The organism is Streptomyces sp. NBC_01304, from assembly GCF_035975855.1.
Taxonomy (GTDB): domain Bacteria; phylum Actinomycetota; class Actinomycetes; order Streptomycetales; family Streptomycetaceae; genus Streptomyces.
This window is the reverse complement of the sequence record NZ_CP109055.1, coordinates 10,014,883-10,068,045: the sequence shown is the minus strand read 5'-3', so window position 1 is coordinate 10,068,045 and position 53,163 is coordinate 10,014,883. Positions and strand designations below refer to the sequence as shown.

The following is a 53,163-nucleotide window of genomic DNA, read 5'->3' as shown; positions in this document are numbered from 1 at the left end:
CATCACTCAGGGTTTACCGGCGGTCACGCTGTGACCCAGCCCCACCGCCCAGCAGCAGGCAGCCTCTGTGGGATCCAGGGTTTCTGAGGAGCACCGAAAGCGCTCGGCACGTTGAACGCCGTCGGTTCTTCGGTACGTTCCCCCGGATCCGAACGTCGTCTTCTTCCGGACCTCAATTCGGGGAGTCGCAGCCGTGATCAGCCAGCCAAGCAGGCACTGCACGGTGGAGCTCCAGGCCCTGCCGTCGCGGATCGGGCAAGTCCGCAGAATCGTCTCGGCGCAATTGCGCTACTGGCATCTCGATCCCTTGATCGACCGTGCCGCGCTCGGCGTCACCGAGCTGCTCACCAACGTCCACCGGCATGCCCAGCCGGACAAGATGTGCACGGTGGAGATAGAGCTCCTGCTCGACCGGCTCACGGTCTCCGTGCACGACCATGATCCCCGCATGCCCGAAGTGCACGCCGCGGATCCCTTCGACACCTGCGGGCGCGGGCTCGCCATGGTCGAGGCGGTCAGCGAGAGCTGGGGCGTACGGGCGGAGGAACCTTCCGGCAAGGTCGTCTGGTTCACGCTACCCGCGGTGTCCCCGGCCATCGCGCTGCCCGCGTACCCGGTCCACGGAAGCGTCGCGGGCGACGGCTCCGGCAAGATCGGCTGCGAGGGGACGTACAAGGACGGCCGCGACCGGGCACACCGCACGGGCGGGCGGGACACGTCACGGTCCGTGCCCGGACGGCCTGCGGCCGTCAGCTGATGGACCCGCCCCGCAGAGGGCTCGGACAGACTCCCGCCCGGTCGGCCGGCGTACGGTCGACCGGGCGGTGACATGCGCCGACGCGGCGCTCCGGGGCGCATCCGGGACTCATTCCGTGGCGATGGCCCGCAGTACATCGAGCCGAGCCGCCCGCCGCGCGGGCCGCCACCCCGCCAGTGCTCCGGCCGCGAGGCCCACCAGGGCGACCACCGCGAGCTGCACGGGCGGGACCGCGAAGGCGAAGCCGCTGTCGCTCGCGCCGTCCGCGGCCTTGACCAGGACCCAGCCCAGGAAGGCGCCGAGTGCGAGGCCGCCGGTGGTGCCGAAGGCGGCCACCAGGACTGATTCCCAGCGGACCATGGCGCGCAGTTGGGCGCGGGTCTGGCCGACGGCGCGCAACAGGCCCAGTTCGCGGGTGCGTTCGTGGACGGCGAGGGTGAGGGTGTTGGCGATGCCGAGCAGGGCGATCAGGACGGCGAGGGCGAGCAGGGCGTAGACGAGGGTGAGCATCATGTCGATGCCGCCGGCCGCGGACTGGGCGTACTCGTCGCGGGTCTGCACCTCGGGGTTGCCGTACTGCTCGGCGGTCTTGGCGACTGCCGCCTTGCCGTCGTCCATGCTCACGCCGTCCTTGAAGGTGACGGCGACCAGGGTGTCGGAGTCCTGGGCGCGGTGCGGGGCCCAGGCCTCGCGGGTCAGGACGTAGTCACCGGCGAGTTCGGACCGCTCGAAGACGGCGCGGACGGTGAAGGTCTCCTTCTTGCCGTCGGTGAAGGTGAGTTCGGCCGTGGATCCGGGCTTCAGACCGCGCTTTTCCGCTTCCGTGTCGGAGAGGGCGAGGCCGTCGGTGCCGAGGGTGTTCAGGTCTCCCTGTACGTTGCCGAGGTCGAAGCCCTTCGCGAGTGCGGTCGGGTCCGTGATGGTCAACTGGCGGCCCGCCCCGTTGACTTCGGCGACTCCCTGGCCGAGCCCGACGGCGTTCTCGACCTCGGGACGCGCGGCGATGGCGCCGGCCAGCTTGGGGCTGAGTCCGCTGCCGCCCGCGCCGAACGAAGGCGTGCTCACCGCGATGTCGCCCGCGAAGGAGCGGGACACCGTCTGGTCCATGGTGGCCTTCAGGGAGGCCCCGAAGACCGTGAAGAGCGAGACCACGGCGACGCCGATCATCAGGGCGCTCGCGGTGGCGGCGGTGCGCTTGGGACTGCGCAGGGCGTTGCGCCTGGCCAGCCCGCCCGTGACGCCGCGCAGCCTGTCGAGGGGGCCGCCGAGGACGCGTACCGCCGAGGAGGAGGCGACGGGGCCGAGGACGACGAAGGCGATCAGGGCCAGGACCGCGCCGGCGCCCGCGAGCCACAGGGAGGGGTTCGCGAGTACGCCGGTGAGGGTGATGCCCACCGCGATCAGGGCCAGTGCGGTGCCGGCGATCGTGCGGCCGCGGGAGGCGCCCGACTGGTCGACGGCGGTCTCGCGCAGGGCTGCCAGCGGGGCGGTGCGTCCGGCGCGTACGGCGGGCAGCAGGGCGGAGCCGAGGCAGACCACGATGCCGACGGCGAGGGGCAGGGCCATGGACAGGCCGCTGATCACCAAGTCGCCCTCGGGGAAGGGGAATCCGATGGCGGGGAAGAGGGCCTGCAGGCCTGCCGCGATGCCGATGCCGCCGAGCAGCCCGGCCGCCGAGGCGACGACCGCGACGACCGCGGCCTCGACCAGCGTGGAGCCGACGACCTGACGGCGGGAGGCGCCGAGCGCGCGCAGGAGGGCGTTCTCGCGGGTGCGCTGGGCGACGACGATCGCGAAGGTGTTGTGGATGGAGAAGGTCGCCACGAGCAGCGCGATGCCGCTGAAGACGAGCAGGAAGGTGGTGAAGAGGTTCAGGAACTGGCCGGAGATCATGTCGGTGTTCTCTTCGGCGGAGGCCTGACCGGTGATCGCCTCGACTCCCTCGGGCAGGACGGGAGTCAGCGCGTCGACGAGTTCCTGCTGGCTGGTGCCGGGTCCGGCGCGCACCTGGATGGACGCGGCCTCGCCGGGCTTCGGAGTGAGGTACTTCTCCGCGTCGGCCGTGGTCATGCCGGTGAAGGTGACCTGCGCCATGCCGTCCTCGCCGCCGAAGGTGGCCAGGCCGACGATCGTGACCTCGACCGGGTCCGGGGTGCGCAGGGTCGTGGTGTCGCCGATCTTCAAGTCGCCCGTCTTCGCGGCCCCCTTGTTGATGACGACCTCGCCGGACTTCTGCGGGGTGCGGCCTTCGGCGAGCCGGTAGGCGTTCAGCTTCGGGTCGTCGATCCAGTTGCCGGCGAGGGTGGGCGGGCCCTGGCCGCCGATGGGTTTGCCGTTCTTGCCGACGAGTTGGCCCGCGCCCTGGATGTTGGGGGCGGCGGCCGCGACGCCGTCGATCTGCTCGATCTCGTCCACCAGGGCGGTGGAGACGGGCCTGCGGACACCCTGCGTGTCGTCGGGCGTGGTGATCGTGTCGGCGCTGCGTACGACGGCGTCGGTGCCGCTGCTCGCGTTGCCGAACATCGTGTCGAAGCCGGCTCGTAGGGTGTCGCCCATGACGAGCGTGCCCGCCAGGAAGGCGACACCGAGCAGGACGGCCGAGAAGGTGCCCGCGAAGCGGCGCTTGTGGGCCCGCAGCGAGGAGAGGCTGAGGCGGGCCGCGGTGGCGGCGGAGCTCATGACATGACTCCCTTCTGATCGCGCGGCCCCGCGTCGAACGCCTTGAGGCGGTCCAGGACGCGCTCGGCCGTGGGGTTCTCCATGCGGTCCACCAGGCGGCCGTCGGCGAGGAAGACGACCTCGTCGGCGTGGGCGGCGGCGACCGGGTCGTGGGTGACCATGACGACGGTGCGGTCCATCCGGCGCACCGTGCCGGCGAGGAGGCCGAGGACCTCCTCGCCGGAGCGGGAGTCGAGGTTGCCGGTCGGCTCGTCGGCGAAGACGACATCGGGCCGGCCCGCGAACGCCCTTGCCACGGCGACGCGTTGCTGCTGCCCGCCGGAGAGCTCGGACGGCCGGTGGTGCAGCCGGTCGCCGAGCCCCACGACGTCGACGAGCGCGTCGATCCACTCGGCGTCGCCCTTCGTGCCCGCCAGGTCCATGGGGAGCGTGATGTTCTCCGCCACGGTGAGGGTGGGCAGCAGGTTGAACGCCTGGAAGACGAACCCGACGCGGTCGCGCCGCAACAGGGTCAGCCTGCGGTCGTCCAGCGAGCTCAGCTCGGTGTCGCCGATGTACGCGGACCCGGAGGTGAGGGTGTCGAGGCCGGCCGCGCAGTGCATCAAGGTGGACTTCCCGGAGCCCGAGGGGCCCATGATCGCGGTGAAGCGTCCGGCCGGGAAGCCGACGCTCACCCCGTCCAGGGCCCGTACCTCGGTGTCGCCGCTGCCGTAGACCTTCACGGCGCCCTCGACCCGGGCCGCGACCTCGGTGCGGGTGGCGGTGGTCAGGCCGCCGGGACCACCGATGCTGCCGTTCATGCCGCACCGCCCTTGGCGGAGCGCCGTACGCCGAACTCCTCGTTCAGGACGGTCAGCCGACGCCAGTACTCGTCCTCGTCGATCTCACCGGCCGCGAAGCGGTTGCCGAGCACGGCGATCGGCGAGTTCGCCTCGGGGGTGGCCCGCCACGGGCCGCCACGGCCCCGGCCGCGCCACACGGTGCGGCGCAGGACGGTCACGGCGCCGATGACGACGGCCGCCCAGATCAGCGGGAAGAACAGGATCCACGGGCCGGGCCCGCCGTTGCCGAAGTGCGCGAGGGTTTCCATTTCCGTCATCTCCCAGGTAGCGATTGGCGATCAGCGATTTCGTGGATTTCTCCGCGATTTCCTCGATGCCTGAAGACTCGCTCCGACAGGGGGTCCGGGTCGTCGTACGGCCAGCGGCAGTTGACGTACCTCGCCGGGAGTACGCGGCCGCATCACGCCTGCTCCCAGCGCGCAGGCGGCCTTCTGTACCTGCAGGTATGGCGTCTGTACTTACTAGTATGTACAGTGGTCGCATGACCACTCCGGAACGGCTGATCGAAGCGACCCAGGAGCTCCTGTGGGAGCGCGGCTACGTGGGTACGAGCCCCAAGGCGATCCTGGAGCGGGCGGGCGCCGGCCAGGGCTCGATGTACCACCACTTCAAGGGCAAGCCCGACCTCGCACTCGCCGCGATCCGGCGCACCGCCGAGCAGCTGCGGGCCGCCGCCGAGCTTCCGCTGAGCACGCCGGGGACGGCGTACGCACGGATCGAGGCGTACCTGCTGCGGGAGCGCGACGTGCTGCGCGGCTGCCCGATCGGGCGGCTCACGATGGACCCGGACGTGATCGTCAGCGACGAACTGCGCGAGCCGGTGGACGAGACGCTCGACTGGCTGCGCGAGCGCGTCGAAGGAATCGTCCAAGAGGGCCTGGAAAACGGCGAGTTCACCGCCTCGCTCGACCCGCGCGCGACCGCCGCCCTGATCGTCGCGACCGTCCAGGGCGGCTATGTGCTGGCCAGGGCCCGCAATTCCGCCGAGGCGTTCGACGCCGCAGCGCAGGGGTTGTTGGCGTTGTTGCGCCACGCGGCCGCCTGAGACCACCCACTGCTGCCCGAGACCACCTACTGAGGGAGTACGTCATGCACGCCATGCAGTACGAGATCACCCTGCCCGCCGACTACGACATGGGCATCATCCGCAAGCGGGTGGAGGCCAAGGGGCACCTCACGGACGCCTTTCCGGGCCTCGGCGTCAAGGCGTACCTCATGCGTGAGCGCGGCACTGACGGATCGACGGTGAACCAGTACGCGCCGTTCTACCTGTGGCGCACCTCCGAGGGGATGAACAGCTTCCTGTGGGGGCCCGGATTCCAGGGCCTGTGCGCCGACTTCGGGCGGCCCGTCGTGCAGCACTGGCCGGGAGTGTCCTACGAGGAGGGACCCTCGGCGGCCCAGTCGCCGGCGGTCGCCGTGCGGCGGCGCGTCCCCATGACCGAGTACCGGGAACTGCCGGAGTACCTGGCGGCCGCGCAGCGGGAGGCCGACCGGATCGCCGCGCTGCCGTCAACGGTGCTGTCCGCCATGGCATTTGATCCCCGGCTCTGGGAGGTCGTCCACTTCACCCTGCTGACCGAGGACCGCGACAACCTGTCGGGCGAGCGCTTCCAGGTCCTGCACACATCCGCCCCCGAGCGGGACCGGCTCCCCCACCGGAGCCACGCTTGAGCACCGTCCGCACCGTCCGCACCGTCCTCGGCGACATCGCCCCCGAGGAGCTCGGCGTCTGCGATGCGCACGACCACCTGTTCATCCGCAGCCCGCAGTTGCCGGGCCAGGAGGTCGACGACCCGGACGCGGCCGCGACGAGGCTGCGGGACTTCCGCGAGCTCGGCGGCCGCACCGTGGTCCAGTGGACGCCGTACGGAATGGGCCGCCGGCACGACGTACTGCCAAGGCTGTCCCGCGAGTTCGGCGTGCACGTGGTCGCCGCCACCGGCCTGCACCAGGCCGCGCACTACGACGCGGACGTGCTGCGCCGGGTCGGCGGGGACCTCGCCGGGCTGTTCACCGCCGAACTCACCGAGGGCATCGCGGGGTCGGCCGTCCGGGCCGGGCTGATCAAGGTGGCAGGCTCCTTCCACGGCCTCGACGCACACGCCCGCCGCACCATGACGGCCGCGGCCGCGGCCCACCACCGCACCGGCGCACCGATCGCCGTCCACCTGGAACTGGGCACCGGCGCCCTGGACGTACTCGACCTGCTCTGCGGGGAGTTGGGGGTGGCGCCGCAGTCCGTGATCCTCGGTCACCTGGGCCGCTCCCCCGACCAGGTGGGGCAGCGGCAGGCGGCCGAGAGCGGGGCGTTCCTCGCCTTCGACGGCCCGTCCCGCGCCAATCACTGGACCGACTGGCGCCTGCCCGAGGAGCTGGCGGCCCTCGCGGAGGCGGGCTTCGGCGGGCAGTTGCTGCTCGGCGGGGACTCCACGACGCCCGAGGCCCCGGGCATGCCCCACCTCCTACGGAGGCTGCGGCCGCGTCTCGAACTCACCCTGGGCAAGGACCTGGTGGACCGCGTCCTCACGGAGAACGCGGCCCGCGCCTTCGCGGTGGAGTGGCCCGAGCCGGACGCGCGGCCCGCGTCGGCGGCGTAGGACTCAGATCTGCGCGCCGAGCGCACCCAGCGGATCGTCAAGGACCGGCTGCCACGCCAACTCCGCTGCCCCCACCAGGCTGTTGTGGTCCAGGGTGCAGGCGAGGATCGGCACGCCGCCGCTGCGCCCCCACAGGCTGCGGTCGGCGACGACCGCGCGCAGCCGCTCGGGGTCGGCGCCCAGGAGTTCGCGGTGCAGGCCGCCGAGGATGATGCGGTCGGGGTTGAGGATGTTCACGAGGCCCGCGAGGCCGAGGCCGAGCCGGTCGATGAGCTGCTCGGCGGCGCCGCGTACCAGCGGGTCCGCGTACTGGGTCCGGATCAGGTCGCGGGCCTGCTGCAGCAGCGACACCTCGGGGCCCGGCTCGCGGCCCGCGGCGGTGAGGAAGGCCAGGGGGTCGGTCTCGACGTCCAGACAGCCACGGCTGCCGCAGTGGCAGGGTCGGCCGCCCTCGGGGTTGACGGTGAGGTGGCCGACCTCCAGGGCGAGGCCCGAACTCCCGGTGTGCAGACGGCCGTCCAGGACGAGCGCGCCGCCGACGCCCCGGTGTCCGGTGGCCACGCAGAGCAGGTCCCTGGCGCCGTGTCCGGCGCCGTGCCGGTACTCGGCGAGGGCCGCGAGGTTCACGTCGTTGCCGGTGAAGGCGGGCCGGTCGATGCCCGCCGCGCGGACCTGCTCGGCGAAGACCTGCCGCACCGGTGCGCCCGCGCTCCAGGCCAGGTGCAGCGGGTTGAGCGCCTGCCCGTCGGGCTCGGCCACCGCGGACGGCACGGCCAGGCCCGCGCCCGCGCAGCGCCGCCCGCTGTCCTTGAGCAGCTCGGCGCCGTCGCGTACGACCGCGCCGATGACCTGCGCCGGGTCGGCCTCCACGGTTTCGCAGCCGGGGGTGGTGGCGACGATGCGGCCGCCGAGGCCGACGAGCGCGGCCCGGTATCCGTCGGCGTGCACCTGGGCCGCGAGTACGACGGGCCCGTCGTCGGCGACGACCAGGCGGTGCGAGGGCCGCCCCTGCGCGCCGGCCGCGGCTCCCGGCTCGACGTGGATGAGGCCGAGCGCCTCCAGCTCGGCGGCGACGGCGCCCGCGGTGGCTCGGGTCACGCCCAGTTCGGCGGTGAGGACGGCGCGGGTCGGGGCGCGGCCGGTGTGGACGAGCTCGAGCGCGGGGCCGAGTGCCCCACGTCCTCGCTCCAGTCGGGTGCGGGTGGACCCCTGCCCCATGTCGTGGGGCGCCGGCTTGCCGTTCATGGAGGCGAGTCTCCCATGATCCGCACCGGGCGGGCCGGTGCCTGTGGTGACTTGGCGCAGGCCGGTCGCACGCCAGGGCCGTTCGGTCCGAGTCGTGCCGGTGTTCGACCTGTTCCGTCAGCCGGGGGCGGCCGGCGCTCGGCCGATGCGGTCAGTCCGAGTCCTTCGAGGCGGGGTCCTCGCCGCCGCGTACGACAGTGACCGGGCACGGCGCGTGGTGCGTGAGGTGATGCGCGACGGAGCCGAGCAGTGCGGCGGCGAATCCCCGGTGGCTGCGCTCGCCGACGACCAGGAGCTCCGCCCCCTCGGCGCGGTCCAGGAGGCCCTGTACCGCGCCGCCCACGTACACCTGGTGGTCGACTCGCGCGGCGGCCTCGTCGTCGAGCACCTTGGCCAGGGCGTTGTCGAGGATGCGCCGGCCGAGCTCGCCGGGGTCGAGGTCCTCGGGCCGCAGCGGGGGCGGCGCCCAGCCAGCCATGGGCTCCCAGCCCTCGGCCGGGAAGTCCACGCAGGTCACCGCCTCCAATGTGGCGCCGGTGAGCTTCGCCTGCCGTGCGGCCCAGGCCAGGGCGCGCAGTGACGGCTCCGATCCGTCCACGCCCACGACGACTTTGTTCATGGTTCGCCCGCCTCTCCTTGCTGCCGCGTCCACAGGTCCCTGTTCGCATTCGCCCGCGTACCCCATCGGGTGCCCGGTACGCAGCCAACTCTGCCCGCAGGCCGGGCCGGGGACCTGCGTTCGTCAGCCGTACGTGGCGATCACGTCGAGGAGAAGCACGATGCCCGCGCCGAGGACGCCGAGGCCTGCGGCGGCCCGGCACTTGATCCGTGGCCGGACCCTACCCGAGCCCACTGACACGCAGCGTGATGTTGAGCCGCCCGCTCAGCCCCAGCTCAGGGGGCGCGGTGCCGGCGTGGATGCGCGGTACGCCGTGGAAGGCGAGCCGGGACGGGCCGCCGAAGACGAACAGGTCGCCGCTCTGCAGCTCGACGTCGTTGTACGGCTTGGTCCGGGTCTCCGTATTGCCGAAGCGGAACGTGCAGGAGTCGCCGAGGCTGAGCGACACCACCGGGGCGTCCGTCTGCTCGTCGCGGTCCTGGTGCATGCCCATGTGGGCCGCGTCGTCGTAGTAGTTGATGAGGGCGACGTCGTACGCGCATCCGTCCGCCGCTCCGAAGCCGGTGGCGGCCACGGCTCGACGCGCCAGATCGGCGAGTCGGTGCGGCATGGGCTTGACCGGGGCGCCGTCGCCGTCGACCGCCGTACGCGTGTATCCCCGTGGGGTCCAGTGCCGGCCGAGGCCGAATTGGCGCGCCGACATGCGTCCGCCGCCCGGTGTCAGGACCTCACGCAGCCCGGCCGGCGCCTTCGCCCACTCGCGGCACGCCTCGACCAGCGCGAGTTGCCCGGGCAGGGGCAACCAGTCGGGGACGTGGACGGCGCCCGGCGCGATGTCCTGTCGGGCGCGAGGGAACAAGCCGTTCACCCGGAGGTCCCTTCAGCAGTTCGCCGGGCCGCTCAGCCGAGGACGAGCGGGAGTTTCGCGGCCAGTTCACCCAGAGCCTCCGACTCCGCGTCGGTCGGGGCGCGCCGTCCGGTGCCGATCAGGAGCGCGTCCTTGTCGGAGAACGACGCCGGGAACGCGGCCCGGGCGATCGTCTCCAGCATCTCGCGGGATCGGGCGAGTCCCTCGGCGGGCGGCGGTGGCGCGTCCGGGAGGTGGGCGGTCAGGTCGAGGTGGTGCAGCGTCCACTCCAGTACGTACGCGCCGAGGTAGTCGCCCGCGGTGAGGACCTCGTCCTGGGTGCTCACCCGCAGTGCGGGGTCGGCGAGTTGGGCGGCGCGGCCGGCGGCGGAGCCGATGTCGTCGAGGTGGAACTTGAGCAGCCAGGTCTCCTGGTACGCGGCCGCGAGGCGGACGGTCAGGGCGTCGAGCGGGTCCTCGCCGGTCGGCGGCGCTGCGGAGACGCTCCAGTAGGTCACCGCGTCGCGGGTCGGTTCGGTGGTGGCGGGGGTCGCGAGGGTGATCAGGACGTCCTGGGCGTCGATGACGAGATGGCACACCAGGTCGCGTACGAGCCAGCCGGTACAGCCGGACGGGCGCCCGAAGTCCTCGTCCGGGAGGTCGGCGACCGCCGTGCGCAAGGCCGACCAGGAGCGCGAGAAGAGTTCCACATGCGGCAAGTTGACGTCCTCCACCCTGTTCAAGGTCGAAAGCCTATCCGCGCACGGAGCGCCGGATGTCAGTCGACCGAACCGAGCAAGGGATCGACGCCCTCGCCGGGCTCGGCCTCGCCCTTCGCGCCGGAACCCTTTACGCCCGCCCCCGCACGGGTGCCTTCGGCCCAGCGGACCACGGGCCCCATCGCGTACGACGCCACCAGGAACACCCCGCCGAGCAGCAGCCACCCGCCGAAGCCCCAGCCGACCAGGAGCGCCGTGAGCACCAGCGGGCCGAGGGTGCGGGCGATGGTGACACCGGTGCCGAAGAAGCCCTGGTACTCGCCGATCCGCCCGGCCGGGGCGAGGTCGAAGCCGATCTGCCAGGAGCCCGCGGACTGCCACATCTCGGCGATCACGAGGAGCACCGACCCGGCGATCAGAATCGTGCCGGCCACGACCGGCCCGCCGTTCCCGGACAGGGCGAAGACCACGCAGGTCGCCAGCATGATCACGCCGGATTTCAGCACGGCTCGGGAGGCCGTGGGCAGGCCGGTGACGCTCTTGGCCATGGGGACCTGGAAGAGCATCACGGCACCGGTGTTGAGGATGAAGAGGGCGGAGACCAGCCACTCGGGTGCGTCCGTACGTTCCGTGATCCACAGCGGCAGGCCCAGGCTGAGCAGCGGCATCCGCAGCAGCAGCACGGTGTTGACCAGCGAGACGACGGCGTACGGCCGGTCCCTGAGGACCTCCAGTTTCGCGCCCTGCGCGGGCCCGGCGGGCGCCACCGCGGGCAGCCGCAGCAGTACGAGCGCGCACAGGACGAAGCTGACGGCGTCCACCGCGAACACCGCGAGATAGGCCCGCTTGCTCCCGGCGCTCAGTGCGTACCCACCGAGCGCGGCACCGACGGCGAGGCCCGCGTTGAGGGTCACCTGCAGATGGGCCAGCGCCCCGGTCCGCTCCTCCTTGCCCACAAGGCCGGCGAGCAGCGCCTGCCGCGCGGCCGCGAGCCCCGACTGCGCACTGGCGTACACGGTCGCGGCGACGAGGAACGGCACGAAGTCCCGTACGACCAGGAAGGAAGCGACCGCCGCACTCGTCGCCAGGGCCAGCAGCACCGCGGTCCCCCGCGGCCCCCGCCGGTCGGCAAGCCGCCCCAGCGGCACCCCCACCACCGACCCCACCGCCCAGGCCAGCGTCAGGCCGAGCCCGATCCGGGCCGGGGAGAGCCCTACGACATGGGTGAAGTAGAGCGCCGAGGTGACGTAATACGCCCCGTCACCGACGGAGTTGCTCAACTGGGCCAGGGCGAGCACCCGCTGCGGACCGGGCTGCGGCAGCAGGCCGTGCGACGCTCGTTTGGTCATGGACCTGACGATAGCCAGCACAGGGTGTTTTCGGCCAAGGAGTTCACCTTGCTGTGACCGTGCAGCTTGCGGCCCCTCGCTCGGGGCCGCAAGCCGAACCGTCCTCAGGGCAGAACTCAGCCGGGCATCGTCTCGATCCGTGAGCCGTCGACCAGATACGTGGGCAGGCAGGGCCAGTTCGGGTTGACGGGGAAATCCCAGGCGTACGCCAGGCTCGTCATCGCCAGCAGCCCGAGCGCCACCCGGCCGCGGGGTGCGGCCGAATCGCCCCAGTAGTCGCCGTAGTGATCGAGCGCCGTGGCAAGCGCCTCGTTGAAGGCGTCGTGGTCGCGGGTGATCAGGCGGTGGAAGAGGGCCACCGGCTGGTAGTCGATCAGGTTCACGAAGTCCTTGGGCGCGTGGGTCAGGCCCGCGGGTTCGGACGCCTCGATGGTGGCGACCAGCTTCTCCACGACGTCGTCGAGCGGGCGCCGGCGCAGCCAGAAGGTCTGCAGGGCGTCGATCCAGTGGAAGACGTACGCGTCGACGGAGTCGTCCTGCCGCAGCACGTCGAGCGGCACCTCGCACAGCCGGTCGGCCCGGCCCTGCTGCCGGCACACGACCGCGAGGTAGAACGCGTCGAGCCAGGCACGGGCGTCCGCGGGCGGCGCGGCCGGGACGAGGGGCAGCTGGGCTTCGATGTCCTCGCCCAGGTAACACGTCTGGGGCTGGGCGCCGCTGAACAGCGCGGAGCCGAGCTGTACGGCGGTGGCCCACGCGTCCCAGGTCTCGACCCGGTCGGCCTTCGGGTCGGTGGCGCAGTGGGCGTGGGCGAGGGTGACGGCGGAGGCGAAGGCCTCGGCGAGCGCGGCCGGGTCCTCGGCGATCCGGGCGATGAAGTCGCCCGTGGTGCGCGCGAGTTGGGCGACGTCGGGGGCCTCGGCGACCGTACGGCTGGCGAGCCGGCCGGCGCGGTCGAGGCCGACCAGGCCCTTCATCAGGGCGAGCAGGTCCGGCGGCGGCTGCACGGAGAAGCTGCGGGTGTCGTCGTCGATGACCGTGAGCGAGGTCAGCGCGCCCTTGTGCCACCAATAGACCCTCGGGGACAGCTCGCCGGGCCCGTCCTGGTAGGCGCCGAAGCCGTACGCGGCCAGGTCGTTGACGGCGTCGACCACGGAGCCGTCGACGATCGGGTGGTACGCGAGCAGGTGCCGGGTCGGCACGACGACGAGGGCGCCCGCGTCGGGCAGCGGTTCGCCGGTGACCTGCCGGGCCGCCTCGGACAGGAAGAGCGCCTTGCTCGCGACGAACGGGGAGTCGCCGTACAGCGAGTGCAGCAACGCCCGCCCCTCCACGGGCACTTCGTCGTGCTTGACGGGCACGCTCATCAGATTCCGGTACGCCGCCGCACCCAGCTCCTCGATCTCGGTGCGCGCCACGTCGGCGTCGGTGAGGATCCGTACGCTGGTCGGCCCGTCCAGGGCGTACGCGAAGACCAGACCGTCGGCGATCTGGCGCGCATAGCGCAGGTGGTCGGCCAGTTGCCCGGATATCGCGTCGGTGGGGAGCAGCCGCGCATGCGTGCCGCGCAGCAGTTCCTCGGCGCTCTCCCCGCCCCGGCTCGCCTGCCGCAGGCGCGTGAAGTGGTCCTCGACGAAGGCGGGCCAGCGGTCCTCCGGTTCCTGGCGGCACAGCAGCGCCAGGTTGTGCAGGGAGGCGCCGCCCTCGCCGAGATGGGGGGCGGCGAGTGCCCGCAGACGTGCGGCCTGGACGGCGGTCAGCATCGGCAGGTCCGGGTCCGGGGCGCCCGGCGTGGCAGGGGTGTCGTCGTGGATCACCTTGGCGACTCTACGAGCCGGGTGTCCGGCGAGGGGACGCGGGGTTGCCGACTCCCCTGCCACTGCCGCCTGGCTCTCCTACTGCCGGGCGGCGACGTGCAGTTGAGCCTCGCCGGCGCCTGGCTCACAACTGCCGACCGGCCGGTCATCTGCGTACGACATGACGAACGCCCTGCCTCATGCCCGCGACGGCGTCGCGGGCATGAGGCAGGGCGTCCACCGCAGTACGGCGAGAGGTGAGCCGCTGACGTACAGGAAGTCAGGCGTTCTTCTTGGCCTGCTGCTCGGCCTGCTTCTCCTTGATGCGCACCGTTTCCTTGCGGACGTCGGCCTGAGTGGCGCGCTCCTTCTGCAGCCACTCGGGGCTCTCGGCCTTCAGGGCCTCGATCTGCTCGGTGGTGAGGGCCTCGGTGACCCCGCCGCGGGCGAGGCCCGCGATGGACACGCCGAGCTTCGCGGCGACGACCGGGCGCGGGTGCGGGCCGTTCGCCCGGAGCTCCTGCAGCCAGGCGGGCGGCTCGGCCTGCAGGGCGTTCAGCTCGGTGCGCGAGACGGCACCCTCCTGGAACTCGGCGGGGGTGGCCTCGAGGTACACACCCAGCTTCTTCGCCGCGGTGGCGGGCTTCATGGTCTGGGCGCTCTGGTGCGACGTCATGGGTCAAGGGTATTCGAGCAAGTGCGCCCTCACCGACCACGGCGGTGCGCGGGGCCCTCGGCGTGCGCCGCCGCTGACCAGGACCGTTAACCTTGGCGGGTGACTGGCTCGGAAGATTCCCCTGCGTTCCGGCTCGGCTATGTCCCGGGAGTGACACCCAGCAAGTGGGTGCGGATCTGGAACGAGCGGCGGCCCGACGTCCCCCTGACCCTGCTGCAGGTGTCGGCCGAGGAGGCGCCCGGCCTGCTGCGGGGCGGCGAGGCCGACGCCGCCTTCGTCCGGCTGCCGATCGACCGTACGGACCTCAGCGCGATCCCGCTGTACGCCGAGACGACCGTGGTCGTGGTCCCCAAGGATCACGTGGTGGCGGCGGTCGAGGAGGTCACCGCCGAGGACCTGGCCGACGAGATCGTGCTGCATCCCCTCGACGACACGCTGGACTGGGAGCGGCCGCCGGGGCTGCCCGCGCTGGAGCGCCCGGCCACGACCGAGGACGCGATCGAGCTGGTGGCGGCGGGGATCGGGCTGCTCGCCGTGCCGCAGTCGCTGGCCCGGCTGCATCACCGCAAGGACCTCACGTACCGGACGCTGACCGACGCACCCGAGTCGCGGGTGGCGCTGTCGTGGCCCGAGGAGAAGACCACCGATCTGGTGGAGGACTTCATCGGCATCGTCCGCGGCCGTACGGTCAACAGCTCGCGCGGCCGTACGCCCACGCCGCCACAGCCGAAGAAGGACAAGGCCAAGGCGCAGGACAAGGGCGGCGCCCGGCAGAAGCCCGGGGCCGGGCGAACCGGGACGGGCAAGCCGGCCGGCAAGGGGTCGCGCGGCGGTTCCGGCGGCGGGGCCAAGGGTGGCGGCCCCAAGGGCGGGGCCAAGCGCGGCAAGCCCCGCAGGTGACCGCCACCACTTCGTAGGCGTCTGCGGCGTCTGCTTCGGCGCGCCGTCTCAGCAGGGCCTGAGGGGTGTCGCCCCTTTCCGGCATGTCCCGTCAGGACGGCTGGGCCGGCTCGCTGATCAGGACGCCGCGTCGAGCAGCAGCTTCGCGGCCGTCGCAGCTCCGTCGGTGCTGATCGTGGCCGCCACGGCCTTCGCCCGTGCGCGGGTCTCGGCGGTCAGGGCCGTCTTGAGCACGACCGACAAGGATTCGGAGGTCGGCGCCGGTCCGTCGTGCGCCGCGCCGATGCCCAGGTGGGCCACCCGACCGCCCCAGTACGGCTGGTCCGCGCCCTGCGGAACCACGACCTGGGGCACACCGGTCAGGGCGGCCGTCGTCGTGGTGCCCGCGGCTGGCCTCGGCCGGTGGTTCCGCGGCATCAACCGGGGCGCGCCGCAATCCCCCGGCGCACTGTACGTCGCCGGCGGACAGCAGTGATCACTCCCCCATCCCCGCCAATCAGCGCCGCCCGAACCGGACTTCGGCGCCTCGCGGGCGGGGCATGGTCAGCCGCCCGCTCAGCCAGGGGATCGCCTCGGGGTAGAAGCTGCGCCAGGTGTTCCCAGTTGTGGCCGCCGTCCGGCTTGATCGACGTCTTGACGGTCACACCGGTCCCCGCGACGGCCTTGCCGAACGCCTCGATGTCGGCGTCCGGCCTGTCCGGGCCCTGCCGCGAGGTCCCGAGGAACAGGTCGGCCTTCGTATGGGTGTTGCGGACGAGCCACATGGGGCTGTTGCGCTCTCGCAGCGCGGCGTCGGTCAGGACGTCGGGGTCCCCGGTGAGCGGATCCGGGTCGAAGGCCGCGCCCGCGCCGAGCACCTTCGGACACTGCAGCGGGAGCTCAGGAAGGACGTACTGGTCAGCTCCATGCCCGAGGTTCCTCACCCGCTCGCCCGCCGATACCTCTCGCACCCGGGCATCGGGGAGCTCAGTGGCCTCCGCGGCGGGGCCGGTGGGTCGCCCGAGTGCATCGCGCAGGCTCCGGCGGCGGTGCGGAACGCGGGCTCGGCACCGCCCGACCCACGTATTGAACACGTTCAAATCTGCGCTAGGCTCGCCGCGTAACCAAAGGGGGACCCGATGAAGTACGTGATTCCCGGCGGCACCGGCCAGGTCGGCACCGCCCTGCGCCGCGCCCTGACCGCGGCCGGGCACGAGGTCGTCGTGCTGACCCGGCGGCCCACCCGGGCCCATGAGATCGCCTGGGACGGCGAGACGCTGGGCCCGTGGGCCGCCGCGATCGACGGCAGCGACATCGTGATCAACCTGGCCGGGCGCAGCGTCAGTTGCCGCTACACCCCGGACAACCTGCAGGCCATGATGTACTCGCGGGTCGACTCCGCCCGGGTCGTGGGCGAGGCGATCGCGGCGGCCGCGCAGCCGCCGCGGGTGTGGCTGCAGATGAGCACGGCCACGATTTACGAGCACCGCTTCGATGGGCCGAACGACGAGGCCGACGGCGTCATCGGGGGCGCGGAGGCAGGCGTCCCGGACTACTGGGCGTTCAGCGTGGAGATCGCCAAGGCCTGGGAACGGGCCCAGGAGCAGGCCGCCACCCCGCACACCCGCAAGGTCGCGCTGCGCGCCGCGATGGTGATGACCCCCGACCGCGGCGGCGTCTTCGACGTGCTGCTGCGCATGGCCCGGCTCGGACTCGGCGGGCCCGTCGCGGGCGGCCGGCAGTACGTGTCCTGGATCCACGAGCGGGACTTCGTACGCGCCGTGGAGTTCTTGGTGGACCGGGCCGACATGACGGGTCCGGTGAACCTGGCCGCCCCCGCTCCGTTGCCGCAGCGCGCCTTCATGCGGGAGCTGCGGGGCGCGTGGGGCGTCCCGCTGGGGCTGCCCGCGACCAAGTGGATGGCCGAGATCGGCGCGTTCGTCCTGCGCTCGGACACCGAGCTGCTGCTCAAGAGCCGTCGGGTCGTGCCCGGCCGGCTGCTCGATGCGGGCTTCACGTTCGAGCACGGCGAATGGCGGGGTGCGGCCGCGGACTTGGTGCGGCAGGTACGGGCCGGGCTGGGGTCGACGGCCCGCGCAACGCACACCTCGCATACGGTGGCGCGATGACGCATCCGACGACGGCTCCGACGTCCACCCAGGTGATCGTGCTCAACGGCGGTTCCAGCTCGGGGAAGTCGGGCATCGCCCGCTGTCTGCAGTCGGTGCTGCCGGACGCCTGGCTGGCACTCGGCACGGACACCTTCGTCGACGCGATGCCCGCATCCCTCACGGCGTCCGACAGCGGCATCGACTTCGCGGCGGACGGCGAGGTGGTCGTCGGCCCCGAGTTCCGCGAGCTGGAGGCGGCCTGGATCGCGGGGGTCGCGGCGATGGCACGCGCGGGCGCCCATGTGATCGTCGACGAGGTGTTCCTGGGCGGGGCCGCCTCGCAGGAGCGCTGGCGGCGGGCCCTCGCCGGGCTGGGCGTGCTGTGGGTCGGCGTGCGCTGCGAGAGCGCGGTCGCGGCGGGCCGCGAGACCGCCCGGGGCGACCGCGTCGGGGGCATGGCGGCGAAGCAGGCGGAGCTGGTCCACCAGGGTGTGGCCTACGACCTGGAGGTCGACACCACGCACACGGAGTCCCTGGAGTGTGCGCGGATCATCGCGGCGCTGGTGAAGTGATCGAGCGCTCGGGCTGCTGATCGGGCTTGCTCAGGCGCACGGCCCGTCGAGTTCAGGTGCAGAGCCCGCCGAGCTCAGGTGCACGGCCGTCGAGCTCAGGTGCAGAGCCCGCCGAACTCGGGCGCACAGCCATCCAGCTCAAATGCACAGCCCACCCAACTCAGGCGCACAGCCCGCCGATTCCTTACGCGTCCGGGCCGGCGTCGACGACATCGCCACCGAATGCGGCGGCGAGCGCCGTGGCGATCAGGTCGGGCAGCTCTGGCCGTCCGTCCTCCTCGGCCCAGCGCACCAACGCCGTGTGCATCGCGGCAAGGCACGCGCTGGCCGCCGCCTGCGCATGGAACTCCGCGTCGGGATCGGCACCGCCTGATCGTGCGGGTCGCGAGCTGGGCCGTGCTGCCTGCGGGGCGGATCCAGGCGCTTGCCTTCGCGTCACTTCGCCGGGGTGTACGACTCCATGGCCTTCTTCTGGGTACGGGTCACCGTCTCCCTTGCCTCCTCGGGGCCAATGACAAGGAGCAGGTGATAGCGGCCGCCGATGAGCACGGCGCTGTTGCTCACGAACACCTGGCTTCCCGTGTCGGTGGCCCAGGTGAACTGCCCGTCGGCCCGCTCGGTGTCGCCGATCTTGGCACTGCGCATGCCGCTGGAGGTGGCCCAGGTCGAATCGCGGAAGGGCGCCAACTCCGGTTCGCTCTCGCGCTGGTACGTCATCGGGTCACCGGCCGTGTCTGCGGCGCGGTCCCGCCCGGGCACGACGATCAACTCGTAGTCGCCCTTGGTGAAGCGGAACTGTCCGTCGGCGTTCCGGGCATGCCTGCTCCACCCCTTCGGCACGTCGACCGCGAATGACTTCTCCTGTACGCGCACATATCCCTTGCCGGCATTCTGCGCCGCGGGCGGGGTGGCAGTGGGCCCGGGATCCGAGGAGACCGAAGGGCGCGGGGACCGCCCGGACGATCCTCCATGGGTGGGAGAGCCGGGCTCGTCCTTCAGGGCGGCGATCCCCACCGGCACGAGGGCCAGCGCCACGGCGATCGCCGCGGCCGCCAGCCACAGCCGCCGGGCGGGAAGCCTCCGGCGCTCCACGGTCGGGGCCTCCGCCCTGCCCGCCCGTTGCTCCCGCGCCGCGCCCGACACGCCCTCCGGGCCTGCCACTTCGCGCAGCACAGCGGCCACCCGCTCCGGCGTCGGCCGTTGCTCCGGCTCCTTCGCCAGCAGCTCGGCGATGAGCGGCCCCAACTCGACCGCCCGCAATACCGAGGGCGGCTCCGCCGTGACGACGGCGGCGACCGTCGCCTCCATGGAGACCCGCTGGAAGGGAGACCAGCCCTCCACCATCTGGAACAGCAGCACGCCCAGCGACCACAGGTCCGAGGCCGGCCCCGGCCGACGTCCGCCCATCCGCTCAGGGGCCGCATACGCGAGCGAGCCGACGAACTCGCCCGCGCGCGTGAGCGTTTCCTCGCCCGCGATGTACGCGATGCCGAAGTCGGTGAGCACCACCCTGCCGTCGCTGCCGAGCAGGACGTTGCCGGGCTTCACATCGCGGTGCAGTACCCCACCGGCGTGCGCGGCGGCCAGCGCCTCGGCCACCGGGAGGGCGATACGAGCCGCGTCGCGCTCGGCGAGGGCGGTCTCCCGGTCCAGCAGCGTCGCGAGGGATTCACCATGCACCCGCTCCATGACGATCCAGGGACGACCGTCCTCGATCACCACGTCGTGCACCGTCACGACCGCCGGGTGCCGCACCCGTGCGGCAGCGCGCGCCTCCCGCAGGATCCGCTCGACGCGAGAGGGCTCCTCGCCGGCGAATGCCTCCTTCACGGCGACCTGCCGGTCGACGAGGACATCGTGTCCCGCCCACACCGTGCCCATGCCGCCCGCGCCGAGCCGCCCCTCCAGCCGGTAGCGTCCGCCGATCAACCGGCCCTCAGCAGCGACCACTTCAGGCTCTCCCCCCGAAACCATGAGGGCATCATGCCCGAGCGGCACGGGTACGCGCCGCCCATCTGCCTGCTCGGCTCCCCTGCCAGGGAACGCCCTCGTACTGGGGAACGCCCTTGCTGACACCCGCCCCAGCCCCCTACCCTGACTTTGTGCCGCCACTAAACAAACTCAGGACCACCGCCCCCGGCAACCCCACGACCACCCCCTCGAAGCCCTCGACCTCCCTGTCCCGCCTGCGCACCGCCCTGACCGTCTTCTTCGCGCTCGACGGATTCATCTTCGCGGGCTGGGTCGTCCGGATTCCCGCGATCAAGGAACAGACGGGCGCCTCGGCCAGCGCTCTCGGGCTCGCCCTGCTCGGTGTCTCCGCCGGTGCGGTGATCACGATGATGCTGACCGGGCGCCTGTGCGGGCGCTTCGGCAGCCACACGGTGACCGTGGCCTGCGGGGTCCTGCTGCCGCTGAGTGTCGCCCTGCCGCCGCTGACGCACTCGCCGCTCACGCTCGGCCTGGTGCTGCTGGTGTTCGGTGCCGCGTACGGCGGGATCAACAAGGGGCAGGCACTAAGACTTTCCCCGATTTCGCGCTAGCGGCCACGACCGACCCAGGAGAACTCTCATGCCTGCCTCGCTTCCCGTGTCCGCGTCTGCGCGAAGGACCGCACCGACCCGTGACCTGCGGCGACTGCGTATCATCCTGACGGTCTTCTTCGCCCTGGACGGGTTCATCTTCGCCGGATGGGTCGTGCGCATCCCCGCGATCAAGGATCAGACGGGCGCCTCGTCCAGCACCCTTGGTCTCGCGCTGCTCGGCGTCTCCGTCGGCGCCGTCATCACAATGACGCTCACCGGACGGCTGTGCCGCCGTTTCGGCAGCCACCCCGTCACCGTCGCCTGTGGAGTACTGCTCTCACTGAGCGTCGCCCTACCGCCTCTCACCCACTCGGCGACGGCACTGGCCGCGGTGCTGTTGGTATTCGGCTCAGCCTACGGAGGCATAAATGTTGCCTTCAACAGCGCCGCCGTGGACCTTGTGGCTGCCCTGCGCCGCCCGATCATGCCCAGCTTCCACGCCGCGTTCAGCCTGGGCGGCATGGTCGGCGCCGGAGTCGGCGGGCTGATCGCCGGCTCCCTGTCCCCCACCCGTCACCTGCTCGGCCTCACCGTGATCGGCCTGCTCGTCACCGCCGTTGCCGGACGCGCCCTGCTGCGCCTCGCACCCCCAGCAACTCCAACTGGCCGACCCACCACAGGGAAGGCCCCGCACCGCCTCGATTCCCGCACCCGCCGACTGGTGATGGTCTTCGGCTTCATCGCCCTGTGCACCGCATTCGGCGAAGGAGCACTCGCCGACTGGGGCGCCCTCCACCTCGAACAAGACCTCAACGCCCACCCAGGCATCGCAGCCGCCGGCTACTCCTGCTTCGCCCTCGCCATGACCCTCGGCCGCCTCAGCGGAACCACCCTGCTCGAACGACTGGGCCAGACCCCGATCCTCGTCGCGGGCGGCACAACGGCCGCCGCCGGCATGCTCCTCGGCGCCCTCGCCCCCACCGTCTGGCTCGCCCTCATCGGCTTCGCCATCACAGGCCTCGGACTCGCCAACATCTTCCCCGTAGCCGTCGAACGCGCCGGCCACCTGGCCGGCCCCAGCGGCGTCGCCACCGCCTCCACCCTCGGCTACGGCGGCATGCTCCTCGGACCACCCGCCATCGGATTCATGGCCGACTGGCTCACCCTCCCCATCGCCCTCACCAGCGTCGCAGCCCTCGCCGGCCTCGCCGCACTCATCGGCCACACGACGCGGCAACGCGCGAGCGCGGGGTCGACGGTGGTCGCTCTCGAGAATTGACGCGCTCACTGCAGCTTAGGTGATGTACCAATTACCAACGGAACCTCATTCGGGACGCAGAGGCCGTGGGTTCAAATCCCGCCACCCTGACGGCTGAAATAGCAGGGCACGCAACGCCATAAGGGTTTCACGTTCCCGGGAAACACCGAACTGAACGGGCGATGCCATCGACGTACTCGCACCATGGCTTCTCTGACGACTCCGAAAGGGTCAGCTCGTCCCGCAGATACTCGAAATCCGACGGGCAGGACCGCTCACGCTTCACGGCTTCGGCCCCGCGCTCCAGGCCTCGTGCTTGAGCGAACCGATGGGTCCAGGTATCCAGACCCCCCTGGTGGTCGAGAGTGTGTTGTCGAGATCAAAGAGCGCCAGCACAGAGGCACGTTCCTTCGCTCCCGTGAGTTCTACGGTTCGGCTGTGAGGATGCTCAGTTCGCACCACCCCACGCGCGCCGTACGATCTCACGCCACGCTGCGTCCACCCGCCCGTGGCCGGGTCTAGGAGAGTGTTCCACTTCCGGGCTCGTTGGAGAGCCCTTGCCCCCTGGCAGCGCCAGTCACCCCCTCAAGGGCGTGTCCCACCCTTTGGGAACGAGGTTTCCTCTTCGGAAAATCTCCCCACATTTCAGTGTAGGGAGAATTGCTTTCAGACTGGAACCGAAGAAAGTCATTTGGCGCAGAAAAGCAGGCTGCTGTCATTATATGCACCTCGCCACCAGTACTAGGAAGCCCCAACCAGCTGAATGGTGAAGGGTTGTGCATGTCTAGCGTTGCTCCACGCATGTTTCTGAGCGTCGTAATCGACCTCCCGTATCCGTCGGAGCGTCGGTTCGACGTGGCAAAGGTGACGCGCGCGAATCCACAGTCCTCCAAGAGTTGAACTGCGCTCCGGATCGCGCTCAGGCTCGCTCGCACATTGGCAAGGCTGATATCTTTCCGCCCGCCATGAAGCAGGTCGTTCCTGGTTTCGCAAACCTTCCCTGAAACTAGCATGCGACTGATCTCGTGAAGATTCCCTAGAACAGCCTCGCGAGAGTCGTCCGTCAAGTCAAGAAACGGGATTAGGTGCTCAAATGGAAAACGCTGCAGAGATTGGTGACTTACCCAATCAGGGAACTCGGACGCAGGGCGCACGTGGTTATCTCGTTCTGCGGCCAGCCTCTTTAGCTCCGACGCCAAGCACTGGAAGCCCCGACATAGCGGGTACAGCGTGTTCTTTTCACCGAACAACAGTTCGCTATCGCCAGATCTGGATACCGCAGCCTGAAGCCACTCGAAAGACTTTTCGAGTTGTCGACTTGGTTCGAATATGAATGGTTTACGATCGTTCACGTGATCGTGAGATAGGGCCCAGATCGAGAAACACAGGGCATCTTCCAGCACGTTCTCCAATGCCGGAAAGTATGCGCCGGCCGCCTTTCTTATCTCTTCAACGGATGGCGACATGGGGCCGCCCGGCCCCATGCGTGACATTTTCTCCATCTCCTCATGATGTCGCCAAAAGTCGGCGTGCGGATCCCCGCTGGTTTCAGAGGCGAAACCAAGCTTCCAGAGAACAAGCGCGATGAAGTCCTCACTCTCCTGAGCGCCCTCGCGCAATGAAAGAAGCTCGCAAGCTGTAATGACGTTGCTTTTTCGCGCCAGTACGAGATTCTGGACTACCGTTTTCGGGGAGTGGTCCATGAGATAGTTCTCAAGACGAGCTTCCAGGGTTTCACCGCTAGCGGCCCGAAGCTGCCACTCCAACTCGTCTCTATCGGCCTCGTCCGAAAGTCGATACATGCGCTCGACTAGATTTCGCAACCGCAGGGGAGCTAGATGCATAGCTTCAGAGCGAATCCTGACCCCGTGATTTCCAATCTCCGCACTCATCCGGAAGGTGCCGAAGACCGAATCGCCATTGATCGGCGGTCGACGAATCTCAGTCCTTGGAATCTCGACTACACTTTCGTGGACTAGGGTGTCAATCCCTTGCGTTATTTCCCTGTCGCTCATCGTCAAACAAAGTTGCATGAGCTCGGCACGCCCCATTGAACCCACTATGCTCTTTGAAGGGCCCTGCAATCCGAGGGAAGCGCAAACTGCGCGGAGATCTCCCTGCGTATTATCCAGAAGCCAGGCCGTTAGTTCACGAATTTCGACTCCGGTGAGACAGTCGCCCAAAATGGGTATCAGAGTCTCACTCACATTATCCCGGGCAGGGTGTACCGTCTCAGAAAAAATGTCTGAAATGAACGATGCCCATGCACTTGGGATCTCACTGTCCCTTTGAAGGGTACGCACTGCCTGACCGCGATGCTTATTTATGGGCGCCTCTGATGCAGTCGCGAAATCAACATTGTGGATTTCGTGACAACTTACATCCCCACAGTGCAGCAGTCCGGCGTGACGCTGAGGCTGAAAGAAGCGCAACTGCTTGCTGTTGAGTAGACCGAACGGCCCGGTGACGAATTCGTGCATCTGAAAGACACCCTGGGGCGTATCCTTCAGGAAATCCAATGTATCAGAAGGATCCAATGACCTTTTCTCGGGATCCAGATTTTCGTATGCTCGATCGTACAGCTCCCGACCAAATACGAACGGGAAATAGATTGCCCTATCTCTAATTTGCTGACTGATGACGCCTTGAACCGCCGCGACATCTGTCTCTTTCACATCGACGAGTAGGTGAATCCAGGAGAATTCAAGAAAGCAGATCGCGCGTGCTTCTGGGATCGGTATCCTCTTGCGAGCAAATGCCTGAACCTTATCGTTCCCGTACGGTGTCAGCTTGATTTGGTTGTTCAGGTTGGTTGACGGTTTATAGTCTCGCGCGATCAAGCAGTAGCTCAGAAAGTCACTAAGGATGGCTAGGCGGAAAATTTTCTGCCGCTCTTCCGCATCTGAATATGCGGTCAGAAGTTCATCCTTTGTCAACGGCTTCAAGTGCGCCTCCCCAACGTCTTGAGCCTGCAACCAACCACCACGTTAGGCCTGATGCTGCTGGGTTGTGCCTGAGTTGGGAAGATTGCCAGGGGCGCCTCTTCCGTCCGTCGACTGAGTTTGTCGCGTCTTCGCTCTCTCCACAGGCTCAGCGTCCGCCCAGGACGAAGGTGCGTAGCGAGCCGCGGACGCTGCGAATCCGCCTGGCGCCCTGGAGCCCCACCTCCCCGGACAGCCAGCCATGCCTCTGCGTGGTTGGGAGGAATCTGGGAGAAGATCTTCTCCGAAGCCCCGAACGCTCACCTGCGTGAGACCACTCGAAGCCAGGCTTTTGACCTGCGCAAGTCCCGGATCGCGCAGTACGCGATCACTGCCTAGCCCTGTGGCCAATCGGGCATCGGATCAGGTGTATTGGTCATGTGCACGAGGACGACTGCAGGGCATTTGCGGTTGCCGAGGCGGGCCCCCTGCCGGCCCTTTGGGAGTGAGCAGGGAGTGGATCAAGAAGGCTGTGCCCTCTTGGGGACCACCGGATGCCACGACCTGACCCCGGGATGTCACCGGGCATGGCGCATCGGCAGTTGACGCATCTCCGGTGCTCGTGAGCTTGGTTGACCAATGGGTTTCGGCCAGCGTCTCGAAATGTCAGGCCCTTGCGTTGCTACCACCAGTACGGTCAATCAGCTCTGGCGTGAGGTACGGCCCCGAAGCATGTCGTACGGCCCGCTTGGGTGCGCCAACCCACCAGCCGAAGGGGGAACCGTCACACGTACGGAGAAGCGGTCATGGCCGTGAGTACAGGAGCCGCCAGCGGCGTCCTCTCCTACCTACTACAGGAGCAGGTAGGAGCCTTACGCAACCGGATCTCGGCCATCTTCCGTCGCCACGGCACTGCGCAAGAGGAGAGCACCGCCCTGCAGACGCTGGACGAGCACACAGCGGACCTGGCCCGGCGTGAGATCACCGAGCGCGCCATTACCGACACCTGGGCTGAGCTGTTCGCGGCCTTTCTCGATGCTCATCCTGACGCCCGGGCCGACATTGATGAACTCAAGAAAACAGCGCCGACGAAGACAATCAACATCGGGTCGCAGCACAACCACGGCTCCGGAGCCTTCATCGGAAGCGATCACTACGGCGACATCAACATCAACACCCGGGGTGACCGGTGAACACCGACAACCCAGGGCCCCCGGAGCAGCGCACTGTTCAGAACAACTACGGCGACGGTGCGTTTGTCGGCCGTGACCACCACGGCGACATCAACATCCACCACGAAATTGACCCGCAAACGAAGAAAACGCTCGCGAAGTTGGGGAAGTCGGCGCCCCAGATGGCGCGGCTACTCGAAGACGCCCTGCGGGATGGTGTCATCTCGCCTGACACGGTCAGCCAACTGTCATTGGCAGCCCGGAGTATCAACGAGGACGTCGCCCGCCAGATCTCGCGTGCCTCCTACCGGATCAACGAAGATGTTGCTCACCTGCTCACCAACGCCAGTCACGGCATCAACGAGGACGTCGCCCGTCAACTGAACATTGCTGCATCCAAGCTCAACGTCGCGGATCTCCTCCCGCTCGTCAGCCGCCTGGAAGTGGTTCTCGCTCAAGACCGTGGCGATGACCTCAACGGCCTCGTCGCTCGGTTAGAGGGCAGCCTGGTTGGGCTCAACGAGACAACCCGGGGGATCGGAGACCTGAAGACGGGCGACGGCAGCCAGATGGCCAAACTGCAGCAGGTAACCATGTCGCTCATGGAGGTCGCGAGTCGGGTCGAGGCGAGAGTGACCCCGCCCCCACCGATAGTCCTTCCGGACTGGGAAGGACGACGTCGATTCTTCGGCGCCGGCATTCTGTTCGGCATCGTCATAGCGATCCTGTACGCGAGCTTCACGTAGCAACGCTCCAGGCCGAGGAACCATGGCGGTCTCACTCGTGGTCTCGTTCGCGATTGGCTCCGCAGTTCCGTCCGGTGCCGTCCCGAAGCCTGCTTGACCTGCTGTTCCGTACGTCCCTGCACGTCCCCGGACCAAGATCCGACAACTCGTAATGCGTAGGTCTCGGGTTCGAATGCCGAAGGCGGCTCCCGGGACGAAGGAGGCCCCATCCGGTTCCGGATGGGGCCTCCTTCGTCCCGCTTGCTAATTCTCCTGCTAATCCGGGCGCTCCACTGCACGTCACCGAACGCACCTACGCGTTGCGCCAGGCTTCAAGGAATCGCTTGCGGCCTTCCTCGCCTTCCTGTGCCGCGTTGCTGGCGAGCGCGACATGCCAGGCCGCCGTTTCAGCGTCCTGGAGCCACAGCCGTCCGAGGTAGCTGGCGCTGCCAGAGAACATGCCGTTGTCCAGAGCGCCACCGATCAGCTCTGCGACTGCCTCGCGCTGCCGTTGGTCGAGCTCGGAGAAAAAGCTGAGGACACGGCTAGCAATTCCGCCTTCGTTCCCGTTGATCAGGTACTCGAAGAACGGGCCCCCCGCATTGGCGGGAACGACGTTCCAGGCAGCCTGACCTCCCGCGAGAGTCATCTCATGCCAGAACTCCCGGCCTTCAGGCGTGCCAGGCAACGGGAGCGAGGCGAAGAGGTCGACCAGGTGACCGTTCGCCGCTTGGTTGTAGGACACATCGCAGGCTGCCGCAGCAGCGATCTGCGCAACGCGCCCCGCACTCAGCCCTTCCTCGGGCCAGTCCACCGGTGTGTTGAGCTCGCGGGCGAGGTGCTGACCCAGCTCGTCATCCGCGTCTATGTATCGCCGGACGATCACAGGTTCCCCCAGTTCAGCGTCAGTTGGCGTTCTCCACCTGCCACACTGCCGAACGCACCACTGACCCGCGCCGGAGGCATGAAACAACGTCTGGAAAGCACGTGCTGCTGACTTGATCGAGTCACCCCAACCATGCATGCGACCGACTAAAGGTCGAGTACCGCCCGCAAGGCCGCATCGACGCGCGCCATCGCTTCAGAGCTCACTGCCCCAACGAGCGTGGCCCCATCGAACCGCGCCACCCGGAGCTGCTGAAGGTTCACAGCGACCGCCGTGCACGGCATCGGGTCCCCGATGACCACAGACATCGCGGTGTCCGGATACCGCCCCGAGGGATGCAGCACGATCGCGAGGACCGCCCCGAACGACTCCTCAAGGCCATCGAGCGAGACCACCAAAACACTGCGGCCATCGGCGAGCGTCCAATTCTCGCCCCGCCTCATAGGGTGTCGCCCTCGCCTGCCAGGTCGTCACCGAGGCCGAGCGCGGCGAGGCGCTGCGCGCCGTCGAGTACCGCCTGTCGGCGGGCGGCGCGCACGATGTAGGCGTTGAGCGAGAGGCCGGCCGCCTCGGCGCCCGCGCGGATCGAGGGATCTAGGTCATCGGGGATGCGCAGCGTCATCACGGTCATGCAACCAGAATAGCCACCAAGATTTGGTGGCGTCAGATGGTGGCGAAGAATCCGCGCCGGAGTGCGGAATGAGCGGTTCCGGAGAATGCCCAGAGAAACAGCCCCCAAGGTGATCTGACTCCACTAATCGGCAGGTCAGAGCCATGATCGCGCCAGAGAAGATCAGTCACTTCTAAGCACTCGCCCACGCTCAGTGCGGCGCTTAGGATCCCAGCCATGAACAGCACCGAGCACTCCTTCGACTGGCTCCAGCGGTGGTACACCGAACAGTGCGACGGTGATTGGGAGCACTCGTGGGGCATCAAGATCGGACCACTCGACAACCCTGGGTGGACGGTTGCTATCGATCTTGAGAAAACCTCGCTGGAGGACAGGGACTACTCGGCAGAGAGCGTTCGGCGCAGCGAAACTGACTGGATCTTCACCCGCGTCCAGGAACGACGCTTTGAAGCCTCGTGCGGCCCGGGCAACCTCACTGAGGTGCTCACGATGTTCCGCCTATGGGCTGAAGGCGCAAAGGCGGACAGCGGCGAAGGGGCGATGCGCGCAGGTCAGAGCGCTCCTTGTTCCCCCTTGGGTGCCTCGCCGGGCCTATGTACTGGAGGCAAGACGCTCCAGGGTGGGCATGATGTCTTTCCATGACTTCCGATGGCAGTCCCCCAGCCGAGGGTATCGAGGTCACGGTCGTGACCGACGGTGTCGCACAGGTCTTCAAATGGGAAGAAGGTGCACGTGTCGAGGTCCGGAACCTCAGTAGTGAGGTCGTGATCGAGGCAAACGCGGCAGGGCTCAGGACACTGGCTGGCCACCTGCTTACGCTCGCGACGGCCGGTGTTCCCGACGGGAGCCATCTGCACCTCGAGGACAGCAACGGCCTCGCGCGCGGATCCGTTGGGTTGGTTCTGGAGCGGAGCGACGAAGAGGATTGAGTTACCCCACCCGGGACACGGCGCGCTGCGATCGCCTGTCCGATGTGTGTTGAAGTACGCCTGATCAACAGTCCTTCCAACGCCATCGGGCAAGGCACCCCGCCCGATGTCCGTGAGCATCCAAGCGCCTTCCCGACCCGTACCCGGACGTCCGCGACTGCTTCGGGACGCTCCGCGCGGACGGCCAGTGGCTCGACATCGCAGGCAACCAGACCGTGCCAGCCGCGGCATCGTCCACGAACCGTGCGCCAGGGACGTCGACTTGATCGGCATCTCGGACGACTGGGACGAGAGCAAGTCCGACCCCGGGTTCTTCGTCCGCGTCGCGGAAGTCGCCTCCTGCGACAACGAGGAGATCCCGGCCGGTCAAGACTCAGTGCCATGGCCCGGTCGTCAGCCTCCTGACGTTCAACCTTGCACCGAGCAGCGGTCTGGGGCCGTCACCTCAACTGGCCTTCACGTCTTCGTGTTTGGTAGGGCATTGAGAGGGATCAATGTGGCGATGAACAGCGCGGCCGTCGACCTGGTGCAGGCGCTGCGACGCCCCGTGATGCCCAGCTTCCACGCGGCGTTCAGTCTGGGCGGCATGGTCGGCGCCGGGCTCGGCGGGCTGGTTTCCGGGCACCTCTCCCCCGTCCGGCACCTGCTCGGCCTCACGGTGATCGGCCTCCTGGTGACGGCGGCCGTCGCGCCGACGCTGCTGCGGCACGCGGTGCCCGTACCGCCCGAGCGGGAGCGGGCCGCGAGGGACGGGGCGCGCGGTCAGGAACGTACGGAATCCGAGGGACGTACCGAATCCGAGGGAGGTACGCATCCCGAGGGCCGCGCAGAAGTCGACGGCGGTACGCGACTCGACGGACGTACGCGACTCCACGGACGGACGCGACTCGACGGACGGACGAAGTGGATCGTCGCGATCTTCGGGCTGATCGCGCTGTGCACCGCCTACGGCGAGGGCGCGCTCGCCGAGTGGGGAGCGCTGCATCTGACGCAGGACCTCGCCGCGAACCCCGGCGTCGCGGCCGCCGGGTACTCGGTGTTCGCGCTGGCCATGGCCGTCGGGCGGCTCACCGGCACCACACTGCTCGAGCGGCTCGGCCGGACCCGGACCCTGGTCGCGGGCGGCAGCACGGCGGCCGTGGGCATGCTCGTCGGGGCGCTCGCGCCCAACCTGTGGGTGGCGTTGGCCGGGTTCACCGTGACCGGCCTCGGCCTTGCCAACATCTTCCCGGTGGCCATCGAGCGCGCGGGTGCCCTGGCCGGGCCGAGCGGAGTCGCGGCCGCGTCCACGCTCGGCTACGGCGGCATGCTGCTCGGGCCGCCTGCGATCGGCTTCATGGCCGACTGGCTGTCGCTGCCGGTGGCTCTGACGAGTGTGGCGGCCCTGGCCGCGATCGCCGCGCTGACCGGGTACGCGACCCGGCGCGTGGCCACCGCCTGATGCTCGGCGGAACCTGACGCCGCCTCGGCCGTACCCGGCACGGCCGAGGCGCGTCACGAGGCTACGGCTCGCGGACGAATTCGAAATTCCAGCCACGTCCCTCGTCGGCGGTGGACGTCAGCTCCAGCCACGGCGGGTAGACCTTGACCGGCGCGATTCCCATCGTCAGGTCGACTCCGGAAACGACGATGGTGAAGTTTCCCTGCCGCGAACCTTGGGTGATCTTCCACTGGCAAGGGGGGAATTCACTCACCCGAAGGCGGACCCTGTCGCCCTTGTGCGGGGGTGCCCCGGCTGCGTCGTAGCACAGGTATCGGGCGGGCCAGATGCGGGTGGGCATGGTGATGGAGTAGTCGTCCCCGCTGGAGCACCGCACCTCGAACTCCTGCCCTTCGTCCTGGGCGGGTAAGAGGACGACGGACCCCTCGTCCATGATGGTGAGGCGTTGCTGTTCGTCGAGGCTCATGCGGTAGATGCCGTCGGGCAGGGTTCCCATGGCTCGCTCCTTCGCCTGATGCGTGCCGCGGTCGCGGTCGCGACCGACTCCGGCCGTCAACCTCCTGCAGCGAAAGGCGGGCCGACAGAGAGCACCTCGGCCAGTGGCCAGAACCGCACCGCGCAGTGGATGCGCGGCCCCGCCCGCCTCTGCCGCCCGGCACCACGTCCTGGCCAGGGCACGCAATGTCTGTTTAGACGAACCCGCCGGTCATCAAGATTCGACGAGAACGGCCAGACTTCGCTGAGGCGTGACGAGGAAGCCGCCTCGCAGCCGCAGCCGCAGCAAGGCAGGACAGGGCAAGGCAAGGCGCGGCGCACCAAGTGCGCCGCGCCCAGGGACTGCTGTCAGAGCTGTTCCGCTCAGCCCTCGCCCTTCAACATCTCGGACAGATCCGCCACCTGCGCGGCAGGCGGGGCCGTGACCTTGACCGGCTTGTTGATGTCGAAGAAGGTCATCTTCATGTCCAGCGGACCCTCGTCCGTGGTGCCCCGGGTGCGGACCTGCTTGGCGTGGCCGTCGCCGTCGATCCACAGGTCCATGGTGAGCTTGTCGAGGCCGAGCTCCTCGTACTCCTTGAGGTTCTTCTCCCGGCTCTTGCGCACGTCGGCGCTCTTGTCCTTGAGGCTCTTGCGCATCTCGTCGAGGGTGACGGTGCCCGCGTAGTGCGTCGTCTGTACGCCGTCGACCTTCTCCTCGCCGACCAGCTTGACGTCCTCGGCGCCTTCCATCAGCCCGGCCTCGGACGCCGGGTTCTTGTCCGCGGGGCTGCCCTCGGCCGGGCTGCCGCCCTTGTCCATCCCGTCCATCGGGAACTTCATCCAGCTCTTGCCGTCCAGGTCCGGGTCGGGCTTGCCGGTACCCATGTACATGGCGTCGCCGATGATCCGGATCTGGAAGGTTTCGCCACCGCCGGTCATCTTCATCGACACGGTCAGGGGCTTCAGGTTCATCGAGGCCTCGCCGCTGACCTTGCCGCCGTCCTTGCCCGGTGCCTCGCCCTTGAGGCGGTAGGAGAAGGAGGTGAACTTCTCCGCCTTGACCACGGCCTGCTTCACGGCAGCGGCCGGCTCCATCTTCGGCGACTGCTCGGACTTGTCCTGCCCGGTGGACTTGCCGGACTTGTCATCCTTCGCGGATGAACAGCCGACAGCGCCGCCGGCCAACAAGGTCGCGGCCAGCACGGCAGCGGCAGTCGCCGCCTTCGAACGCACAGCAAACTTCATGATCCCCCCCCGGGAAACGGAACGTATGCGCGATAATTGAGCAAGACACTATCGCACCAAGCGCCCCACTCCTCGCAGCGGCCGACGACAGCCGGGCGGGATGACCTGCCTGAACTCCAGGTCAGGGTCCAGCCATTGCCCGGCCCGCGCCCGCGCTACCGGCAGGCAATCCTGCCGTCTGCGCCCGCGCTGCTTCAGTGCCGTCGTACGTACCGGTGCTTGACCCCGACCGGAAAGTACTCGGGATCGCCGGCCGGCCGGACCACCACCTCGGGCAACTGCCGCTCCGTGGGCACGTAGTGGGCGTACTCGCTGTTGAGGCGAAGCAGTTCCGTCATGATCGACCGGGCGATGGCCGCCGGGTCCGGCACCTGCCCGGGCGCCTGTTCCACGGTCACCCGCAGCCGCGCGTCACGGTCGGCGTCCTCGACCGTCTCCAGGACGAACCTCCCGCTCACCCAGCCGCTCACCGCGGCCCGTTCGAGCCCCACCGAGATGTTCTCGGGGTACACGTTGGCGCCGAAGTAGGAGACGGTGAACTGCGAGCGCCCGAAGACGTACACGAAGGGCATGGGCGGCGCGTCGGGAACATCCGCCTGGGGAGCGTCGGGATCGCCGGGAACGCAGCCCGAGGCACCCGCCGGATCGAAGCCGTGCCGGACACAGAAGTCCAGCAGCTCGTCGTGTCCGAGGACGCCGCCCTCATCGGCGATGTGGTAGCGGATCAGCGGGATCCCGTTGTCGCCGGAGAACAGCAGGGTGCCGTCGACGGATTCGAAGTACCGGCTTGCCGGGTCGTACTGGACCAGCGTGGGCAGCCTCGACTCGCCGAACAGCTCGCGGGCCGCCTCCGGTTTCCCGGCGAGGAAGCGGCGCAGGGAAACCGACAGCGGGGTCTCGTTGCCCAACACGCCCGCGTCCGCCGTGCCGTACAGCGATGCCGCGTCACGGCAGATGTCCCGCATTCCGGCGCGTTCGGCGACCAGGTCACGCCACTCCTCGCTGAACACCTCACCGGCCAGCACCAGTTTCGGCGCGTAGCGTGACCAGTCGATGCCGGCGGCGAGTCCGGAGTCGATGACGTCCTTGATGAAGGGCGGATAGCCGAGCAGCACGACCTGCTCGACGTGGCGGCCCAACTCCGGTACGACGCGCAGGATTTCGGCCTTGTTGTTGCCCGGCGCGACGACCGTGACCGGATAGCCCTTGGCCGCGAGATGCCGTACGCAGGCGGTGGTGTAGAGCCCGCCCACCCAGGTGCCGAGCGGGAAGCACACCACGGCCAGCGTCGTGCGCCCGCCCGCGCGGAAGCCGTCCCGGAAGACCTGCTCGAAGCGGGCCGCCACGGCCAGTTCGTCGGTGACGAAGCGGGGCCAGAAGGTGGGTTCCCCGGTGGATCCGGAGGACACCGCGACCATGTCGCACCCGTCGAGACGGCCGTCGCGGCACAGCTGCGGCAGCGGATGGCGGCGGTGGTAGTTCTCCTTGGTGAGCAGCGGCAGCCGACGGAAGTCGTCGAGGGTTCGCACGGTGGCCGGGTCGATGCCGCGTCGGTGCAGGAAGTCGCGGTACGCCGGTACCGATGCGGCCACGTCCCGGAAGAGGCCGAGCGGGTCCGAGGCCCGGGGCTTGCCGGCCAGAAAGGTCTGCCACGCGTCGAGCACCCGTCGGGAGCGGTCTGCGTCCATGCCCGGCAATGCTAGTGGCTCAACTCGCCCGGGCAGCCCGGGAGTTCGCCCGGCGCTGCGGGCATGAGCTGCAATGCCCGGCCTGGGTCCAGGTTCTTGCTTTGCTGTGGGGCCGGCAGGTGTCAGCCCCACAGCAAAGCGAAGACGCTCCCCCGTTCAGTCGGCCGGGCCGTCAGGGGACCTACGAGTCCAGGTTCACCCAGAGGTGATAGTTACTGGTCGTGCTGCTCCTCTTGCAGTACCAGTCGGAGTAGACGGAAGCCCTCCCGTCCGCCTCACACGCGGCCTTGGTGCGGTAGGTGCCGACGTCGGTGTACGTGCGGGGCACCGACGCACTGGCTGCAGCACCCTCTCCTGAGACGGTCGATGTCGTGCCGGTCTGGGACGGCGCGGGAGCCGCCTGTGCAGCGGCGACCGGACCACCGGCGAAGAGTGCGGCTCCCACCGCAAGGCCGGCGAACCATGTACGGGTACGCATGATGCTCCTTCAAGATCGGTGTGTGGATGAATGCATCGAGGTCGGGCTCGCCCTTCCTCGGGCCGGTCTTCGGCGTGAAGTGGCAGCGAACGCCCGCAACTGGCGCGTCCGGACGTGCCACCGGTGCGCCCCCCGAGCAGCAACCGAAGCCTGCCGATGCCTGCCGAAGCCTGCCGATGCCGAGACTGTCCGCACGGCCACCGGGCCAACAAGGCGATGCAGCGTTCGCGTCTCTTCGGAACAGCGCTCACCTGTGTTCCAAACACATGCGAACACGGCCGGTTTGGGCCGTGACCAGCCACAGCCTGTGAGGTCATGCTGAAGTAATGGGTCAGAAGGGAGACGGCATTGCCGAGCCGCCGGAGGTATCACCACCGCCCGCACTGGTCCGCACTCCAGCTGAGTTCACGGCAGCGCTGCGCACGCTCCGGCTCTGGTCCGGACTGACCTACCGCCAGCTCGAGGGCAAGGCCAACGCGCAAGCCGACACACTCCCGGCCAGCACGATCGCCACCACGCTCGGCCGCGTCACCCTGCCCCGCGAGCAGTTCGTCGACGCCTTCACCCGCGCGTGCGGCCTCGGCGACGAAGAGGTACGCCAGTGGGTCGAGGCGCGCCGCCGCATCGCCACCGCCGCGCCCACGTCCACGTCCCCGTCCACATCCACCGGTGCCGATGGCTACGCCGATCCTGCCGTTGCACCCTCCCGTGCGCCTGCCCCCATACGCCCCTCGCGGTGGCGCCGGGCGGCAGGCTTGCTCGGCGCCGCGGGCATCGGGATCGCGGGCACCTTCGGCGTGAGCGGCCTGCTCCACGACTCGTCGACACCGGCCGCCCTGCCCGCGATGCCGGTGGCCGGGCTGCGCATGCCGGCCGTGGGCAGCTGGGCACGAATCCACCCCGCTCGCACACCCGAGCTGTGCCTCACCGAAGGCAGGGACCGCACCGGCCGGTACGAGTCCGCCGTCGTCGCCCAACGCCTCTGCACGAAGGACGCCCTGCCGCAGGTGTTCCTCGAACCGCTGGGCAGGGACATCGTGCAGATCCAGTGGCACCAGCCGAAGTACGGCATCGGCTGCCTCACCGTCCTGCAGAACGGGCCGGGCCGCGACTTGCTCGAGCCCCGTGACGACTGTGCCGACGACAACCGCGCCCAACAGTTCCGCGTCGAACGTTTCGGCCCCTCTGCCGCAGCCCACTTCCGCATTCGCCCGATCATCACCAACCAATGTCTGAGCCTGCGCCGCCAAGACACCAAGGACGGAGCGGAGGCCGTCCAGGGCCGCTGCTCCGGTGCCGGCGACCAGGACTTCCTGATCGAGCTGACACCACCCCCGCAGACCACCGCCGCACATGCCCCTTCGCCACGGTGACGATCCCGTCCTGCCCGCGGCATCAGACGCACCGCGGGCGCTCACCGGTCGGCACCCCCGTGACAACGCCGACGCCCACGGTGGGCAGCGACTTCGGGCGCGACCGAACCGCACACGCATGAGTGCGATCAGCAGTGCGCAGCGGGGCATCGCCAGTTGACCCCGTGTCGGTCGAAGGCGCCCTCCACCAGACGGTGTCCCGTGCGGAACACCGTTGCCGAGTTCGGCGGGCCGGAGTCGACGGCCGCAGGCGACTCGATGGACACACGGATCCCGACGGCCGTCCCGTCTCGACGGACGCACGAAGTGGATCACCGCGGTCTTCGGCCTGATCGGCCTGTGCACCGCGTCCGGCGACGGCACACTCGCCGGGCGGGCAGCGCCCCGCCTGACACAGGACTTCCGGGTACGCGATCCGGCCCGCGGCCACCGTCCCGCGCTCCACAAACCCCCTGCCCTCAGGCCCACTTCATGCGGCACACTCCGACCATGGAGATTGCCGCTCACCTCACCCACCTCCGCCAAGCGGGCCAGTCGCTCGCCGACTTCGCCGAGGCGGCCGGCCCCGACGCCCCCGTACCCACCTGCCCCGACTGGCAGGTCCACGACCTGGTGCGGCACACGGGCGCGGTGCACCTCTGGGCCACCGCTTTCGTGGCCGAGGGGCACAAGTCGCCCCGGCCTCTGGAGGACGGGCCTGACCTGGACGGGGCCGAGCTGTTCGCCTGGTACCGCGCGGCGCACTCCGCGCTGGTCGACGCGCTCGAGGCGGCGCCGGACGACCTGGAGTGCTGGGCGTTCCTGCCGGCGCCGTCGCCGCGGGCGTTCTGGGCGCGGCGCCAGGCGCACGAGACGACGGTGCACCGGGTGGACGCCGAGTCGGCGCAGCGCGGCACCGACCGGGCGACCGTCGATGCGGCCCTGGCGGCGGACGGCATCGACGAGTTGCTGCGCGGCTTTCACGCGCGCTCGCGCAGCCGGGTGCGTACCGAGAAGCCGCGGACGCTGCGGGTGCGGGCAACGGACACGGATGCGGATGCGGATGCGGTGTGGACCGTACGCCTGAGTGAGGAGCCGCCCGTCACCACGCGCGGCGCCGACGGGCAAGGCGGAGATGCGGACTGCGAGCTGAGCGGGCCCGCGGCGCGGCTCTACCTGGCGCTGTGGAACCGGGCGCCCCTGCCGCACGTCAGCGGCGACGCCGAACTGGCCCGGCTGTGGCGGGAGAAGTCGGGCATCTGACGCACGCCGTCGACCGTCTGACACGCATCGCGGCCCGAGGTCAGGCGGGCGGTTCCGCCAGCATCCGCGCGAGCACCGCCCGCTGCAGCGGCCGTACTTCCGTATACAGCTCGCGCCCCCGGTCGGTGAGCGCCACCTTCACGCCGCGCCGGTCCTCGCTGCACATGCCGCGGTAGACCAGGCCCTCCTTCTCCAGGCGCGCGATCAGCCGCGACAGGGCGCTCTGGCTCAGATGCACCCGGGCAGCGATCTCCTGCACCCGGTACGAGGGGTTCTCGCCCTGCGCCAGAAAGTCCAGGACCTCGAAGTCGCTGGCACCCAGGCCGTGTTGGTGCAGCTCGCGATCGAGCTCACACATCGTCCTGGCGTGCACCGCGAGGATGTCCCGCCACTGGTCCACGAGCAGCCGTTCGACCTTCTTCGCCGCCATGAGCGCACGTTAGCAGAGAATCCGCCCTTTGTTGCATCGGAATTAATTTCCCTTGCATTGGATGCACGTGCATGTAGTGTGCTCCGCATGACCTCTCCGCTCAACACCCCTGCTGTCACGGAGCGTTGGACTCCCCGTCTGTGGGGCACGCTGCTCGTGCTCTGCGCCGCGATGTTCCTGGACGCACTCGACGTCTCCATGGTCGGCGTCGCGCTGCCCTCCATCGGCAGCGACCTCAACCTGTCCACCTCGACCCTGCAGTGGATCGTCAGCGGCTACATCCTGGGCTACGGCGGCCTGCTGCTCCTCGGCGGCCGCGCGGCCGACCTGCTCGGCCGACGCCGGGTCTTCCTCATCGCCCTCGCCGTCTTCGCGCTGGCCTCGCTGCTCGGCGGGTTCGTGGACTCCGGCCCGCTGCTCATCGCCAGTCGCTTCATCAAGGGCCTGAGCGCCGCGTTCACCGCGCCCGCCGGCCTGTCGATCATCACCACGACGTTCGCCGAGGGCCCGGTACGCAACCGCGCCCTCGCCATCTACACCACCTGCGCCGCGACTGGGTTCTCCATGGGCCTGGTCCTGTCCGGCCTGCTCACCGAGGTCAGCTGGCGCATGACCATGCTGCTGCCCGCCCCGATCGCGCTGATCGCCCTGGTCATCGGCCTGAAGCTGATCCCGCACAGCGAGCGCGACAAGTCCGCCGGCGGCTACGACATCCCGGGCGCCATCACCGGCACCGCGGCGATGCTGCTCCTCGTCTTCACCGTCGTACAGGCCCCCGAGGCCGGCTGGGCCTCCGCCCGCACCCTGCTCTCGTTCCTGGCCGCCGCACTGCTCCTCGCCGCGTTCGTCACGATCGAGCGGCGCTCCGCGAGCCCGCTGATCCGGCTCGGGGTGCTGCGCTCGGGCTCGCAGATCAGGGCCAATCTCGGCGCGATGACCTTCTTCGGCTCGTACGTCTCGTTCCAGTTCATGGTGACCCAGTACATGCAGTCGCTGCTCGGCTGGTCCGCACTGCAGACCGCGCTGGCCTTCCTGCCCGCGGGCGCCCTGGTCGCGCTCTCGTCGACGAAGATCGGCGGCCTGGTCGACCGGTTCGGCACCCCGCGCGTGATCGTGGCGGGCTTCGCGGCGATGGTCGTCGGCTATGCGCTGTTCCTGCGGATCAGCCTCACCCCGCAGTACGTCGCCGTGATCCTGCCCTCCATGCTGCTGATCGGCGCCGCCTGCGCGCTGGTCTTCCCCTCGCTCAACATCCAGGCCACCAACGGGGTCGAGGACCACGAGCAGGGCATGGTCTCGGGCCTGCTGAACACCTCGGTCCAGGTGGGCGGCGCGATCTTCCTGGCCGTCGTCACCGCAGTGGTCACGGCGTCCGGGAACGAGGGCTCGCAGTCGCCGCAGGACGTGCTCGACAGCTTCCGGCCGGGGCTCGTCGTGGTCACCGCGGTCGCGTTGGCGGGGCTGCTGCTCACGCTGACCGGGCTGCGCGGACGTCGTACGCAGCCGTCGCTCGTGGTCGCCAAGTCGGTACAGGACCAGGGTCAGATCCAGGACCAGGGCCAGGACGCGGCACGGGAGGAGCCGGCCGCCGAGCGCGTGGCCGCTGCCCGCGACTGAGCCCGACCACGCGGCGCCCGGCGGGTCTTCCTCCCGCCGGGCGCCGCCGACTTTCCTTGCCCGCCGCGCGCCGCGCTGTTTCACTTCCCGCATGGGGAACCGCTCACAGGCCGCGCGTGACGCCGCGACCGTCGAGATCATCTTCGCGCTGGTGTCGGCGCTGTTGGCCGCCGCGGCCGTCTTCGGCCTCGTCGTGGCACCCGCGCTGGTCTTCGATCTGTCGGGCGGCCCGCGCCACGCCCTGCTCCTCGTCGCGACGACGCTCGCGCCGGTGGTCTTCGTCGTACGTCTCGTCCGCGTGCTGTGGCGCTGGCGGGACGCGGTCCGCTCAGGGGTGTACGAGCCCGGCGGGCCGCACGACCGCCCGGCGTACCACCACCGGCCCGACGCTTAGGGGCCTCCGGTCGTACGCGTACGACTCCGGCCGCATCCGAACGGCTGGACCCCGCCTCAGCCCAGCCAGCCCGGCCGCACCAGCCCCGACTCATAGGCGAGGACGACCAGTTGGGCACGGTCCCGGGCGCCCAGCTTGATCATGGTGCGGCTCACATGGGTCTTGGCGGTGAGCGGCGAGACGACAAGGCGGCGGGCGATCTCCTCGTTCGACAGGCCGATGCCCACCAAGGCCATCACCTCCCGCTCGCGTTCGGTGAGTTCGCCGAGCGAATCGGCGGCCGCGGGCTCCTTGGAGCGGGCGGCGAACTCGCCGATCAGCCTGCGGGTCACGCCGGGCGAGAGCAGGGCGTCGCCCTCGACCACCGCCCGTACCGCACGCAGCAGTTCCTCCGGTTCGGTGTCCTTGACCAGGAAGCCCGAGGCGCCGTTGCGGAGCGCTTCGAAGACGTACTCGTCCATCTCGAAGGTGGTGAGCATGACCACCTTGACGTCCGCGAGGTCCGCGTCCGCGGTGATCTGCCGGGTGGCGGCGAGGCCGTCGAGGAGCGGCATGCGGATGTCCATCAGGACGACGTCCGGGCGTAGTTGGCGCACCATGCGGACCGCTTCCTCGCCGTCGGCCGCCTCCGCCGCCACCTCGATGTCCGGCTGGGCATCGAGCAGTGCCTTGAAGCCGGCCCGGACCAAGGACTGGTCGTCGGCGAGCAGTACGCGGATCACGGGGAGCCCTCTTTCGCTTCATGGCGCTGCGGGAGTACGGCCCGCACCCGGAAACCGCCGTCCGCGCGGGAGCCCGCCTCGATCGTGCCACCCAGCGCGGCCGCGCGCTCCCGCATTCCGGCAAGGCCGTTGCCGCTGCCACCTGCGTCGCCCCGGCTCGCGGGCCCGTCGTCGTCGACGCTCAGCTCCAGGTTCCTGCGGCCGTCGTAACGGACCACCACGCGCGCGTGGCGCGATCCCGAGTGACGTACGACGTTGGTCAGTGCCTCCTGCACGATCCGGAACGCGGCCAGATCCGTGCTCGGCGGAAGCTCGACCCGCTTCCCTTCCGTCGCGAGATCCACGGTGAGTCCGGCGCTCGCGGCCTGCTGGACGAGTTCCGGCAGCCGGTCAAGGCCCGGGGCCGGGGCGCGCGGGGCCTCGCCCGGGGCGCGCAGGGTGTCGAGGACCTGGCGGACCTCGCCGAGGGCCTCCTTGCTCGCCGACTTGATGGTGGTGAGCGCGGTGCGGGCCTGCTCCGGGTCGGAGTCGAGCAGGGCGAGGCCGACGCCCGCCTGGACATTGATGACGGAGATCGAGTGGGCCAGTACGTCGTGCAGCTCACGGGCGATGCGCAGGCGTTCCTCGTCGGCGCGGCGCTTGGCGGCCTGCTCGCGCTCGACGCGCTCCTTGGCCCACTGCTCGCGACGGTTGCGGGCGAGCTCGGCGACGGCGGCGATGGCCACCACCCAGGCGGCGACGACCAGTTCACCGCCCCAGGAGGCACCGTGGTCCGTGCCGGGCGGCAGCCAGCGGTACAGCCAGTGCGCGATCAGCAGGTGGCCGAGCCACAGCATGCCGATGGCGCCCCAGGCCGCCCACCGCCGACCCGCCACGATCGCGGCGAACACACCGAGCGCGACACAGAAGAACACCGGCCCGTACGGATAGCCCGCCCCGAGATAGACCATGGTCGCCGCGGCCACTCCGTACACGACGGGCACCGGATGGCGATGGCGCAGCAGGAGCAGCAGCGAGGCGACGAGCAGCAGCAGGCGCGCGAACACATCGAGCTTGGCCCGGTACTCGAGCTGAGCGTGCTCCGCGAAACCCGACCCCACCTGCACGAACACGGTCACGGCCAGCGTCGAGGCCCACGGCAGACCGCGCCGCTCGACCCACTCCTCCCACCGCCGAAGGGCCGCCGGCCCGTGCCGCCACGGCGCGGGCCCGCCCCGGCCGCGGAGCGGACCGTCGCCGCTGTGTGTGCGCTGCTCATCCATGCCGCCACGCTAGACCGAGCGGCTGGTGCGGGGCGTCAGCCGGGCGCAGTGATCACACGTACTCCCGGTGGAGTACCAACAGCCGCTCACGCACCGCTTCGATGTCCATGTGGTCGGTCCATCCGACACCCTGAGTCATCTGATCTGCGGTGGCGCCGAACAGTCGGCGCAGGTAGTACATCTCGCGCAGCGACCACTTGGTCGCACCCTCGATGCGCTTGCTCACCTCGCCCTTGTAGACGGGCTTGGTGGGACGCATGGCAAAGCCAAGCTCCTCGTAGGTGATGCCGACCAGCTTGGCGGCCACCTTCACCGACCGGCTGAACTTGATTTCGTCCTCGGTCAACTTCTCCGCGATCACTGCCATGCCGCTCATCGTACTTACCTCTCCATGGTTCTGCACATCTGCTTTACGTTGAGGCTACCGCATAGAATGTTGAGATTTGCTCAACAGGGTTAGGTATGTGTAGCGTTCCGGCCATGAACGACAAGCCCCCCAGCCCGAAGGATCGTTCCGCTCAGGTCCTCAAGGACTGGCGGGACGAAACCGGCGTCTGTCCTGCTCTCGGCCGGGGACCGACCCTGACCGCCGTCGCCCTGGCGGTGAAGTCCTGGGCGGACGGAAAGGGCGGACGGCACGTCGAGACGGCCTACGGCAACCTGCCCAGGGCCAAGGCGAGTGCGCGGACGGTAGCGCGTGACATTGACGAGCTCACCGAGCGCGGATGGCTGGTGGAGCTCCGCGCCCCGCGCAAGGGGGCTGGCGCCGCGTACGGCGACTGGGCGCTACGCGTGGACCACGTCCATGAGATGCACGCCGAGACCGGCGAGCAGGTCTGTATAGAACCGTCCCCGGCCCTGCTCGCTCAGCGTGAAGCCGAGCGCAAGCGCATCGCAACCCGGCGTGACGATCTCGAAGCTAATCGGCAACGCCGCCGATCTGAATCGGCACTGCCGCCGATTAAACCGGCAACGCCGCCGATTCAAACCGGCAACGCCGCCGATTACGAATCGGCACTGCCGCCGATTAGATCGGCAATGCCGCCGGTTAAATCGGCAATGCCGCCGATGAACTCCTACTCCCACCCCCCGCAGGTACTCCCTTACTCCCTGCTCCAGGAGTCCTCCACCGGCAGTGCGCCCGCTCCGCTCCCTACGGTCGCTACTACGGGCCCCTTCGGGGCTGCGTCGCCTACGGCTCCTTGCGCCACAAGTCCGGGGGCTCCTCCGGACCCCGCCCCCGGCCTACACGTACCCGTGGCTGAGCTGATTGGTGGGGAACGAGACGACCTGATGCCGGAACAGCAACCACAGGATGCGCGTGCGCACGTGAGCGCGTGGACGCCCGCCAAACGCGTCAAGCTCCCGTTCGTGGTCGCTCAATCCCGCAAGGAAGCCTCATGAGCCACTACCCGGCCCACCTGAAGCCCGGCGAGACCTGGCTGTACCGCTGCCCCCACCGCTGCGGCGCCACCACGCAGAACGGCGTGACCGGTCTGGGAGCGCACCTGGAGACCGTCCACCCCGACAAACCCTGGCCACCCGACGCACGCCCCTACGCCGTCCCCCCACCGGTTCCAATGCCCAGCCGAATACGCAGCACCAAGACCACCAGCAACGCCATACAGCCGGCACTCTTCAACCCGGAGACTCCATGACCACGCGACTCGACGTCCTCCGCCGCATGCAAGAGAAGGACTCCCGTGTATCGCTCCCGGCCTTCGGCATGATGCTGCTGCTTCTGGAGCTTCCGCCCAACGTGCGCTGGACACCGGGACCACTGAGTTCCTACACGTCGAGCAGCGAGGACGACATAACCGCGGCCCTCGACGAACTCGCCGCCGCTGACCTCATCAAAGCCGTGGCCCAGTGCCCTACATGTGGGAGTGGCTACGAGGGCTATGTGCGCGACCGACTCGACGACGACGCCGAGAAGTTCCCAGAGGAGTCCGCATGAACACCCGGCTCGAGAAGGCTGTACGGCGTTGGTGGCTGCACTCCCGCGTCCTGGACAACACCACCGCGTGCACGGTCACGTTCACCGCCCCGGACGGCACCAAGACCGGGCATCTCTTCGCGCTCCGACCCGGCCAGGAATGGACGGAACTCGCCGAGCTGGCCGCCGAACTTCGCCGCCACGACACCCACTAGGACACCGATGACCGCCCCGCGCCCCGACTACGAAACCCTCCGCACGCATCTCGACACCACCCAACGCCTGGGACGCCTCCTGTACGCCTCCCCGCACCCCGCCGCATGCGACGAGCTCATCGGCGCCCTGAAAGCCGCCCTGCGGGCCGCACAGGGCCTCTACCGGCCCACCGCCACGGGATGCCTCACCCACCCCGCAGGACCCGTCGAACCCGAACCCCAACCCGGCGACACCCGCTGCCTGCTCTGCAACGGCCGCCGACGCGGAACCCGCCCGAGGGAAGCCCGGTGAGCGGCCCGGCCTGCGAGGGCCACGACGTGGAACTGTTCTTCACCTCCGACGTCGAGACGATGCACGCGGCGAAGCAGGTCTGCCAACGCTGCCCGGTACGTGAAGCCTGCCTCGACGAAGCGTTGTCGATGCCGATACAGCACGGCGTGTGGGGTGGCTTCAGTGCCCACCAGCGGACCCGCATGATCCGCGAAGGGATCACCGCCCGATCCGCTCTAGCCCGCTTCGAGCCACAGGACGCCCTCACATGACCGCCGCCGACCGGTGGGGACTCCTCGCCCGCCACGCCGAATCCGTCGCCTGGGCCCAGACATGGCTCGACCGCATCAACGCCCTGCCCCGCCTGCCGTCCTGGCCGTACGCGGTCCAGAACATGTGCGACCGCCCCGACGACCCCCCGCCCGGCCGCCTGTGCGCATGCGGCTGCCGCGACTACCTGCCGCCCGGCATGGCCGTCTCCGCCCGCTACCGGCCCGACTGCCGCAAAGCCGTCAACCGCAAAACCGCCACCGCATCCGCCGCCCGCAAGAAAGCCGCCGCATGAACCCCCGAACCATCCCCATCACCGTGCTCATCGGCTACCAGGACTCAGACACGGCGCCCATCGCCACCGTCCACTACGACGACACCGACACCCTGACCGACGTCGTCGAGGAAACCGCCCGCGTCCTCGAAAACATCGCCAACGCCCTACGCACAGCAGCCCAACTCATCCCCCACCTCGACCAACGCCCGGAGCAGCCGTGACCATCCCCCTCGACGTCGTAACCGCCAGCATCTACCGGGAACGAGCCGTCCTCGTCGCGAACCTCGCCGCCCGCTACCCATCCGGCTACGCCTACAACGACCCCGCAGAACCTGCCTGGGCCGTCGTGTACATCCACACCCCGGCAGGCCAAATGTCGTGGCATATCGCCGCGGCCGACTTCGCCGAGTTCTTCGACCACGTGCCCCACACCCCGGACGTCGTATGGGACGGACACGACACCGACACCAAATACGAGCGGCTGCAACGTCTCACCAAGCTGGAGCAGCAGCCGTCGTGAGCGACGTCTACCTGACCCGCTACGTGTGCCCCGTCTGCCAAGGCTGCCCCCAAGAAGCCGACTGCCACCACTGCGCCCACACCGGCGTAACCGACGACATCCGGGGCTGGGAAAACCTCGCCGTCCCCCTCCCCCGCCCCCCAGCCGTCATGCGCTCACCCTGCTCCGACTGCGCCTTCCGAGAAGGCTCCCCCGAGCAAGAACACGACTACGAACTATCCGGCCTGCGCACCGGCGAGCGGGTCTTCTACTGCCATCACGGCATGAACATCATCAACGGTGCCTACCAACCCACCGCCACGCTCGACGGCGTTCCTGTCGGCTACCTGGTGTGCGCCGGATGGTGGGCCCACATCACCGGCAACCAGGGCCCACAAGCGCCCTACCGGGAGTCCCCTGCCGACCGGCAAACCGACAAGTAAGAGTTGCTGACCGCCTGCAACCCCCACACTGATTCAGCCGGACGCACCCGTTCCGGGCAACCGCGTTTCAGCCACCACGTACCGTGCGAGTGAACCCGACTCTTAACGCATACACCTAGGACAAACCAGCGCAGTTTAAGCGTTGCCAACCCCTTCACACATAAGGAGGTCTCCCGCCATGGCGCCACACATGGCTATCGAGGCCGGCAGCGACACGGATCATCTACTGCGCTGCCTGATCTCCCTCGATACGCAACACCACCGTCACTCCACTGGGACGATGCTGACGACATACGTCCTCGACTGGCAGCCCGCCCCGGGCTTCACCGCGGGCGGCATCCTCACCAGCCGCCCACACCCCGAATCCCTGCACCTGACGAGCCTTGAAGAGCTCGACTGGTACACGGAACACGTCATCGCCCCAGACCTTCCGCACACTCAACTGCAGCCATTCGACACCTATGCAGGCGCACCCGACTACCGGGTGGGCGCCGTCGTAGTCGCCGAGTTCGAAGACGGCGACATGTTCGCCCTCGACAACGCAGACGCCGGTTTCCGCCAGTTGTTCGCCGTCGACTTCACAGGCACCATCACCACCGTCCTGCACACCTCCGGCTCTTTAGAGCCACGGTGGGCCGTACAACCGCCCGGCGGCAAGTTGAAGGGCGATTCAGCTGCGGGCGTCGATTACGCGACGCTCGGCCCGCAGGTGACCGCGCTCGCCCTCGGACACATCCACGGCATCGGACGCGAAACACACTGAACCGTGACCTTGGTGGACGGTGAACAGCGGTACTGAGACCACCGCTGCTCAGCATCTACCGCACAACCGCACCGGCCCCCGCCATCCGTAGTGGCGGGGGCCGGCTGTTGTCCACCTAACCCCAGCGGCATAAACGTTTGCTATACGCAGTAGAGCAACAGCCATTTGCCACTCCACCGGCAGTAAGGGCCCGCGCCTGTGCTGGTTCGCTGGTTCATCTCAGCAAGGTGCAACCACCATGTCCGCACCGCGCCAACACCCTGTCCGACAGCGTTCGTTGAACACATCCGTGACCACCGAACTCCTCCGCGCCATCGGCATCCTCATGGTCTGCGGCGTACTGGTCTGGCACGACCGCCGCCTGACCCGCATCGAACGCCACAGCGGCCTACGCCGCCAACCACGCCACACCACCACCGGAGACAAGCAGCCGTGACCGAACCAGCCGGCATCGAAACCACCATGGACCGCGCCCTGTTGGAGCGCCTGGCCCAGTGCGACACGTACGCGAACAACAAGACCGCCCACATCCTGCCGAGCGAGCATGCCCCCGTCGACAAGCTGCGCCGGTTGGCGTTCACCGCGTACGCGCTCGAAGGCCACTACGTGCACATTGCCGTCACCGCACCCGACGCGGTACGGCTGCGCGACACCCTCAACGAATGGCTGACCCGCATCGGCGAAGCCGCCTGATGGCCCAACCAAGCTGTCGGTCTGCCGCTGTCATCGACCGAATCCGGCAGAACCGCAAGACCAGAAACATGAGCGTCCAAGCCCTGGCCGATGGAATGAAGCAACACGGCTATTCGACACTGCGGTCAGCCCTCGCGAACATGGAAGGCTCCCGGGTTCGCAACGTGCCCGTTGATTTGGTGTATGCAGCAGCAGCCGTGTTCAAGATCCCCGTAAGGGAACTGCTCGACGGGCCACGCTGCTCGACGTGCCAGGACACGCCTCCTGTCGGGTTCACGTGCAATTCCTGCGGAAGCACTATCCCCTCTCACCAGAGGCGCACATGACCGACTGGGCCGTCAGACGCCAGACCCTCAACGAGCAGGCACTGGCTGCCGAACTGCGCTACCGGTACGAACGAGGAGCCACCCTCGTGGAACTCGCCGAGCAGCTCCACGTATCTACCCAGCCCGTACGCCGCCTCCTCAAGCTCGCCGGAACCCCCATGCGCCCTCCAGGCCGGCATTCACGTGTCGAGCTTCTAGTCTCCCGCCTGGAGCAGCAGTGAACTGGGGTTCCGTCGGCGACTGGGCCATCGCAATCGCCATCACCGTCCTCGCCTGGTGGATCGGGAAACTCACCGCCAACACCAAAGCCATGGACCACGACTTCCGCCGCATGGCCGCCGCCACCGCCCAACTCACCGCACTGCTACGCAAGACCGCCCACCCGGCCGCCACCGCACCCGCGGACTCCTGCGACTGTCACACCACCCAGACCCTGTGCGGCCAGAACATCACCGTGCGCTGCGACACCTGCACCACCAAGGAGACCGGCCGCCAGGGTTGATCAGCGGCGCGCCTGCCCCATCGACTCCACCACCGCGACTACAACAAGCGGCATGCGCACCGCACTCCACCTCACCGCCACTGCCGGCCTCCTCGCCGCGGCCTTCGCCCCCACCACCGCCCAGGCCGCCCCGCCGCCCCCGGTACAGCTGCGCCAGGCCGTGCACCTGCTGACCGTCGCTCCCGAAGTCGAAGAGGGCTACAAGCGGACTCTGTTCCATCACTGGACGGATTCGGATCATGACGGCTGCGACACGAGGCAGGAAGCCCTCAAGGCCGAGGCAACGGGCCCGATCGTCGTGGGCAAAGACTGCAAGATCCTGTCGGGTACTTGGTACAGCTACTACGACGACACCACCGTCCACGGCGATCCCGCGCACCAGCTCGACCTCGACCACCTCGTCCCCTTGAAGGAGGCGTTCAACTCTGGGGCCGACACGTGGACTCCGGAGCGGCGTGAGGCTTACGCGAACGATCTAGGCGTGGACACCAGTCTCGTCATGGTCACCGCGCACTCCAACAGGGCCAAGTCCGACAAGGACCCGGCCCAGTGGATGCCCCCGTACGAGCCTGCCGCCTGCCGGTACATCACCGAATGGACGGCCACCAAGCTCCGCTGGGGTCTGGCCGTCGACCAGGCCGAAGCCGACACCCTCACCGACTACGCCGAAGACTGCCCGAACGTCCCGCTCGACGCCGTCAGCGCCCCCAACCACACGTAGCCAAGGAGAGGCCTTTCGGCCCCGCAGGACGGGACCGACGCCAACCCCGGACGCATGTAATACGCCCGTAAAGTCGACACCCATGAACGCCTCACAGACGCCCCAGCAGCCGCAGAACCACCCCGACTCCTCCGGCGCCCAGTGGGGAACCCCGACCGCACCCCAGCAGCCGTGGGGAGCGCCCCAGCCCCCGAAGAAGAAGATGGGCCGCGGCAAGAAGATCCTCATCGGCTGCGCCGCCGGATTCGCCGGCCTGGTCATCGCCAGTGCCGCACTCGGCAACACCGGGAGCACGGACAAGAGTGAGGCGTCGTCGAAGCCGAGTGCAGCCAGCGTCGACAAGAAGACGTCCGACGAGGCCGCCCAGCCCGAGGCTCAGGGCCATGCGGAGAAGCAGGGCCGCACGTCGTCGGGCAACAAGACAAACGATCCCCGCGACGATGTGAAGGTCGACCAGGCGAAGGGTGTGAGCGAGCACGGCATGTTCAAGGTGCCGGTAACGATCACGAATCACTCGTCCGAGCCGTCGACCTACTCGGTCCAGCTCGAGCTGGTCGACAAGGACGGCACCCGGGTGGATGACACCTACGTACTCGTGTCGAATGTCGAGCCGGGACAGACGGTGAAGGAAGAAGCGATCTTCCTGAAGGGGAAGGGCGCGGGCAGCGACGTGCGCATGGTGAAGGCGGACCGTAGCCGCGCCTGGTGATCACGGCGCGTACGCGGGGGCGTGGCCCGAGGATCGGTCCCCGCCCCTACGGGTGAACCAGCCCACTTCACCCACGACCGACGAGACATCGCAGAGATCATCCGCGGGTAACGACTGTCCCCCGCAATTGGAGTGATCATGAGCGATGACGTAACCCCCCACCGGCCCCTCTCCACCATGTCCGCCCTATCGTCCCGACTCGGTATGGGCGAGCCGAAGTTCCGCACCGCAGCCGCCTACTACAGCCACGACATCATCACCTCGTACTCCACCACGTTCACCGTCCCGCCCGCCCCTACGGGTAAGAAGGACGACGCCATGCTGTACCTGTGGCCCGGTCTGCAGACAGGTGCCGGCTGGGGTGTTGTCCAGCCTGTGTTGGGCTACGGCTACAGCAGCAACGGGTGGATGCTCCACACCACGGCGATCAGTAACCGGTTCGACAACATTGAGATCAAGCAGGGCAGGCAGGTCAATAACATCCTGCCCGGCACGGTCCTGACGGGCACGGTCACGCTGACCGATAAGGATCCGATCAGCGACCGGTACACGTACAAGGTGGCATTCGAGGGCTACCCGGACGACACGTCCGTGTCGGTGGTGTGGCCGTTTGCGGCCGATGAGGTCATGCAGGCCGTTGAGGCGTGGAAGTTCACGTCGGATGACCTGTATCCGCCTGAGCCTTTGCTGCGGATGCACAGCATCAAGCTGGTCACCGAGTCGGGAGTCGTCGACAAGATTCCGTGGACGACGGACGAGCCGGAGCGCGTGAAGATCGTTGACGGGAGCGGGTCCAACGGGACCGTGGACCTGTACTACCGCAACATCTAGCCGCGGCTCGTAGAGGGGCGTGGCCCAATCCTTCGGGCCGCGCCCCTCTACGCCCGCGGTTATAGGCGCTGGTAGATGACGACCGCATTGTTGACGGTGTCGAGAATCGCCTTCGGGGTGGCTGTCTGGTCATCGCAGATACGGGCAATGAACGTGACGGTGTGGCCGTTGAAGGTGGCGGAGAGGCCTTCCGGCTTCGCCTCATACGTTCCCTCGGTCTGTTCGTTGCCCCACTCCCCGCCACCCATCCGGTACGCCTTGCCGTCCGCCTCGAAGCTGTACGCGGGGCTGTTGACGGCAGATCCGTACGACTTGCCGACGTAGTCCGCCGTGGCCTGGCCGCATGCGGGGGTCTCGGCGAGCGCCGGGGCGGCGCCTGCCGCCTGTGCGCAGACGAGAGTGAGGGTGGCGATGAAGGCGGCGGCGGTGTTGCGCAGGTGCTTGTTCATGAGCGTGTCCTTTCCTTCGGGGTGGTGGCGCGGACATGCTTGTTACGTCGCCACGCCCGCCACCACAGCCAGCAGATGAGCGGCGGCCCGGCCAGCGTGACGGCCGTGATGTAGGCGGCGAGGACCAGCGGCCCCCATCCATAGCGCCACGCCTGCCACAACGACGTGGAGGGCCCTCCCGTCAGCAAGTCAGGAGGGCCCTCCACGGTGAACTGTGGCCGGTCAGCTCTGCTGGACGCAGCCGTGACCCTCGATCGCGATAGCACCTACCACCGTGCGGGCGTCGACGTCGTTGCACACCCACGCATGCATCGGAGTGTGATCCTGGCCTTCTTCGATGACGTCGGCGTTCGCGATGTGGCCTGAGGTGATGGGGCCGCTGCTGCAGTTCAGGCTTACCAGGCTGCTGCTGTCGGGGGTGGCGGTGACGGTGGAGCAGCCGAACGGATAGCCGTCCGCCTGGGCGGTTGTCGCCGTGGCGGTGAGTCCGATGGTGCTCATGGCGATGACGGTGAGTGCGGTCAGTACGCGGCGCATGCCGTGCCTCCTTGGGAGCGTGGGCTAGAGCAGGCCCGCGTCGAGCAGCGACGTGTTGCCGCCGGGCAGGCCCGTCGTGTTGAGGCCGGTAACGCCTTCGACGGTGTCAGCGATCGGGCCGAGCGCATCACCGGCGACGGGGATGTCTGGCAGGGCGGCGGCCTGGGCGGGGGCGGCGATGAACCCGAGCGCTGCGGCCGTGGCGGCGGCGCTGGTCAGCGCGAGAGCGGTCAGCTTGGAGGGCATCAGAGGCCGTTCGTGAGGACGTCGATGTCGTTGATGGACACGGCGCCCGGGGCCAGGAGGTCGTGGACGTGGACGGCGTTGGGGTCGAGGTCGACGTCCACGTAGTCGCCGGAGCTGTTGGAGCCGGTGTTGATCAGGTCGTCGTGGTCGACGTAGCCGGTGGCGGACGCGGGGGCGATCGCGGCGGCGAGAGAGGCGGCGGTGAGGGCGGCGGTGGCGAGAATCTTTCGGTTCATGACCGACCTAACGCGTGATCAATTTGTCCGATACGTGCGGTCAACCCACCGTCACACCAGCCCAGTTACGATCAGTTCCATGACCAATACACAACGTCACATGCGGGGTGCAGATCGAGCCACCCTCGCCACCAACCTCAAAACCGCCTACCAAACCGGCTCCTCCGTACGCGACCTCGCCCACCAACACCGCCGCTCCTACGGCTTCATCCACAAACTCCTCACCGAAGCCGACACCCCCATGCGACGACGCGGCATGCGCCCCAACAACACCGCACCCGCTGATCAATAGGACCCGCTGAAATGGCAGCCTCCAAAGCCCAGCAAGCCAAAACCGCCAAACGGCGCGCCCTTGCCGTCGACATGCGCCTAGCAGGCAAACAGTTCCAGACCATCGCCGACACCCTCGGCTACGCCTCCCCGGCCGCCGCACACATGGATATCAAGCGCGCCCTGGAAGCCAACCGGAAGCAGGTAGAGCAGGCCGCCGAAGAACTCCGTTCGGTGGAAGCCATGCGCCTGGACCAGCTCCAGGAGGCCGTGTGGGGAACGGCATTGAAGGGCGAGGTCAAGGCTGTGGAGGTGGCGTTGAAGGTCATCGACCGGCGTGTAAAGCTCTTCGGCCTGGACGCCCCCCAGCATGTTGCCCTGTCCGGCTCGAACGGTGAACCCATCCAGATCGCAGCAGTGCCGGCCGACCCCGCCGAGCGAGCCCGCATGGTCGCTGAGGCCATGGCGCGGATCGGGTCCGCGGTGGGCGGAAAGGATCCGGCCGCGCTGCTCGATGTCGATACCGATGAACTGCGCGCCCTGGAGGGCAAGGCGGCGTCTTGAACCTGGCTGATGATGTCGAGTTCACTCAGCGGGCACTGGCCTGGGACAACCCAGCATTTCTTGCGAAAAGCATTGACCGGGCGTTCCAGCTGCGGGCCCACACCCTGCACATCGGAGAAGCACTGGCCCGGCTGGGCTCGGACTATGACCGGCTGCTGATCACCACCCCGCCACGCGCAGGAAAAAGCGAGCTTGCGGCCATCCATCTGCCCGTGTGGTGGATGGCAAACCATCCCCGACACCGCGTCGTCATCGCCGCCTACGGCAAAGATCTTGCGCTGACGCACTCGGTAGCCGCCCGCCGCATCGTGCGGGAGCACGGGGCACGCTGGAACCTGACCATGGCAGAAGGCTCAACGACCAAAGCCGACTGGTGGACCACGACGGGAGGCGGCCTGCGTGCCACAGGTGTCGGCGGAGGGCTCACCGGACACGGTGCCGATCTGCTGATCTGCGACGATCCCCACAAGGACCGGGCGGAAGCTGACTCTTTGCGTCTGCGCGACGCAGTCTGGGACTGGTGGTCTTCCACGGCACTGTCCCGCCTCTCCCCCGGGGCGCCGGTCTGTCTGATCCAGACACGCTGGCATCCTGACGACTTGGCCGGACGTGTCCTGAAACGCCAGGGCCGTACCGAAGACGGCGGGCGGTGGAAAGTCATCCACCTGCCCGCGTTCGCCGACCACGCACTGACCGGCGGCGCCGATCCTCTCGGGCGTGCCCCCGGGGTTCCGCTGCCGCACCCCAAGCTCCCCGACGACACGGATCAGCTGCGCGCCTACTGGGCCGACCGACGTTCAGAATCCACGCCGCGGGACTGGGGAGCCCTCTACATGGGCAACCCGAAACCCCGTGAAGGAGCCCTGGTCACGGATGAGTTGATGGAACGCCAGACCCATCCCGGAGGATCACCCGGGGTAGTACGGGCGGCCGTGGCGATCGACCCGTCCGGCGGCGGCCGGGACACCTGCGGCATCGTCGGCGGCCACATGGCAACGGACGGACGGCTGTGGTGGACGCATGACTTGACTGCGGTGATGCCCACGGAGAAGTGGGCTCGCTTGGTCTGTGAGCTGGTCGCGGAAATTGACGCGGACCGGGTGGTCTATGAGAAGAACTATGGCGGCGATCAGGTGCGGGCGGTCATCAAAACCTCATGGGCGGCGCTCAGGAGCAGTTGGAGCCTGGCTGATGGCGATAACCCGTACGACCGGCCGGAGCCGTATCTGCACGGTGTGGTGTCGCGGAAGTCGAAGGTGTTGCGGGCAGAGCCCATCGCTCAGGCACTGGCCGAGGAC

At 68.8% G+C, this 53,163-nt stretch carries 68 protein-coding genes and 2 pseudogenes (1 of these 70 only partly in view); 39 read left to right on the top strand and 31 right to left on the bottom strand.

What is annotated here, in order from left to right; translation table 11 throughout:
• The first annotated feature begins 193 nt into the window (after positions 1-193).
• Entirely contained in the window at positions 194-757 is a 564-nt protein-coding gene (locus OG430_RS45200; RefSeq protein WP_327358519.1) for an ATP-binding protein, read from the top strand.
• A gap of 108 nt (positions 758-865) precedes the next feature.
• On the opposite strand, the gene OG430_RS45195 is transcribed toward OG430_RS45200, so the two are convergent.
• The 3 genes from OG430_RS45195 to OG430_RS45185 are packed head-to-tail and all read right to left on the bottom strand — an operon-like array spanning position 866 to position 4,526.
• A complete protein-coding gene (locus OG430_RS45195; protein WP_327358518.1) occupies positions 866-3,436 on the bottom strand; it encodes an ABC transporter permease in 2,571 nt (856 codons plus the stop codon).
• Positions 3,433-4,206, bottom strand: a complete 774-nt coding sequence (locus tag OG430_RS45190) for an ABC transporter ATP-binding protein (protein ID WP_327359478.1) — start codon at positions 4,204-4,206, stop codon at positions 3,433-3,435. Before OG430_RS45190 ends, OG430_RS45195 begins: the two co-directional genes overlap by 4 nt.
• 26 nt (positions 4,207-4,232) lie before the next feature.
• Entirely contained in the window at positions 4,233-4,526 is a 294-nt protein-coding gene (locus tag OG430_RS45185; RefSeq protein WP_327359477.1) for an SHOCT domain-containing protein, read from the bottom strand.
• Between the two features lie 218 nt (positions 4,527-4,744).
• Between OG430_RS45185 and OG430_RS45180 the strand changes: the two genes are divergently transcribed.
• From OG430_RS45180 to OG430_RS45170, 3 genes are read left to right on the top strand one after another with little or no spacing between them, the layout of a single operon-like run.
• A complete protein-coding gene (locus OG430_RS45180) occupies positions 4,745-5,323 on the top strand; it encodes a TetR/AcrR family transcriptional regulator (RefSeq protein WP_327358517.1) in 579 nt (192 codons plus the stop codon).
• A 44-nt stretch (positions 5,324-5,367) separates the two neighbouring features.
• Positions 5,368-5,952, top strand: a complete 585-nt coding sequence (locus OG430_RS45175; protein ID WP_327358516.1) for a DUF4865 family protein — start codon at positions 5,368-5,370, stop codon at positions 5,950-5,952.
• Positions 5,949-6,878 carry a phosphotriesterase gene (locus OG430_RS45170; protein ID WP_327358515.1) on the top strand — a complete coding sequence of 310 codons (930 nt, stop codon included), beginning with the start codon at positions 5,949-5,951 and terminating at the stop codon, positions 6,876-6,878. Before OG430_RS45175 ends, OG430_RS45170 begins: the two co-directional genes overlap by 4 nt.
• Positions 6,879-6,881: 3 nt before the next feature.
• Here the strand turns inward: OG430_RS45170 and OG430_RS45165 are convergent, their stop codons facing one another.
• The 7 genes from OG430_RS45165 to OG430_RS45135 all read right to left on the bottom strand — a co-directional run bounded on the left by OG430_RS45165 (position 6,882) and on the right by OG430_RS45135 (position 14,129).
• Complete coding sequence (locus OG430_RS45165; RefSeq protein WP_327358514.1) at positions 6,882-8,123, bottom strand: ROK family protein; 1,242 nt, start codon at positions 8,121-8,123, stop codon at positions 6,882-6,884.
• Between the two features lie 151 nt (positions 8,124-8,274).
• Entirely contained in the window at positions 8,275-8,742 is a 468-nt protein-coding gene (locus OG430_RS45160; protein WP_327358513.1) for a universal stress protein, read from the bottom strand.
• Positions 8,743-8,962: 220 nt separating this feature from the next.
• Positions 8,963-9,610 (bottom strand): alpha-ketoglutarate-dependent dioxygenase AlkB family protein, encoded by a 648-nt coding sequence (locus OG430_RS45155; RefSeq protein ID WP_327358512.1) that lies wholly within the window; start codon positions 9,608-9,610, stop codon positions 8,963-8,965.
• Positions 9,611-9,642: 32 nt separating this feature from the next.
• A complete protein-coding gene (locus tag OG430_RS45150) occupies positions 9,643-10,299 on the bottom strand; it encodes a maleylpyruvate isomerase N-terminal domain-containing protein (RefSeq protein ID WP_327359476.1) in 657 nt (218 codons plus the stop codon).
• Between the two features lie 68 nt (positions 10,300-10,367).
• Positions 10,368-11,657, bottom strand: coding sequence for an MFS transporter (locus OG430_RS45145; RefSeq protein WP_327358511.1), 1,290 nt, complete (start codon positions 11,655-11,657; stop codon positions 10,368-10,370).
• A 116-nt stretch (positions 11,658-11,773) separates the two neighbouring features.
• Positions 11,774-13,474 (bottom strand): immunity 49 family protein, encoded by a 1,701-nt coding sequence (locus OG430_RS45140; protein ID WP_327358510.1) that lies wholly within the window; start codon positions 13,472-13,474, stop codon positions 11,774-11,776.
• Between the two features lie 259 nt (positions 13,475-13,733).
• Positions 13,734-14,129: a DUF5997 family protein gene (locus OG430_RS45135; protein ID WP_327358509.1), complete on the bottom strand. Its 396-nt coding sequence runs from the start codon at positions 14,127-14,129 to the stop codon at positions 13,734-13,736.
• 99 nt (positions 14,130-14,228) lie between these two features.
• On the opposite strand from OG430_RS45135, the gene OG430_RS45130 reads away from it, so the two are divergent.
• Positions 14,229-15,029: a LysR substrate-binding domain-containing protein gene (locus OG430_RS45130; protein ID WP_327358508.1), complete on the top strand. Its 801-nt coding sequence runs from the start codon at positions 14,229-14,231 to the stop codon at positions 15,027-15,029.
• A 117-nt stretch (positions 15,030-15,146) separates the two neighbouring features.
• On the opposite strand, the pseudogene OG430_RS45125 reads toward OG430_RS45130, so the two are convergent.
• Both OG430_RS45125 and OG430_RS45120 read right to left on the bottom strand, forming a co-directional pair.
• Positions 15,147-15,416: pseudogene (locus tag OG430_RS45125) on the bottom strand (nucleotide disphospho-sugar-binding domain-containing protein); the annotation flags it as partial.
• A 29-nt stretch (positions 15,417-15,445) separates the two neighbouring features.
• A complete protein-coding gene (locus OG430_RS45120; RefSeq protein ID WP_327358507.1) occupies positions 15,446-15,979 on the bottom strand; it encodes a hypothetical protein in 534 nt (177 codons plus the stop codon).
• Positions 15,980-16,147: 168 nt separating this feature from the next.
• Here OG430_RS45120 and OG430_RS45115 point away from each other — a divergent pair, with 168 nt between their 5' ends.
• Entirely contained in the window at positions 16,148-17,137 is a 990-nt protein-coding gene (locus OG430_RS45115) for a TIGR01777 family oxidoreductase (protein ID WP_327358506.1), read from the top strand.
• A complete protein-coding gene (gene cpt, locus OG430_RS45110) occupies positions 17,134-17,691 on the top strand; it encodes a chloramphenicol phosphotransferase CPT (RefSeq protein WP_327358505.1) in 558 nt (185 codons plus the stop codon). The genes OG430_RS45115 and cpt overlap by 4 nt, the downstream gene beginning before the upstream one ends.
• Before the next feature lie 184 nt (positions 17,692-17,875).
• On the opposite strand, the gene OG430_RS45105 is transcribed toward cpt, so the two are convergent.
• Positions 17,876-17,998, bottom strand: a complete 123-nt coding sequence (locus OG430_RS45105) for a hypothetical protein (RefSeq protein ID WP_327358504.1) — start codon at positions 17,996-17,998, stop codon at positions 17,876-17,878.
• Positions 17,999-18,126: 128 nt separating this feature from the next.
• Positions 18,127-19,641, bottom strand: a complete 1,515-nt coding sequence (locus OG430_RS45100; protein ID WP_442816668.1) for a serine/threonine-protein kinase — start codon at positions 19,639-19,641, stop codon at positions 18,127-18,129.
• Positions 19,642-19,793: 152 nt separating this feature from the next.
• On the opposite strand from OG430_RS45100, the gene OG430_RS45095 reads away from it, so the two are divergent.
• Positions 19,794-20,234: an MFS transporter gene (locus tag OG430_RS45095; protein WP_442816667.1), complete on the top strand. Its 441-nt coding sequence runs from the start codon at positions 19,794-19,796 to the stop codon at positions 20,232-20,234.
• Positions 20,235-20,262: 28 nt separating this feature from the next.
• On the top strand, positions 20,263-21,495 hold the full coding sequence (locus tag OG430_RS45090) for an MFS transporter (RefSeq protein ID WP_327358502.1): 1,233 nt from the start codon (positions 20,263-20,265) through the stop codon (positions 21,493-21,495).
• Between the two features lie 497 nt (positions 21,496-21,992).
• On the opposite strand, the gene OG430_RS45085 is transcribed toward OG430_RS45090, so the two are convergent.
• Entirely contained in the window at positions 21,993-24,419 is a 2,427-nt protein-coding gene (locus OG430_RS45085) for a hypothetical protein (protein WP_327358501.1), read from the bottom strand.
• A 782-nt stretch (positions 24,420-25,201) separates the two neighbouring features.
• On the opposite strand from OG430_RS45085, the gene OG430_RS45080 reads away from it, so the two are divergent.
• Both OG430_RS45080 and OG430_RS45075 read left to right on the top strand, forming a co-directional pair.
• The gene (locus OG430_RS45080; protein ID WP_327358500.1) at positions 25,202-25,588 is read left to right on the top strand and encodes a hypothetical protein; all 387 of its coding nucleotides are present in this window, start codon (positions 25,202-25,204) and stop codon (positions 25,586-25,588) included.
• Positions 25,585-26,313: a hypothetical protein gene (locus OG430_RS45075; protein ID WP_327358498.1), complete on the top strand. Its 729-nt coding sequence runs from the start codon at positions 25,585-25,587 to the stop codon at positions 26,311-26,313. The genes OG430_RS45080 and OG430_RS45075 overlap by 4 nt, the downstream gene beginning before the upstream one ends.
• A gap of 292 nt (positions 26,314-26,605) precedes the next feature.
• Here the strand turns inward: OG430_RS45075 and OG430_RS45070 are convergent, their stop codons facing one another.
• From OG430_RS45070 to OG430_RS45060, 3 genes are all read right to left on the bottom strand, one after another.
• Positions 26,606-27,178: a hypothetical protein gene (locus OG430_RS45070; RefSeq protein ID WP_327358496.1), complete on the bottom strand. Its 573-nt coding sequence runs from the start codon at positions 27,176-27,178 to the stop codon at positions 26,606-26,608.
• Positions 27,179-27,324: 146 nt separating this feature from the next.
• On the bottom strand, positions 27,325-27,621 hold the full coding sequence (locus OG430_RS45065) for a hypothetical protein (RefSeq protein WP_327358495.1): 297 nt from the start codon (positions 27,619-27,621) through the stop codon (positions 27,325-27,327).
• On the bottom strand, positions 27,618-27,809 hold the full coding sequence (locus tag OG430_RS45060) for a toxin-antitoxin system HicB family antitoxin (RefSeq protein ID WP_327358494.1): 192 nt from the start codon (positions 27,807-27,809) through the stop codon (positions 27,618-27,620). Before OG430_RS45060 ends, OG430_RS45065 begins: the two co-directional genes overlap by 4 nt.
• Positions 27,810-28,025: 216 nt before the next feature.
• Here OG430_RS45060 and OG430_RS45055 point away from each other — a divergent pair, with 216 nt between their 5' ends.
• From OG430_RS45055 to OG430_RS45040, 3 genes and pseudogenes are all read left to right on the top strand, one after another.
• Positions 28,026-28,451, top strand: coding sequence for an immunity 53 family protein (locus tag OG430_RS45055; protein ID WP_327358493.1), 426 nt, complete (start codon positions 28,026-28,028; stop codon positions 28,449-28,451).
• On the top strand, positions 28,448-28,738 hold the full coding sequence (locus OG430_RS45050; RefSeq protein WP_327358492.1) for an Imm32 family immunity protein: 291 nt from the start codon (positions 28,448-28,450) through the stop codon (positions 28,736-28,738). Before OG430_RS45055 ends, OG430_RS45050 begins: the two co-directional genes overlap by 4 nt.
• Before the next feature lie 451 nt (positions 28,739-29,189).
• Positions 29,190-30,179: pseudogene (locus OG430_RS45040) on the top strand (MFS transporter); the annotation flags it as partial.
• A 61-nt stretch (positions 30,180-30,240) separates the two neighbouring features.
• On the opposite strand, the gene OG430_RS45035 reads toward OG430_RS45040, so the two are convergent.
• The 4 genes from OG430_RS45035 to OG430_RS45020 form a co-directional block, all read right to left on the bottom strand.
• Positions 30,241-30,675 carry a hypothetical protein gene (locus tag OG430_RS45035; RefSeq protein ID WP_327358491.1) on the bottom strand — a complete coding sequence of 145 codons (435 nt, stop codon included), beginning with the start codon at positions 30,673-30,675 and terminating at the stop codon, positions 30,241-30,243.
• Positions 30,676-31,037: 362 nt separating this feature from the next.
• Positions 31,038-31,901: a DUF1396 domain-containing protein gene (locus OG430_RS45030; RefSeq protein WP_327358490.1), complete on the bottom strand. Its 864-nt coding sequence runs from the start codon at positions 31,899-31,901 to the stop codon at positions 31,038-31,040.
• Positions 31,902-32,095: 194 nt separating this feature from the next.
• Complete coding sequence (locus tag OG430_RS45025) at positions 32,096-33,589, bottom strand: phenylacetate--CoA ligase family protein (RefSeq protein ID WP_327358489.1); 1,494 nt, start codon at positions 33,587-33,589, stop codon at positions 32,096-32,098.
• A 181-nt stretch (positions 33,590-33,770) separates the two neighbouring features.
• The gene (locus tag OG430_RS45020) at positions 33,771-34,067 is read right to left on the bottom strand and encodes a hypothetical protein (RefSeq protein ID WP_327358487.1); all 297 of its coding nucleotides are present in this window, start codon (positions 34,065-34,067) and stop codon (positions 33,771-33,773) included.
• 326 nt (positions 34,068-34,393) lie between these two features.
• Between OG430_RS45020 and OG430_RS45015 the strand changes: the two genes are divergently transcribed.
• Both OG430_RS45015 and OG430_RS45010 read left to right on the top strand, forming a co-directional pair.
• Entirely contained in the window at positions 34,394-35,440 is a 1,047-nt protein-coding gene (locus OG430_RS45015; protein WP_327358486.1) for a helix-turn-helix transcriptional regulator, read from the top strand.
• A gap of 489 nt (positions 35,441-35,929) precedes the next feature.
• On the top strand, positions 35,930-36,682 hold the full coding sequence (locus OG430_RS45010) for a maleylpyruvate isomerase family mycothiol-dependent enzyme (protein ID WP_327358485.1): 753 nt from the start codon (positions 35,930-35,932) through the stop codon (positions 36,680-36,682).
• A 40-nt stretch (positions 36,683-36,722) separates the two neighbouring features.
• Here OG430_RS45010 and OG430_RS45005 read toward each other — a convergent pair whose 3' ends face one another.
• On the bottom strand, positions 36,723-37,112 hold the full coding sequence (locus OG430_RS45005; protein ID WP_327358484.1) for a MarR family winged helix-turn-helix transcriptional regulator: 390 nt from the start codon (positions 37,110-37,112) through the stop codon (positions 36,723-36,725).
• Between the two features lie 87 nt (positions 37,113-37,199).
• Between OG430_RS45005 and OG430_RS45000 the strand changes: the two genes are divergently transcribed.
• Positions 37,200-38,729 (top strand): MFS transporter, encoded by a 1,530-nt coding sequence (locus tag OG430_RS45000; RefSeq protein ID WP_327358483.1) that lies wholly within the window; start codon positions 37,200-37,202, stop codon positions 38,727-38,729.
• Between the two features lie 91 nt (positions 38,730-38,820).
• On the top strand, positions 38,821-39,123 hold the full coding sequence (locus OG430_RS44995) for a DUF6332 family protein (protein WP_327358482.1): 303 nt from the start codon (positions 38,821-38,823) through the stop codon (positions 39,121-39,123).
• A gap of 56 nt (positions 39,124-39,179) precedes the next feature.
• Here OG430_RS44995 and OG430_RS44990 read toward each other — a convergent pair whose 3' ends face one another.
• From OG430_RS44990 to OG430_RS44980, 3 genes are read right to left on the bottom strand one after another with little or no spacing between them, the layout of a single operon-like run.
• Entirely contained in the window at positions 39,180-39,845 is a 666-nt protein-coding gene (locus OG430_RS44990) for a response regulator transcription factor (RefSeq protein WP_327358481.1), read from the bottom strand.
• A complete protein-coding gene (locus OG430_RS44985) occupies positions 39,842-41,107 on the bottom strand; it encodes a sensor histidine kinase (RefSeq protein WP_327358480.1) in 1,266 nt (421 codons plus the stop codon). Before OG430_RS44985 ends, OG430_RS44990 begins: the two co-directional genes overlap by 4 nt.
• Before the next feature lie 52 nt (positions 41,108-41,159).
• A complete protein-coding gene (locus OG430_RS44980; protein WP_327358479.1) occupies positions 41,160-41,474 on the bottom strand; it encodes a hypothetical protein in 315 nt (104 codons plus the stop codon).
• A 113-nt stretch (positions 41,475-41,587) separates the two neighbouring features.
• Here OG430_RS44980 and OG430_RS44975 point away from each other — a divergent pair, with 113 nt between their 5' ends.
• The 18 genes from OG430_RS44975 to OG430_RS44890 all read left to right on the top strand — a co-directional run bounded on the left by OG430_RS44975 (position 41,588) and on the right by OG430_RS44890 (position 49,563).
• A complete protein-coding gene (locus OG430_RS44975; protein ID WP_327358478.1) occupies positions 41,588-42,511 on the top strand; it encodes a hypothetical protein in 924 nt (307 codons plus the stop codon).
• Positions 42,508-42,765, top strand: a complete 258-nt coding sequence (locus OG430_RS44970) for a hypothetical protein (RefSeq protein WP_327358477.1) — start codon at positions 42,508-42,510, stop codon at positions 42,763-42,765. The genes OG430_RS44975 and OG430_RS44970 overlap by 4 nt, the downstream gene beginning before the upstream one ends.
• On the top strand, positions 42,762-43,064 hold the full coding sequence (locus OG430_RS44965) for a hypothetical protein (RefSeq protein WP_327358476.1): 303 nt from the start codon (positions 42,762-42,764) through the stop codon (positions 43,062-43,064). Before OG430_RS44970 ends, OG430_RS44965 begins: the two co-directional genes overlap by 4 nt.
• On the top strand, positions 43,061-43,258 hold the full coding sequence (locus OG430_RS44960; protein WP_327358475.1) for a hypothetical protein: 198 nt from the start codon (positions 43,061-43,063) through the stop codon (positions 43,256-43,258). Before OG430_RS44965 ends, OG430_RS44960 begins: the two co-directional genes overlap by 4 nt.
• 7 nt (positions 43,259-43,265) lie before the next feature.
• The gene (locus OG430_RS44955) at positions 43,266-43,550 is read left to right on the top strand and encodes a hypothetical protein (protein WP_327358474.1); all 285 of its coding nucleotides are present in this window, start codon (positions 43,266-43,268) and stop codon (positions 43,548-43,550) included.
• Complete coding sequence (locus OG430_RS44950; protein ID WP_327358473.1) at positions 43,547-43,801, top strand: WhiB family transcriptional regulator; 255 nt, start codon at positions 43,547-43,549, stop codon at positions 43,799-43,801. The genes OG430_RS44955 and OG430_RS44950 overlap by 4 nt, the downstream gene beginning before the upstream one ends.
• Positions 43,798-44,094: a hypothetical protein gene (locus OG430_RS44945; protein ID WP_327358472.1), complete on the top strand. Its 297-nt coding sequence runs from the start codon at positions 43,798-43,800 to the stop codon at positions 44,092-44,094. The genes OG430_RS44950 and OG430_RS44945 overlap by 4 nt, the downstream gene beginning before the upstream one ends.
• Positions 44,091-44,297 carry a hypothetical protein gene (locus OG430_RS44940; protein ID WP_327358471.1) on the top strand — a complete coding sequence of 69 codons (207 nt, stop codon included), beginning with the start codon at positions 44,091-44,093 and terminating at the stop codon, positions 44,295-44,297. Before OG430_RS44945 ends, OG430_RS44940 begins: the two co-directional genes overlap by 4 nt.
• Positions 44,294-44,596: a WDGH domain-containing protein gene (locus tag OG430_RS44935; protein WP_327358470.1), complete on the top strand. Its 303-nt coding sequence runs from the start codon at positions 44,294-44,296 to the stop codon at positions 44,594-44,596. The genes OG430_RS44940 and OG430_RS44935 overlap by 4 nt, the downstream gene beginning before the upstream one ends.
• Positions 44,593-45,018, top strand: coding sequence for a hypothetical protein (locus OG430_RS44930; RefSeq protein WP_327358469.1), 426 nt, complete (start codon positions 44,593-44,595; stop codon positions 45,016-45,018). Before OG430_RS44935 ends, OG430_RS44930 begins: the two co-directional genes overlap by 4 nt.
• A gap of 178 nt (positions 45,019-45,196) precedes the next feature.
• Positions 45,197-45,781 (top strand): hypothetical protein, encoded by a 585-nt coding sequence (locus tag OG430_RS44925; RefSeq protein ID WP_327358468.1) that lies wholly within the window; start codon positions 45,197-45,199, stop codon positions 45,779-45,781.
• Positions 45,782-46,070: 289 nt separating this feature from the next.
• The gene (locus tag OG430_RS44920; RefSeq protein WP_327358467.1) at positions 46,071-46,217 is read left to right on the top strand and encodes a hypothetical protein; all 147 of its coding nucleotides are present in this window, start codon (positions 46,071-46,073) and stop codon (positions 46,215-46,217) included.
• A complete protein-coding gene (locus OG430_RS44915) occupies positions 46,214-46,474 on the top strand; it encodes a hypothetical protein (protein ID WP_327358466.1) in 261 nt (86 codons plus the stop codon). Before OG430_RS44920 ends, OG430_RS44915 begins: the two co-directional genes overlap by 4 nt.
• A gap of 322 nt (positions 46,475-46,796) precedes the next feature.
• Positions 46,797-47,021 carry a helix-turn-helix domain-containing protein gene (locus OG430_RS44910; protein ID WP_327358465.1) on the top strand — a complete coding sequence of 75 codons (225 nt, stop codon included), beginning with the start codon at positions 46,797-46,799 and terminating at the stop codon, positions 47,019-47,021.
• Positions 47,018-47,302 (top strand): hypothetical protein, encoded by a 285-nt coding sequence (locus tag OG430_RS44905; protein ID WP_327358464.1) that lies wholly within the window; start codon positions 47,018-47,020, stop codon positions 47,300-47,302. Before OG430_RS44910 ends, OG430_RS44905 begins: the two co-directional genes overlap by 4 nt.
• Before the next feature lie 52 nt (positions 47,303-47,354).
• Positions 47,355-48,023 carry an HNH endonuclease family protein gene (locus tag OG430_RS44900; RefSeq protein WP_327358463.1) on the top strand — a complete coding sequence of 223 codons (669 nt, stop codon included), beginning with the start codon at positions 47,355-47,357 and terminating at the stop codon, positions 48,021-48,023.
• 82 nt (positions 48,024-48,105) lie between these two features.
• On the top strand, positions 48,106-48,732 hold the full coding sequence (locus OG430_RS44895; RefSeq protein ID WP_327358462.1) for an FxLYD domain-containing protein: 627 nt from the start codon (positions 48,106-48,108) through the stop codon (positions 48,730-48,732).
• Between the two features lie 138 nt (positions 48,733-48,870).
• Positions 48,871-49,563 (top strand): hypothetical protein, encoded by a 693-nt coding sequence (locus OG430_RS44890; protein WP_327358461.1) that lies wholly within the window; start codon positions 48,871-48,873, stop codon positions 49,561-49,563.
• 59 nt (positions 49,564-49,622) lie between these two features.
• Here the strand turns inward: OG430_RS44890 and OG430_RS44885 are convergent, their stop codons facing one another.
• From OG430_RS44885 to OG430_RS44865, 5 genes are read right to left on the bottom strand one after another with little or no spacing between them, the layout of a single operon-like run.
• Complete coding sequence (locus tag OG430_RS44885; protein ID WP_327358460.1) at positions 49,623-50,012, bottom strand: hypothetical protein; 390 nt, start codon at positions 50,010-50,012, stop codon at positions 49,623-49,625.
• Positions 50,009-50,200 carry a hypothetical protein gene (locus OG430_RS44880; protein ID WP_327358459.1) on the bottom strand — a complete coding sequence of 64 codons (192 nt, stop codon included), beginning with the start codon at positions 50,198-50,200 and terminating at the stop codon, positions 50,009-50,011. Before OG430_RS44880 ends, OG430_RS44885 begins: the two co-directional genes overlap by 4 nt.
• Before the next feature lie 34 nt (positions 50,201-50,234).
• A complete protein-coding gene (locus OG430_RS44875; protein ID WP_327358458.1) occupies positions 50,235-50,549 on the bottom strand; it encodes a hypothetical protein in 315 nt (104 codons plus the stop codon).
• 24 nt (positions 50,550-50,573) lie between these two features.
• Positions 50,574-50,795 (bottom strand): hypothetical protein, encoded by a 222-nt coding sequence (locus OG430_RS44870; protein WP_327358457.1) that lies wholly within the window; start codon positions 50,793-50,795, stop codon positions 50,574-50,576.
• Positions 50,795-51,031 carry a hypothetical protein gene (locus tag OG430_RS44865; protein WP_327358456.1) on the bottom strand — a complete coding sequence of 79 codons (237 nt, stop codon included), beginning with the start codon at positions 51,029-51,031 and terminating at the stop codon, positions 50,795-50,797. Before OG430_RS44865 ends, OG430_RS44870 begins: the two co-directional genes overlap by 1 nt.
• Positions 51,032-51,110: 79 nt before the next feature.
• Here OG430_RS44865 and OG430_RS44860 point away from each other — a divergent pair, with 79 nt between their 5' ends.
• The 3 genes in view from OG430_RS44860 to OG430_RS44850 are tightly spaced (at most 11 nt apart) and all read left to right on the top strand, a layout consistent with a single transcriptional unit that may run on beyond the window.
• Positions 51,111-51,323, top strand: a complete 213-nt coding sequence (locus tag OG430_RS44860; RefSeq protein WP_327358455.1) for a helix-turn-helix domain-containing protein — start codon at positions 51,111-51,113, stop codon at positions 51,321-51,323.
• Positions 51,324-51,334: 11 nt separating this feature from the next.
• Positions 51,335-51,865, top strand: coding sequence for a hypothetical protein (locus OG430_RS44855; RefSeq protein WP_327358454.1), 531 nt, complete (start codon positions 51,335-51,337; stop codon positions 51,863-51,865).
• A protein-coding gene (locus OG430_RS44850; RefSeq protein ID WP_327358453.1) for a terminase large subunit domain-containing protein crosses the window boundary here: on the top strand, positions 51,862-53,163 show its 5' portion. It continues 219 nt past the right edge of the window; only the first 1,302 of its 1,521 coding nucleotides appear in the window; it begins with the start codon at positions 51,862-51,864; its stop codon lies beyond the right edge, outside the window. The genes OG430_RS44855 and OG430_RS44850 overlap by 4 nt, the downstream gene beginning before the upstream one ends.

What these genes read in the sequence shown, in the direction of transcription:
- OG430_RS45195 (WP_327358518.1), bottom strand. Translation starts at nt 3,436, where the DNA reads ATGAGCTCCGCCGCCACCGCGGCCCGCCTCAGCCTCTCCTCGCTGCGG.
- OG430_RS45185 (WP_327359477.1), bottom strand. Translation starts at nt 4,526, where the DNA reads ATGGAAACCCTCGCGCACTTCGGCAACGGCGGGCCCGGCCCGTGGATC.
- OG430_RS45180 (WP_327358517.1), top strand. Translation starts at nt 4,745, where the DNA reads ATGTACAGTGGTCGCATGACCACTCCGGAACGGCTGATCGAAGCGACC.
- OG430_RS45175 (WP_327358516.1), top strand. Translation starts at nt 5,368, where the DNA reads ATGCACGCCATGCAGTACGAGATCACCCTGCCCGCCGACTACGACATG.
- OG430_RS45165 (WP_327358514.1), bottom strand. Translation starts at nt 8,123, where the DNA reads ATGAACGGCAAGCCGGCGCCCCACGACATGGGGCAGGGGTCCACCCGC.
- OG430_RS45160 (WP_327358513.1), bottom strand. Translation starts at nt 8,742, where the DNA reads ATGAACAAAGTCGTCGTGGGCGTGGACGGATCGGAGCCGTCACTGCGC.
- OG430_RS45145 (WP_327358511.1), bottom strand. Translation starts at nt 11,657, where the DNA reads ATGACCAAACGAGCGTCGCACGGCCTGCTGCCGCAGCCCGGTCCGCAG.
- OG430_RS45135 (WP_327358509.1), bottom strand. Translation starts at nt 14,129, where the DNA reads ATGACGTCGCACCAGAGCGCCCAGACCATGAAGCCCGCCACCGCGGCG.
- OG430_RS45115 (WP_327358506.1), top strand. Translation starts at nt 16,148, where the DNA reads ATGAAGTACGTGATTCCCGGCGGCACCGGCCAGGTCGGCACCGCCCTG.
- cpt (WP_327358505.1), top strand. Translation starts at nt 17,134, where the DNA reads ATGACGCATCCGACGACGGCTCCGACGTCCACCCAGGTGATCGTGCTC.
- OG430_RS45105 (WP_327358504.1), bottom strand. Translation starts at nt 17,998, where the DNA reads ATGCACACGGCGTTGGTGCGCTGGGCCGAGGAGGACGGACGGCCAGAG.
- OG430_RS45090 (WP_327358502.1), top strand. Translation starts at nt 20,263, where the DNA reads ATGCCTGCCTCGCTTCCCGTGTCCGCGTCTGCGCGAAGGACCGCACCG.
- OG430_RS45080 (WP_327358500.1), top strand. Translation starts at nt 25,202, where the DNA reads ATGGCCGTGAGTACAGGAGCCGCCAGCGGCGTCCTCTCCTACCTACTA.
- OG430_RS45065 (WP_327358495.1), bottom strand. Translation starts at nt 27,621, where the DNA reads ATGAGGCGGGGCGAGAATTGGACGCTCGCCGATGGCCGCAGTGTTTTG.
- OG430_RS45060 (WP_327358494.1), bottom strand. Translation starts at nt 27,809, where the DNA reads ATGACCGTGATGACGCTGCGCATCCCCGATGACCTAGATCCCTCGATC.
- OG430_RS45055 (WP_327358493.1), top strand. Translation starts at nt 28,026, where the DNA reads ATGAACAGCACCGAGCACTCCTTCGACTGGCTCCAGCGGTGGTACACC.
- OG430_RS45050 (WP_327358492.1), top strand. Translation starts at nt 28,448, where the DNA reads ATGACTTCCGATGGCAGTCCCCCAGCCGAGGGTATCGAGGTCACGGTC.
- OG430_RS45035 (WP_327358491.1), bottom strand. Translation starts at nt 30,675, where the DNA reads ATGGGAACCCTGCCCGACGGCATCTACCGCATGAGCCTCGACGAACAG.
- OG430_RS45030 (WP_327358490.1), bottom strand. Translation starts at nt 31,901, where the DNA reads ATGAAGTTTGCTGTGCGTTCGAAGGCGGCGACTGCCGCTGCCGTGCTG.
- OG430_RS45025 (WP_327358489.1), bottom strand. Translation starts at nt 33,589, where the DNA reads ATGGACGCAGACCGCTCCCGACGGGTGCTCGACGCGTGGCAGACCTTT.
- OG430_RS45020 (WP_327358487.1), bottom strand. Translation starts at nt 34,067, where the DNA reads ATGCGTACCCGTACATGGTTCGCCGGCCTTGCGGTGGGAGCCGCACTC.
- OG430_RS45015 (WP_327358486.1), top strand. Translation starts at nt 34,394, where the DNA reads ATGGGTCAGAAGGGAGACGGCATTGCCGAGCCGCCGGAGGTATCACCA.
- OG430_RS45010 (WP_327358485.1), top strand. Translation starts at nt 35,930, where the DNA reads ATGGAGATTGCCGCTCACCTCACCCACCTCCGCCAAGCGGGCCAGTCG.
- OG430_RS45005 (WP_327358484.1), bottom strand. Translation starts at nt 37,112, where the DNA reads ATGGCGGCGAAGAAGGTCGAACGGCTGCTCGTGGACCAGTGGCGGGAC.
- OG430_RS45000 (WP_327358483.1), top strand. Translation starts at nt 37,200, where the DNA reads ATGACCTCTCCGCTCAACACCCCTGCTGTCACGGAGCGTTGGACTCCC.
- OG430_RS44995 (WP_327358482.1), top strand. Translation starts at nt 38,821, where the DNA reads ATGGGGAACCGCTCACAGGCCGCGCGTGACGCCGCGACCGTCGAGATC.
- OG430_RS44985 (WP_327358480.1), bottom strand. Translation starts at nt 41,107, where the DNA reads ATGGATGAGCAGCGCACACACAGCGGCGACGGTCCGCTCCGCGGCCGG.
- OG430_RS44980 (WP_327358479.1), bottom strand. Translation starts at nt 41,474, where the DNA reads ATGGCAGTGATCGCGGAGAAGTTGACCGAGGACGAAATCAAGTTCAGC.
- OG430_RS44975 (WP_327358478.1), top strand. Translation starts at nt 41,588, where the DNA reads ATGAACGACAAGCCCCCCAGCCCGAAGGATCGTTCCGCTCAGGTCCTC.
- OG430_RS44970 (WP_327358477.1), top strand. Translation starts at nt 42,508, where the DNA reads ATGAGCCACTACCCGGCCCACCTGAAGCCCGGCGAGACCTGGCTGTAC.
- OG430_RS44965 (WP_327358476.1), top strand. Translation starts at nt 42,762, where the DNA reads ATGACCACGCGACTCGACGTCCTCCGCCGCATGCAAGAGAAGGACTCC.
- OG430_RS44960 (WP_327358475.1), top strand. Translation starts at nt 43,061, where the DNA reads ATGAACACCCGGCTCGAGAAGGCTGTACGGCGTTGGTGGCTGCACTCC.
- OG430_RS44955 (WP_327358474.1), top strand. Translation starts at nt 43,266, where the DNA reads ATGACCGCCCCGCGCCCCGACTACGAAACCCTCCGCACGCATCTCGAC.
- OG430_RS44945 (WP_327358472.1), top strand. Translation starts at nt 43,798, where the DNA reads ATGACCGCCGCCGACCGGTGGGGACTCCTCGCCCGCCACGCCGAATCC.
- OG430_RS44940 (WP_327358471.1), top strand. Translation starts at nt 44,091, where the DNA reads ATGAACCCCCGAACCATCCCCATCACCGTGCTCATCGGCTACCAGGAC.
- OG430_RS44925 (WP_327358468.1), top strand. Translation starts at nt 45,197, where the DNA reads ATGGCGCCACACATGGCTATCGAGGCCGGCAGCGACACGGATCATCTA.
- OG430_RS44910 (WP_327358465.1), top strand. Translation starts at nt 46,797, where the DNA reads ATGACCGACTGGGCCGTCAGACGCCAGACCCTCAACGAGCAGGCACTG.
- OG430_RS44900 (WP_327358463.1), top strand. Translation starts at nt 47,355, where the DNA reads ATGCGCACCGCACTCCACCTCACCGCCACTGCCGGCCTCCTCGCCGCG.
- OG430_RS44895 (WP_327358462.1), top strand. Translation starts at nt 48,106, where the DNA reads ATGAACGCCTCACAGACGCCCCAGCAGCCGCAGAACCACCCCGACTCC.
- OG430_RS44890 (WP_327358461.1), top strand. Translation starts at nt 48,871, where the DNA reads ATGAGCGATGACGTAACCCCCCACCGGCCCCTCTCCACCATGTCCGCC.
- OG430_RS44885 (WP_327358460.1), bottom strand. Translation starts at nt 50,012, where the DNA reads ATGAACAAGCACCTGCGCAACACCGCCGCCGCCTTCATCGCCACCCTC.
- OG430_RS44875 (WP_327358458.1), bottom strand. Translation starts at nt 50,549, where the DNA reads ATGCGCCGCGTACTGACCGCACTCACCGTCATCGCCATGAGCACCATC.
- OG430_RS44870 (WP_327358457.1), bottom strand. Translation starts at nt 50,795, where the DNA reads ATGCCCTCCAAGCTGACCGCTCTCGCGCTGACCAGCGCCGCCGCCACG.
- OG430_RS44865 (WP_327358456.1), bottom strand. Translation starts at nt 51,031, where the DNA reads ATGAACCGAAAGATTCTCGCCACCGCCGCCCTCACCGCCGCCTCTCTC.
- OG430_RS44860 (WP_327358455.1), top strand. Translation starts at nt 51,111, where the DNA reads ATGACCAATACACAACGTCACATGCGGGGTGCAGATCGAGCCACCCTC.
- OG430_RS44855 (WP_327358454.1), top strand. Translation starts at nt 51,335, where the DNA reads ATGGCAGCCTCCAAAGCCCAGCAAGCCAAAACCGCCAAACGGCGCGCC.